This window comes from Streptomyces doebereineriae, assembly GCF_031845645.1.
GTDB lineage: Bacteria > Actinomycetota > Actinomycetes > Streptomycetales > Streptomycetaceae > Streptomyces > Streptomyces canus.
Genome location: NZ_JAVREZ010000015.1, coordinates 168,830 through 225,738 on the forward strand (window position 1 = coordinate 168,830; position 56,909 = coordinate 225,738).

Consider the following 56,909-nt stretch of genomic DNA (forward strand, 5'->3'; position numbering starts at 1 on the left):
GACGTCAGCCGAAGAGGAGGTCGACGTCCTTCTCGAGGCAGAGCTGCAGGACGATTACGAACTGGCGGGCGTCGTCGAGGTGCCGTTGGAGGAGCGGTTCGATGCTTCCCTCTTGAGGTTGGTCGGCGATCTCCTGCAGGCGGGGCAGGATCGCCGCGCACTGGCCCGGCGTGAGGTCGGGGCCGTCGGCGTCGGGATGATTGAGGAGTGGTGCCAGGGTGGTGGAGACGTCTTTCCAGGAGCGCTGTCCACCGAAGCCGTCCATCTCGTTTAGTTCGAACCCCTCGGACTGCGCCAGCCACCGCCGGAACACTCCGAAGCCGGTGTAGGACCAGGACACGTCCGGGCTGCTGGTGTCGTCGTCTCCTGGGAACAGAACGAGACCCACGTGTCCCTCCTCGTTGACCGAGTCCCCAGGATCGGCCTGAGGGAAGGGCGACGGCAACTGAAATGATCTCGCTGTGGCTGGTGTGATCACGGCGTCGGAGCCGTCCTGGATAGCCCCGTTCACCGGGCTGAGCCCGCGACAGTTCGGGAAGCTGATCACCGCGCTGCGGCGCGAGGGTGCGGACCCGGTGCGCAAGGGCCGGCCGTGGAGCCTGCCGCTGGAGGACCGGGTTCTGCTGGTCGCCGCCTACTGGCGGACCAACCTGACGCTGCGCCAACTGGCCCCGCTGTTCGGGGTGTCGAAGTCGGCCGCCGACCGCATCATCGACCACCTCGGACCTGCGCTCGCCCTCCAGCAACGCAGGCGGTTCCGCAAGGACGCTGTGCTGATCGTGGACGGCACCCTGGTCCCCACCCGCGATCACCAGGTCGCCGAGCAGTCGAAGAACTACCGCTACTCGACCAACCACCAGGTCGTCATCGACGCCGACACGCGGCTCGTCGTCGCCGTCGGCCGCCCGTTGCCCGGCAACCGCAACGACTGCAAGGCGTGGGAACTGTCCGGCGCGAAGGACGCCGTCGGCAAGACAACGGTCATCGCGGACGGCGGCTACCGCGGCACCGGCCTGGTCATCCCGCACCGCCGCGAACCCGGCCAGGCCGAACTCCCTGACTGGAAAGAGGAACACAACACCTCCCACCGCAAAGTCCGCGCCCGCGTCGAGCACGCTTTCGCCCGCATGAAGACCTGGAAGATCCTCCGCGACTGCCGCCTCAAGGGCGACGGCGTCCACCACGCCATGCTCGGCATCGCCCGCCTGCACAACCTCACCCTGGCCGGGTGACGGAGAAACGGCAGCTCATCCAGCACGTCAAAGATCATTTACGGGACAGCGCTTAGTGAGCGTCCCGCCGATCCGCTTCGGATCGATCGGCATCTCGGGGTTCACGCCGACGTGGTCCTGGACTTCTTCGTACGAGGCGGTTCCGCCCACTTCGACCTTCTCTGCACCAACTCGCTTCCGCTGCAGCGGCAACACATGCTCATTCGACGACTTCGACAGAGTCCGGCTTGGGAAACGGCATGACGTCCCAGCCCATCGGCCACCCTTGCCATCGCGGCTCCCCGGGTACAGCTTCGAGAATCTGTGGAATGCGGTGCACCCACCACTGGTGCGATTCGTCGTCCCGATCGGGCCGCCCGACGGTGGCAGCACGGAACCGACCATCGAGCACGTCGAGCTCCCGTTGCCGGATCACCCGCACCCGGGAGGGCAGCAGCCGCCAGACTCTGGCCAGTGCGCCTCGGCACCAGACATCATTGACAAACTCCGGCGCACAGTCCGAATAGCCGTCCACCAGGTCTTCCACGACACTGCTCCATGCTGCCAGCAGGGAGTTGAGCGTCCAGTGCTGTCCGCCAGCGCGAGGCCCAACACCGGCCAGAACAGCCGTGTGTATCGCCTCGTACTCCTCAACGGTCAGGGGCGTCTCGCCAGCCACGTCAGGTGTTCGATCCATGCGGTAACTGTCGCAGCTGGTGGCGCGTACTGCGGTGCAGTCAACTGGCCACGCGTGGCACCACGGCCCGGGCGCCAGGCACCACGGCGGCGACGGTGGCGAACAGCATCCGCTCCGTCCAGCCCTGCCCCAGGTCCTCCCCGCTCGGGCCCTCCGGGCCCGGCCGGGGCACCGCCGTAGGGGCATCCGGCCAACTGCCCGCCACGGCGGCAGGGTTGAGGACGTAGGCGGCCAGCACCGCCGCGATCGCCTGCTCATAGGTACCGGTCTGCGTGTCTATCGTCAGCTGCACACCCTCCCCTGTACCCGAGCCGTGGTCACGGCCGGGATACCCGGCGGGCCCGGCGTGGTGCCGGGGCGGCCCGGGCTGCGGCGAGTGGCCGGCCCACTTCGTCGCGTTCGATCTGCTGCGGCTGTCCAGGACGGGATACGACCGGCGGGTCGTACCGGAGGCGCAGGGCAGAGGGCCAGTAAGAACGGCGCTCTGTGCGGCCCTTTGGCCGAGCTACCCCTCGATGCGATCTACGAGCGGGGCGGTCGCTGAGGTCTGGTGGGCTGGTCAGCGCAGCGGTCGGTGGGATTGCTGTACTTCAATGGTGTACGCGAGCGGGTTCTGCTCTCTGGCGTCCGGCCGCCGTTCTCCCTAGACGGCGAGCAGAGCGGCGAGGAGCAAAGCCGCCATCGCAGCGAGGACCCGAGGCTTCCTCCAACCGGGCCCTGAAGCCTGGCGGTTGAGCTCCCATGCGGACACGAGACCGCCACCTAGGCCAAGCGTGCTTCTCAGCAGGAAGACGGCACTATGCACAGGGAGCCTCCCGAAGCGTTCCAAACGGACCGGAAGGCTATCCCTGGCGACGGTTCCGCGAGTGACCGGCCCCACTTTGGAAGACCGCGTAACCGGGTGGGTCCTGACCGGGCAGGGCGCTGAGCTGCATGTCCGCGAGGCGTTCGCCGACGTTCCCGCGGCTTGCTCTCCCACCGGGCACGTCAGGGGCACGCGAACACCCGTCAGCCGGGCTGGATCGTTAGTGCAGGCAGAACTCGTTGCCTTCCGGGTCGCGCATGACGTACGTCATAGGTCCACGGTCGCTGTGCGTCTCGATCAGTTGCGCGCCGAGCCTTCCAGCCGTGCTACCTCGGCTGCCTTCTGGTCGGCATTGACGTGGATGTCGAGGTGCACCCGATTCGTTGCGGCGTGAAAGAAGAAGCGGGGCGGGCGGCCACCCGGACCGGGTGACCGCCCACGCGCGCTGTCACAGGCTGAGGTAGAAGCGCACGGTCGTGCCGTCGTCGCCGGTGTGCAGCCGCACCAGGTCGGCCACGTAGTGGACCAGCATCAGGCCCCGGCCGCCCAGTTGGCCGCGCTGCGGCGGGCGGCGGCCGGCCAGCGGATCGGTCAGCCGGCCCGCATCGCGGACCTCACACACCAGCTGCCCCTGCTCGGCCCAGACGGCGAGTGTCCCGCGGCCCCCGCCGTGGACCACGCTGTTGGTCGTCAGCTCCGCGACCGCCAGCTCCACATCCATCAGCTGCTCCCCGGCCAGACCCAGCCGCATCGCCTGAGCGAGAGCGAACTGGCGGACCGCCGGAAAGTCCTCACCACCGTAGGAGAAGACCGCGGCATCCGGTGCAGGCGCAAGCGCCTGGTTGTACCGATCCACGACCGCCTGCCAGTCGTAGGCGTCGCTGACCGACTCATGGCCCTCCCCGCTGATGAGGGTCGGGTGGGTAACCCGCGCATCAGCGATCACCTCCGGGTCCAGCCGCACCTCGTCGTAGGGGCACAGGATCGTCACCGCCCGGCCCTCGAACGCGGCATTGATCAGCGCCTCGTGCTGCGCGCACGCCGGGTACTCCACCGCGCTGCGCCCGGCCCAGATCGGTTCGCCGATGATCCGCACCCGCCCCTTCGGGTGGGCGTCGGCGAATCCGCGCAGCACCTTGGGGATGATCCGCCCGGGGTTGCGGCCGGCCTCGGTCATGTCCAGGAACAGGATCCCCTCGGCGTCCCCGCCCAGACCTGCCTTGATCAGCTCCAGGTTCGGGCCGGGCACCGCCACGGCCATCGGCTCGCCGTTGGTCAGACCCTCGCGCAGGAAGGCCACCGTCTGCTGCGTGTACTCCTGCTCGGTGCGGTAGAAGAGGGCAGGGTGCACGAACGCCTCGTGGGTGGTCACCGTGCTCACCACAGAGCCACCTCGATCCGGTCCAGGCCCGGCCAGAACATCTCCAACACGCGCGGCAGCTGCGGTGGGGGATGCTCGACCACAACCCTCCCGTCGGGCAGGTTCATGGCGGTGACCGCCAGCGCGGTCACCCCGGCCACGTCGATGAACGCCACATCCGACAGCTCCACGTACGACACGCCCGCGTGCCGCCGGGCCAGCTCGGACAGAGCGTGCTCCCACGACGGGCGCGTGCGGAGGCTGATCTCACCGCGGGCACGTATCCCGGAACGACCGGGCAACGAGCTCACCTCCAACGCGGCGCTCCCAGGCACCGCCGGGGCGGGCCCGCCCACCGTATGTGGGGCATCCACGCTCGGACTCCTTCACATCAAGCCGCCTGCCGACGCTCCGGCACGGGCAGAGGAAAAGCTCCACCCGACGGGGCAGTGTATCCAGGCGGCAGAACGCCGGGTTCTGTAAGTGGGAGCGAGCAACGTTCATCGACGGTGTCGGATAGCGCTCGGGGATCGCGGAGCCCGAAAATGTCGATGCGGACAGCAACGTTCCGGGGGGCCGGACGCTGACGTCGGCCGCAACCGGCACCCTGGGTGTGAGCGTCACGGGTGAGGGGACGCGCGGTCGGTCGTTGCCTCAGGCAAGTGCAGGTCGATGCCTTCGCTGGTGGGGTGCTGGCAGGCCGGGCACAGTTCGCGGTGGCCAGCGGGGGTGATGACGGTTCCCCACTCATGGCAGTCCTGGCAATCCTGGGCCAGGGAGAGGTCGGGGCGAGGGGCCGGGACTGGAGGAACGGGTGTGGTTTCGTGAGCCATGCGGTGGGTCCTCAGCGGGGTGAGCGACGGACACACAGGCTGCCAGCATTCGACCGATATGTCTGTATGCGTCTCATGCCGGGACAGGGGTGCCTCTCGCCCAAGACTCGCGCAACAGTCAGGCGCAACTTGGCGCGGTTCGGGCTCGAGGGCTGGAAGGCCGCGCGGCGGCACGGTCATCGATGCCGTGCCGCCGCGTCACTCACCCCAGGGCCACCCGTCGCGCCGCACCACATGCGCCCGTATCGAGCTGATCTACGCGCCCCCAAGGCTCAGCGTCTGCACAGGAGTGTCCTGGAAGCATGTGGTCACTCGTCCCGGTGGGGTTGGGAAGAAAGCCCCCCGCGGGTCCTCCGGGCAGCTACTGCCGGGGGACTCACGCGCAGCGACGCGCTGGCTGAACTCGGATGGATGCTGACAGGGAAGCAGGGCGGGCGTGTGAGCGTGCCCCTGTCCGCTGTCTTTCCCGGAGATTGCCTTGACCTCATCGGCGTTCGGCGATGCGCTTGCCGACCAGCTCCCGCTGCGCTTCGAAGCCCTGAGCGACAGCCATGACGATCTCCCGACCGTGCTGGCCCACCCGGCCCGCGTCGGCGGCCCGGGCCACCGGCAGCACCGGATCGCAGGCCCACACCACCAACTCGACCGCGTCGCCGACGATGTGCAGGTCCAGCAGCCACGAGCCCGGCGCGGACTTGCGGGCATGGGTGACCAACTCGCTGACCACCAGCTGGATGAGGTCCACGGCACGCTGCGAGACCGGCAGGCCGTGCTCGGTCTGGACGCGCATGAGGAAGCCGGCGGCGATGTGGCGGGCCTGCGCGACGATGCACGCGCCGTCGCCCTCCAGGGCCACCGTGATCTGTATGGCCTGCTGGACGCCTCCGAAACCCTCGCCCCCACACCGTGGTCGATCTGAGCCGGGTCACCTTCATGGACTCCACCGGCATCAACATCTTCATCGCCCCCACCGCAGCCTCACCGAGGCCGGCGACTGGATACGCCTGGCCGCGCCCACCGAAGCCGTGATGCGCACCCAGCAGATCGTCCGCGTCGACGCCGTTGTCGGCGTACACGCTGATGTGCTCAGGCGCGTACGGATGAACGTGCTCACGAAGGACGGCGTGTCGCAAGCGGGACAATGGGGGGTTGCGGTTGAGCTTTGGCCGTGCGGTCGCTGGCCGGATGACTGGCATCAGGAGGTTGAGGCGCATGCTTGTTCTGGGCCGCTCGCAGGTCGAAGCCCTGCTCGATGTGGACTCGCTGATCGATGCCCTGGCCCCGGCGATGGCAGACCTCACTGCCGGCCGCGCTTCGGTGCCCGACCGCGTCGCCGCCCTGGTGCCCGACCGCGATGGATTCCTGGCGGCCATGCCGGGCTTCCTGCCGTCGGCCGGGGCGCTCATGACCAAGCTGGTGTCACTCTTCCCGCACAACGACGGGGCACGGCTGCCTACCCATCAGGCGCTGATCGTGGCGTTCGATCCGGACACCGGCGAGCCCGCCGCGCTGCTGGACGGTACGGCCATCACCGCAGCGCGGACCGGCGCCTGCTCCGCGTTGTCGGTGCGACTGCTGGCCCGCGAGGACGCGACCGTGCTGGCAGTGCTGGGCACCGGGGTGCAGGCCCGGTCCCACGCCCGCGCGATCTGCCGGGTCCGCCCGATCCGGCAGATCCGCGTCGCCGGCCGGGACCCGGCGAAAGCCGCTGCCCTGGCCGAGGAACTCTCCGCCGCACTGGAGGGCGACGTCCGGGCCGTGTCCAGCTACGCCGAGGCACTCGACGGCGCGGACATCGCCGCCGCGACGACGCACACCGTCGAACCCGTGATCCGCCGTTCCTGGCTGACACCCGGGGTACACATCACGTCCGTGGGCTACAACCCGGCCGGCCGAGAGATCGACGACGCCACAGTCACCGAGGCACTGGTGTGCGTCGAATCACGCCAGGCCGTGCTTGCCCCGCTCCCCGCGGGCAGCAACGACCTGCTCATGCCGATCCGCAACGGCCTCATCACAGCCGACCACGTGCACGCCGAACTGGGCGAACTCATCACCGGCAACAGGCCGGGGCGCACCACACTGGACCAGATCACCCTCTACAAGTCGGTCGGCGTCGCAGCACAGGACGCCGCAGCCACGGCCCTGGTCCTCGCCTCGGCCCGCGAGCAGTCAATCGGCGAGGAGATCACACTGCGGTAATACCACTCCCAGCAAACGATCACGGCGGCAGGATCGGCAACGCGGTCGATCGGTTGAGCACATTCACCCGTACGCGGTTGAGTACATTCGCGCGTACGCCGACAGCCGTCATCCACTCCCGCGAAACCCTCCGCCAAGCCCTCAGCAACTGACCTATCCCCCGTACCGGCCGTGCGCTGGCCCGACCGACTCAGTGCTGGTGGTGATCGCGCTTGGGCAGGTAGAGGGGACTGAGCTGGTGCCAGTACCCGTGCACGAGGTTTTCGGCCTCCTGCACCGCTCCCTGAGCGCATTGCCCGTCCGTCGGCAGGTGTTGCTCGGCTTGGGCCACGGTGGATCCCCTGCGCCGAACCTCCCTCAGCGCCGTCCAGCGCGATACGGCAGCAGTGCGCGGCCTGCCGCTTCGGCCCGCCAGGCACCATCGCGCGAGCAGTATCGCGGCCACCACCGACAATGCGCTGGCGGCATAGACCTCATGACCGGCCACTGGCTCCTCCTGCCGGACACCCGCATGGACCGTGCCGGGTTCAGGTGCCCCGGTATCGCATCGTCAACGTCACCGCTGGGCTAAGAAACCCTCACATGGCATTGCCGGGTGAGGGAGGCGGCACCGCCATGGGGAGGACCGGGGCGTTCTGCATGCGAAGGCTCCTGACCCGGGCGCAGCATCGTCGGCGGCCCGGGCAGGGCCGGCGCGGCGGCCCCCGGCGCGCAACACGGCGAGCCCGCGCCCATCCCGGCCACGCCGCCCATCCCGCGCCTCCCCACTCCTCAACTCCAGCCAGACACCTCACGTTGCTGTGCCGTCAAGTCGGATCTTGCGGGCCCGTGTAACGTGACTCGCCGGTTCGAACAGGTGGGGTGGAGCATTGGCCGACGTGGTGCGTGTCATGGAGGCGCTGGCCGAGCAGGGCGTCACGGTGCTGTTCAAGGCCGATGCGGAACGCATGCGTGACGGAGTGAGGCCGTGGACCTTCGTCGCGAACGGTCTCCCTTTCCATGAGGACCTGCTCGTGCGTACTGATGCCGCCTCGGTGGAAGCCTGCCTGGAGATCTGCCTGCCGCGACTGCGCGAGCGCGGACTGGTCATCCCTGAGTGAGAGCGACCCGGCCAACTGTGATCTATGCGGCGGCTGATTCTGCGGCTTCGAGCGGGGGCGGAAAGGCTAGGGTCTCGTCAAAACGCTTGCAGTGCTGGAGGCAGTGGTAGAGCTGGCCGATCATGCGGTTGAAGAGGTTGCGCTGGGCGGCGGCGTGCCAGTCGCCGGTCTCACGGCGGCGCCGGTAGTGGGCGTTGGCTCCGAGTGAGTGGCGGAGGGCGGCGAAGGCCCAGAGGTAGCCAGCGTGGTTGAGCCGGTCGTTCTTCACCCATCGGCGGGTGATGGACGACTTCTTCCCAGAGGCCCCGGTGATGGGCGAGGCGCCGGCGTATGCCTTTAGACCGCGGGCGTCGGCAAAGCGGGTGCGGTCGTCCCCGATCTCAGCCAGGATCCGGGCGGCGAGCTGGATGCCAAGCCCGGGGAAGCTCAGCAGGATCTCGGCGTCCGGGTGCTGTGGGAACGCCTCTTCCACCGCCTTCGCGAGGTCGTCGGTGGCGGTGCAAGCGGCTTCCAGCTGGATGAGGAGGGCGAGCATCTGCTTGCCGAGCGCGTCCTCGACGAGCAGCGGCTGGTGGGCCCACTCAGCGCGGAAGACGTCGCGGAGGCGGTCGGCCTCCGCCTCGATGCCGCGTTTACGGCCAGCCCGCTTGAGTGCGGCCTGAAGCTGTGCGCGGGTCAGCCGCGCGGCCCGCGACGGGGTCGGCGCGGCCTTGAGGAGCTCGCGGGCCTCAGGGCGGCACAAGCCGTTGGCCCAGCCCGCGAAGGCTTCCAGGGCGGCCGGGTAGTACTCGCGTAGCAGCGAGCGGAGCTGGTTGGCGATCTGCTGCCGGTTCCACAGAGCGTCCTGCTGGGCCCGGGCAAGGACGGCGATGGCACGACCGAGGTCGCTGTCGCCCGGCAGGGGCCGGTGTGCATGCATGTCGGTGCGCAGGATGTTCGCCAGGACGAGGGCATCGCCGGGGTCGGACTTCTTGCGCGAAACCGAGTGGCGGTCGCGGTAGCGGGCGGCCGCCATCGGGTTGATTGCGAACACCTTCCGCGTCCCAGTCCGCAGCACGGCAACGAGCAGGCCGCGGGATGTCTCGATCGCCACCGGGATCGGGTTCTCCTCGGTGTCGCCGTGCTCGGCAAGTAGTTCCAGCAGGATCTTGTAGCCCGCCGCGTCGTCGGTGATGTGCCGCTTGGCGAGTAACTGGCCAGTGTCGTCGACCAGCGCGACGTCATGGGTGCGTTCCGCCCAGTCGATTCCGCAGTAGATCAAGGTTTTCCTCCCCAACTTTTCTGGTGTTCTCGCTGGTCACGAGCGCATGCGGGCCACGCGAGCGACCTAATCCCAGGCCTCGACCGCAGCTCGGGTCGGGCCGACACCTCACTAGCCGTTCGTGGCACCAGCGCACCTCACGGGCCTCGGTCTGCGCGGGAGCTCGAACGGCTCGGGCACATTAAGAGGTCACCATGCAGTGGGCTCGCACCACCAACCCCAACGAGTGATCAAGCGACGGGTGTTGACGTTCGTGGTGTCGGCCGCGAAGACGCCGGACGCCGCCGCTCTGCATCGAGGCGTCAAAGCCAGGTCTGGCGAAGGCATCCGTCCGGCACCCACGCAACCGCCACCACTCCGAGTACCAGGACCGCGCGCCTCTCTATGCGGAGGTCTCAGTCGACCCGGGTGGCCAGAGGCGTCGCAACTCCGTACTCGAACATCCGTGGAGCATCCGCTCCATCGGAACGCCCTTAACTACGGATTAGGGCATGGGCGAAGGTGGTCACAACGGGGATGTCCGCGGCCCGACCACGTCATACGTGCGGCGTGGCCTGGGCGAACTCCGAAGTGCTGTGAAGGCTCGCGCAACATCCAGCGCAACACCTACCGCAACACGTTGGCGCAACACCCAGCGCAACGCATGCACGTCGTGGACCCCGGGCGGCAGCCCGACACCGGCACCCCCTGCGCGCGGCAGAACCATCAGGCGCTGCGTGATCGGCGTGCAGTCGTCTTCTTCGTGGTCTTCTTGGCCGGCTGCTTCTTCGCGGTCTTCTTCTTCGGCATCTCGTGGACATCGGCGTCCTCGCCGCGTGAGGCCTTGGCCTGCTGGACGAACTCATTGAGAGCGGCCATGAGATCAAGGACCTTGCCCGGCTGCTCGGGCTCCGGGGCTTGGGGAAGGGGCTTCTCTTCCCGCTTCGCCTCGATGATCTTTGCCAGGGCGTCGGTGTAGGTGTCGGTGAACTCCGGGCCCTCAAGGCCGTCCTGGGTCATGCGGTCGATGAGCGCGAGCGCGCCCTCGATCTCCTTTTCCGACACCGTCTCGTGCGGCGGGTCGACGGCGGCCGGATCGCGGACTTCTCGCTGACTCGCCCCGGATGTCGCGCATCCGTCGGCGGGAGAAGATGCGGAGCCTGACGGTGTGCCGCGCACGGGCAGGGTACGCATGATGAGCAAGGCTTTCGCAACGTGGTCTGAAGCCCTGCGGACGGAGCCACCGGTCAGCGCCGACGAGGGAGCCATCGGGCAGCCCGGTCCAGGAGGCGAGGTGGCAGGATGACGCGGTGTCCGACTCTCTGCGTGAACTGTGGCTGCGCGGCATCGCCTTCAACGCGGCGGCGCCCGCCGACGTGCTGATACGTCTCCTGGACGAAGCGGCCGGTGAGGCCGGATTGCTGATGTGCGAGGGCCGTGACCTGCCCGGCGCCGTCATCGACGCGGCCCTCCGCCACCCGGTCGAGCGGATCCGCCGTGCCCTCGCCCGCAACCTGCACGTCGACCCGGCGCGACTCGCTCCCTTGGCATCGGACCCTTCGGGACTCGTCCGTGCGTATCTCGCCGGCGGCACCAGGCTCCAGCCCCGGTGGGTCCGGCCCCTGCCGGCCGACATCCTCGTCACCTTCCTGACCGCCCAGGACGGAGGCGAGGACGGCAGGGTCACCGAAAAGGAGATCGTCGGGGAGCTCTGGTCCTCCCGGCAGGTCCCTCTGTCCTTCCCGCGGGACATGGCCGGTCACGATCACCCCGCACTCCGTCTGTATGCCGCCTTCCAGTGGCAGTCGCTCACCGCTGCGCAGCGCCATGCCCTGCTCGACGACTCGGACCCCGCCGTACGGGAAGCAGCCAGGAGGGGCAGCCGGCAGCTGGACCCGGAGGCGGTGGAGGCCGAGCTCCCGCCCATCGGATCACGCCACGCGGTGTTCGTGCTCAGCACCTGTGCCCTGTCACCTGCGGTCGTCGAGCGGTGCTTCGCGGCCGACGAGGTGCACCCGCTGGCCCGGAACCGCCATACCCCGGCCGACGCTCTCGCCCGGCTCGCCCGCCACCCCGATACAGAGATCCGCAGGCTGGTCGCCACCCGGCCCGACCTGGGACCGGCGGCGGCGGAGCTGAGACACGATCCGGACGAGGACGTGCGGATGCGTGCCCGCCTCCAGCCCTCCATCCGTACCTGGGACGAATTCCAGGAGGTCCAAAAGGTCGTCGATCATGGGCCCGACTGCACCTGCCCGATCACGCAGCCGGCCACCGAGCCGTCGCCGGACTGGTACGCCACCTGCGCTGCGTACGAGGAACCGGTGCTCCGCCGGGTCGCGGCGAGCTGGCCCGGCCTGTCGGCGGAACTCGTCGAGACCCTCGCGCAGGACGACGACGAGGAGGTCAGGATCCGACTGGCCTGCCACCACCCGCTCGCTCCGCCGCACCTCCTCCTGGACGTCTTCGTGACCCGCCCGGCCCACCGTCCGCACCTGCTGACCCTGCCCGCGTTCCCCCGCACCGGCCGGACCCACCTCATCGCCCACCCGGACCCCGAGGTGCGCGCCCTGGCCGCGGCCGACCCCACCCTGCCCGAACCTCCGCTGGGAGACCCCGACGATGCAGTACGCCGGGCAGCCGCCGCCAACCCGACCCTGCCACCCGAGACCCTGGAAACCCTCCTCACCGACCTCCGCACGGCAGAGGGCGCCGCGGCCAACCCGTCCCTCCCCGTCCCCCGCATGCACGCACTCCTCGACCAATGCCTGAACGGCGCCGTCACCGCGCCGACGGCGGCCCGACGCTGAGAGACGACACCCACGTAGCGATCACGGGCATGGCAAGCCCCGTCGGCCATCGACTGACGCCAACACGCCGGGCGAGTGTTTCCGAATCTGATCAACATTCCGCACACCAGCAAAAGCGACTGCTCCTGCAACTCGTCTACAAACGTTCCCCCTTCTCAGGCTCTGGTCCACTTCTTCTTGATCCGGTTGACATGACCCTCCACGACACCGGAGTTCCAGGGCAGTGTGAGGCCGGCGGTGACGGCGTCGAGGTCGCGTTCGAGGTGTTGGGCGAAGTGCCGGAGGCTGGGCAGTTCGGTGGTGGAGGTGGCCGCTTCGATCCAGGTCGGCAACTGCTCGCCCTGGAGATGGGCGACCATGTGCCCGAAGGAGCGCACGTGCTCGGCAAGTGCCGTCAGTTCGGGGCAGTTGGCCAGGACGGCTTTGAGCTGGAGCCGGTCGCCTTCGGGTAGGGCGTCGGGGTGGGTGAGGATCCAGCGGGTGACGGCGCGGGCCGACGGCGGGCGGGGGCCGACCGGTTGGGGTTTGCCGCGAAGCGTCCTGCTGACGTAGTCGCGAACGCCGGCGTAGCCGCGGGGATAGCCCTGTTCCTTGATCTCCTCCCACAGTTTCCCGGCGTTGGTGCAGCCTTCCTGCCAGCGCTGATCGAGGTAGGGCTTGTAGTCATCGAGCCTGGTCGCACGGTTTTGCCACTGCCCGGTGAACATCTCCTCCGGGGTGGTGGCGCGGGAGAAGCGCAGGATCGTGTTGAGGGTCATCCCGAGCTGCCGGGCAACGGACCGCATGCTGTGACCGGCGGCCAGGAGAGCGTGGATGGTGGCGTGCTTGGCGCGGGTGCGTTCGGCGAACCGGTGCCCCGTCGGCCAGGGCGACGGCATGGCTGGCTCCGGCTCATCCTGGAGTTCCTCAGGCTGCGCCGGCGTGGGGCGCAAGCAGCCGCGGTACCGGTAGACGCACTTCTCGGCGGCTTCGCCCAGGTTGTGCCAGAGATGCCACCGGTCGGCGACCTGGAGGGCCTGCGGGGCGCCACGGGTGGCGCCCTCGGCGAAGAAGGGCGCCCGGTCACGGCAGACGATCTCGATGCCCGGCCGCTCGGCGAGCCAGGCAGCGAGCGTGTCCGCCTCCCGGTCGGGAAGGAGGTCGACCGGGCGACGTGTCTCGACGTCGACGAGCACGGTTCCGTAGACACGGCCCTTGCGCTGGGCGTACTCGTCCACGCCGACCACGCGGGGTACTGCGACGGCGGGGTCCGGAAGCGAGGCGATCAGCCTCAACAGGGTGTTCCGGCTGACCGGAACCTTGAAGGCGCCCGTCATCCGGGCACCGGCCCGGCCCGCGAGCGCAAGACCGACCGACACCAGCGTCGACCGCAGCCGCTCGGTCCGTCGCCCGAACCTGCGGGTGAGACCGAGTACTTGCTCGGCGAAGGTCATGCGCTCGCAGGATTCCTCCTCGCAGACGAACCGCCGCACCCGCAACGACACCCCGACGAACTTGCCCGCCGTCGGCAAATCACGAGGAAATCGCAGGTAGGAGCCGTGAATGCGCCCCGACCAGCACCCGCACCCCGGACAGGCCGCCCGCCCCGCGGTCGTACGGGCCTCGACCCGGACGACCGTGTCGATCAGCTCGACCGATTCCACCAACACGCCCTCGACCGAGGAAAACAGCAGCTTGTTCAACTGCGGAGAGCAAGCACGTCCGCACTGCACCCATGGCACGGGAGACCTGCTGCGGACACACACCAGCTGCCGGCAGACCTAGGGCTGGAGTGGGCGGCGTAGCCGCCCCAGAGGCGGACAGGGCGGCCGCCGCGGCGGCCCAGGAGACGGCGTTCAAGCCGTTCACGAACGTCACCGCCGACGCGTTCCTGATCTTGGACGAGGGCAAGCTGAAGTTCACCACGGAAGGAGCCGGAGTCAGGTCCAGGAGGCGAGAGGAGGGGCTGCCGGGGTCACCGGCGGCCCCCTTTCGCACTCCGGAGGTGACTGATCTTGATCTGTGGCCGTGACAGCTCCGAACAAAGGATGCGGGGGAATGCTGCGGCAGGCAGGTGAATCTGTCAGACGGACGGCTTTGGACCGGATGCGCTCTTCGCGGAAGGGGGCCAGTGTCGAGCTGAGCCGAGGAGGCGCGATGGACCGAGGAACCGGATCTCAGAGGAAAGGTGACACGCAAGGGCGGCGAGGAGAGTCCACGGACGACCCCGGGCTGGACCAGTTGCTCGTCCGCGCCGCTGATGGCGACGAAGAGGCCTTCGCCGGACTGTACGAGGCCCTGGTGGACACGGTGATGGGACTGGCGTGCCGTGTGGTGCGGGACAAGGCACAGGCGGAGGAGGTGACCCAGGACGTGATGGTGGAGGTGTGGCGGACCGCCAAGCAGTTCCAGCCGGCGCGCGGGGCCGCCCGGAACTGGGTGCTGACCCTCGCGCACCGCCGCGCGGTGGACCGGGTGCGGTCCGTCGCCGCGGGCCGCGCCCGCGAGCTGCGTGCCGCGGTCCGGGAACAGGAACGGTCCTTCGACACCGTCGCCGAAGAGGTCGAGGTGCGGGAGGAACAGCGCGTGGTCTTCCGCTGCCTGACCGAGTTGGCCCGCGAGCTGAGGCTGCCCCTGGTGCTGGCCTACTACGAGGGGCTGACGTACGCGGAGGTCGCCGAGGCCCTCTCGACGCCGCCGGGAACCATCAAGTCACGGATGCGTCAGGGGCTGAAGCGCCTGTACGACTGTATGGAGGCCGGTTCGTGAACCTCACCGACGACCCGCATCTCGATGTCGGCGCGTATGTGCTGCACGCGCTGCCGGCCGCTGAGGAAGCTGCCTTCGAGAACCACCTGGCCTCTTGTCTCCCATGCCGTCTGGAGGCCGAACAGTTGTCCAAGGCGGCCGTCGGGTTGGGGGCGGCCGAGACGAGCGCGCCCTCCGCGGACCTGCGCCGCCGGGTGCTCGACCAGATCGCCACCGTACGTCAGGTCCCACCCGACGCATTCGCGTCTCGGAGCCGACGCCGTCGGCAGGGGGGTGTGAAGCTGGCGCTGGCCGCGTCCGTGGCGGCAGCCCTGGCTCTCGGAGGTGTCGCCTGGTGGCAGAGCTCCGAGGCCGAAACCGCACGTGAGCAGTCCGTCCAGGATCGTGCCGAGTACCAGCAACTCGCCGATGTCCTGACCGCCCCCGACGCCACGATCAGCACCAAGGAGCTCGCGCGCGGCGGGACCGCGAGCGTGGTCGTCTCCCGGGCGCAGGGCCGGTCCGCCTTCTTCGGCTCCGGGCTGCCGCCGCTCACCGACGACCGGGTCTACCAACTCTGGTACACCGAATCGGGGCAGTTCCGGCCGGCCGGACTGCTGTCCACCGAGAGCGGACGTGAGGCACGTGTCCTGGACGGGCCCCTCGGCGGGGCCACTGGCGTCTGCGTCACGGTGGAACCGGCCGGTGGCTCCCGCCAGCCCACCACGCACCCCCTCGGCGTCATCTCCGTCCCCGCGTGACGATCACTGCGCGGCCACCGCGACGGCGGCCGCGCATCCCCTCCCCACCGCCACGTCGTCGATGCTCCACCCCGGCACCCGGCAGGGCCCGCGCGCGGAGCTGCCGAGGTGGTCGAGGCGGAGGTCACGTCCGAGTCCGGTGCCGAGCCCTTTCAGATAGGCCTCCTTGCGCGTCCACAGGCGGGCGAAGGCGGCGGGCCGCCGGTCCGGCGGACACGCGGCGAGCTCGGCGGCCTCCCGGGGATGCAGCGTCGCCGTGAGGCCGGAGACGACGTCGGAGGCGGGCAGCCGTTCGATGTCCGCGCCGACCGCTGTGTCCGCGAAGGCGAGCAGGCAGAAACCGTCGGTACGGGAGACGGAGAAGCACAGGGGCACGCCGGGCACGTCGGGACGGCCGTGCGGCGCCCGGCACACGGGGCAGGATTGCCGTACCAGCGTCACGTCCGACGGCTGGAGCCCGAGGTAGGCGCCGAGGAGCATGCGCAGGCACACGTGGGCGACCCGGTAGCCGTCCTGGTCCGGCACCCGGTGAAGTGCCGCGGCCCGCGCCCTTTCCCGGCTGTCCAGCAGTGTGCCGGCGAGCGGGGTGACGGTGCCCAGGAGGTCCTCCGCCCGTGCCAGCCACAGCCTGGGCCGGCCGGGACGAGGCGGCTCCGGAGGCCTGGCCCAGGCGGCGGGTGTCAGCTGCTCGGGACGCAGGACCGGTCGCACGGGAAGGAGGCACATGCACGGCCGCCTACGGTCGGTCGGAGGGCGCCCGCACAGCGCGGGGGTCCTCGATCGCGTCACCGCCGTACAGAGCCTGCACCCAGTTGCTCTGGTAGATCGTGTCGAGGTAGCGCTCACCGAGGTCCGGGGCGATCGCGACGGGCGTGAGGCCCGGCGTTCCGTGCCGGGCGAGCCAGCTCGTCGCCCCGCTGACGACCGTGCCGGTCGACCCGCCGAACAAAAAGCCCCGCCTCGCCAGGGTCCGGCAGGTACGGATGGCGTCAGCCTCCTCGACGCGGACCGCTTCGTCGACGTAACTCTCGTCGAGCAGGGGCGGCCGGAGGCTCATGCCGAGGCCGGGGATCATCCGCCGTCCGGGCGGGTCGCCGAAGATCGCGGAGCCGACGCTGTCCACCGCGACGATCCGCACCGGCCGGTGCCAGGAGCGGAACCAGCGGGCGCAGCCCATCAGCGTGCCGGTCGTGCCGACGCCGATGAACAGGACGTCCAGGCGCGGGAACCAGCGGGCGATGGCCGGGGCCGTCCTGAAGTAGTGAGCCCGCCAGTTGTCGGGGTTGGTGTACTGACTCAGCCACACATAGCGGTCGTCCGCGGCGCACAGACCGCGCAGGTGCGCCAGCCGCGCGCCCAGCAGACCGCCCGTGGCGTGCTCGTCGGAGACGACGTGGACCTGGCTGCCCAGGGCCTCCATCATCAGCCGGGTGGCGAGGTTGCACCGGGAGTCCGTCACGCAGACGAAGCGGTAGCCCTTGCTCGCGGCGATCATGCTCAACGCCACGCCGAGGTTGCCGGAGGAGGACTCGATCAGGATCGAGTTCCGCCGGAGGGTTCCGCTGCGCTCGGCGGACTCCACCATCTCGGTCGCGGCCTTCAGCTTGATCGAACCCGCGAAGTTGAAGCCCTCGCACTTGAGGAAGAGCCGGTGGCCCGTCATCGGCTCCAGGTCGACGTACAGGTCCTCCTCGTTGAAGGCGTGGGGGACGGATATGACAGGCACGATGTTCTCCTCGTACAGGCCCGACGGTGGACGAGTTCCGCCCTCAGCCGTGCCGGCTCAGTTCGTGAAAGAAGTGGTCGATGACCCGCAGTTCGCCGGATCGGGCCACCTCGTCGTAGACGTAAGAGCCGACCGCGAGGTCCAGCACGCCCAGGCCGAACGGTGAGAAGACCGCCGGACGGTCGGCCCGGACCGTCACACGGCCGGCCATCACGTCGTCGAGCGTGCCGAGCAGGAAGTCGCGGTTGCCGGTGAGGCGTTCGGTGAGATGCGGTGAGGTGGCGGCCCTGAGACAGTGGTCGATGTCGTCGACGACGTTGGTGGCGCTGAGCAGCACCTGCGGCGCGAGGTCGCGCAGCGACACGTGCAGCACGACCGGGTTGTGCCGGAACCAGGACGGCTCGGTGATGTGCGGCCGGTCGGCGACCGTGGCGAAGACGATCAGGTCGCTGAGCCGGATCAGCTCCTCGGCGCTGCGGTGCACAGTGACGCGTCCGACGGCGCCGGACTGCTCCAGGTAGGTGCGGAAGCCGGCGGCGCTGTCGGGGGACAGATCATGTACACCGATGGCGTCGAAGGACCAGCCGGTGCCCTCCAGGTAGGTGTGGATGTAGCGGGCGATCAGACCCGCCCCGACGAACCCCAGGCGGGCGGGGCGCGGTCGTCCCCTGCTGAGCCGGTCTGCCGCCGAAGCGGCGGACGCGGCGGTTCTGGCGGCGCTGATGATCGAGCTCTCCATGCAGGCGAAGGGGTAGCCCGTGGTGGGGTCGTTGAGGATGAGTACGGCGGACGCCCGGGGGATGCCCGAGGCGACGTTGGCGGGGCAGCTGGAGATCCATTTCACGCCGTCCACCCGGCCCTCGCCGCCGAGCGAGGCGGGCAGCGCGATGATCCGCGACCGCGGCCGGTCGGGGAAGCGCAGGAAGGAGGACGGCGGGTTGACCGTGCGGCCGGCGCCGTGCAGGCGGTACGTCGCCTCGACGACCTCAACCACGGCCTTCTCACGGCCCCGGAGCACCTCCTTGACCTGGCTTCCGGGGATGACGGCGAAGGACGGCACCACCGGGGCGTCCGCCTGGGCGGTCTGCGGGATGGTGTGCACGGTGGTCATGCCGCTTCCCTTCCTGTCTGCGGTCCGGGAAGGCCGGGACGCACGGGGTCGGCCATCGCCACCACGATGTTCCGCGGCCCCCGGTACGCCTCCCGGCTGTGCGCGGTGCGGATGTTGTCCACCAGCATCAGGTCCCCGCGCTGCCAGGACCGGCGTACGGTATGGGCCTCGTACGTCTTGTTGATCTGCTCGACGACGTCCGCAGGCACCGGATCGCCGTTGCCATAACGGGTGTTGAAGGGCAGGCCGTCCGGTCCGTACTCGTCGATCAGGAACTCCCTGACCTCGGGTGCCATCGTCCACTCGTTCAGAAAGGCGATCTGGTTGAACCAGCAGCGCCGGCCGGAGACCGGGTGCAGCACGACGGCCTGCCGGTGCTGCCGCGTGCGCAGCGAACCGTCCGGCTGCCAGGACCAGTCGATCGCATGGGCACGGCAGTAGGCCTCGACCGCGCCGCGGTCGCCGGTGCCGAAGGACTGACCGAGCGTCGCGCCGATCCCCTCGTTGTAGGCCCTGTCGAGCAGCCAGCCCTCCCGAGCGAAACGGTCGACGAGTTCGGCGGGCAGCGCGTGCAGCATTTCGGTCGCGTCTGCCACGGCGGTGGCACCGCCTTCGGCGGGCGGCTCCAGGCACGCGAACAGCAGCAGGCCGGGATACTGGACGGCGTAGCTGAGTTCGTGGTGCATGCACATGGGCTGGTTGGGTGGCCATGCCGACGACGAGTAGACGCCGTCCGCGTGGCGGTCGCGGGCGGCGAACGCCTCGCGTTCGGCCACGGGGCGCTCGGCCACCTGGCGCAGGACCGACTCGACGTCGGCCGGGGTTCGCAGGCCAAGGCCCCGAACGACGAGCGCCCCCCGCTCGGCGATGAGTTCACGCAGCGCGTCCCGCCGGCCGGCCACCCAGGCCGCCGCGTCCGTGGCGTCCGGGGTGTCTGCGGCGTCGAGTACCGGAAGGCGCTCGGGAGCCGGTGTCGTGGTGGCCCTGCTCTTGCGAAAGAGTGCCGACAGCATGTCGATCTCCTCTCGTACTCCTCGTGTCTGTCACAGTTCTCCGCCGGTACGGGTGTCGATCAGGTGGGCCAGTTCCGCCAGTACGGGACGGCCGGCGAGGTCGCGCGGGGAGATCACCCGGTCCAGCGCGACCGCGAGGCGTACCGCCGACAGGGAGGTGCCCCCCAGGTCGAAGAAGTTGTCGTCCCGGCGGATCCGTCCGGGCGGTAGGCCGAGTTCCGCCTCCCATTGCGCCGCGAGCCGCCGTTCGGCCGGCGTCCGCGGGGCGCCGCGGGAGTCCCGGGCCGGACCGAGGCCCTCGGCGAGCGCCGCGAGCGCCTTGCGGTCGGTCTTGCCGTTGGCTGTGAGCGGCAGGCGCACCAGCTGGTGGAAGGACGCCGGGATCATGTACGCGGGGAGCAGGTCCGCGAGCCGCTCCCGCAGGTCCTCGGCGGTCACCGCACCCTCGCTCGTGCAGAAGGCGGCGAGCTGGCGGCCGTGATCCTCCGCGCCGGTCACCACGACCGCGCAGTCCATGACGCCGGGCACGCGCAGCAGCGCGTTCTCGACCTCGCCGATCTCGACCCGGAACCCCCGGATCTTCACCTGCGCGTCCCGGCGGCCGAGGAACTCCAGTTTCCCGTCGGGCCGCCAGCGGCCGAAGTCGCCTCCGCGGTAGAGCCGTTGGCCGGGGCGGTGGGGGTCGGCCAGGTAGGCGAGCCGGGTGCGTTCGGCGTCGTTGATGTAGCCGCGGCCCACGCAAACCCCGGAGAAGACGATGGCGCCGGGTGCCCCGAGCGGAACCGGGCGCAGGGTGTCGTCAACGACGTACTGGAACACGTTGGCGATGGGCCGGCCGAGTGGGATCCGGTCGGTGGCGGGCGGCCGGTCCATCACCTCGTGGTTGGTGTCGTCGGACGTCTCGGTCAGTCCGTAGGCGTTGACCAGTCGCACGGCGGGACCGGTGGCGAACCACCGCTGGACCAGCTCCCCGCGCAGCGCCTCGCCGGTGACGGACACGCACCGCAGGTCCGGCAGGTCCCGGGGGCGGCGTTCCAGGGCGGACAGGATGACGTCGAGATAGGACGGCACCACCTGCAGGACGTTGACGCGGCCCTCGGTGATCCGGTCCAGGAACCGGTCCGCGTCGAGGATGGCGTCCTGCTCGACCAGCAGGGTCCGCCCGCCCGTCAGCAGCCCCGCGAGCAACTGCCACAGCGAGATGTCGAAGCACTGCGAGGCCGTCTGCGCCACCACGGTGTCCTCGGCGATGCCCAGATCGTCGATCTTGGCGTACAGGTGGTTGAGCAGGCCGGCGTGCTCGCACATCGCGCCCTTCGGCTCACCGGTGGAGCCGGAGGTGAAGAAGACGTACGCGAGTCGGCCCGCCGGTATGTCCAGGCCGAGGTCGGTTCCGTCGGTGGCCCGGTCGGTGACGTCCGGGACGAGGAGCCGCCGGACCCCGGGGAGCGAAGCCAGCGCCCGGTCCAGCTGCGTGGTGCTGTCCGGGTCGGTGAGGACGTACGAGCAGTCGGCGCGGCTGAGCATCGCGCTGATGCGGCCGCCCGGGTGACGCGGGTCGACGGGCAGGTACACGGCGCCGGCCTTGAGGACGCCGAGCACGCCGGCCGCCCAGTGGGGGTCGCGCTCGGTCACCACGGCGACCGTGTCCTCGGGGCCGAGCCCCTCGGCCAGCAGGGCGCGGGCCAGCCGGTTGGCCCGCGTGTTGAGATCCGCGTACGTCCACCCGCGGCCCTGGTGGACCACGGCGACGGCATCCGGAGCCTTGCGCACCCGCTCCTCGAACAGTTCGTGGAACCGGCGGTCCGGCAGCGCGCGGCGCGGCCCCGCCAGCCCGTCGAGCTGGAACCGGAGTTCGTCCGCGGACAGCAGGCTGCGCCGGTGACGAGGGGCGTCAGTTTCGGCGGCGATCGCTTCCAGCGCGGCGAGATGGTATCCGCCGACCCGGGCGGCGCAGCCCGCGTCCAGCAGGTCCGTCCGGTGCCTCAGGCGCAACACGAGCCGACCGCGCTCCTCACCCGCCGAAACGCCGAGCAGCACGCCACCGTCCACCGGGACGGTGACCTCGTGCCCGGCCGCGAACACCACTTCAGGGCCGCCCCGGGACGGTGTGCTGGTCCCGGGCGACAGCGCCACCGCCTCGGCCCGCCGGGCATCCAGCACCAGTCGGCGCCAGGTGCCTGGCCCGGCCGTCAGCTCGAAGGGCAGTGGCCGGGGCCGGCCCGGGGCCAGATAGCCGCTGCGCACATCGGGATCACCCGAGAGCAGGGCGAGCACCTGCGTGTGCGCCGCGAGGAGGATCGCGGTGAGCGGCACGCCGAGTTCACGGGCCCGCCGACGCAGGGCCGCCGTCACTTCGCCGGGGACGCGCCTGACGTGCTCCCCCGTACCGGGCATCGGCTCCATCGCCCATCGGGGCGCGGCCGTGAAGCCGCCCTCGACCCGGCTGTCGTATCCGGGGACGCGGGCGTCGGTCGCTGTCGCTGCCATCACCGCGCACCTCCGCTTTCGTCGAGGGCCGGGCGGGCCGGATTCCCCGCCCATCGGGTGTGCTCGGGGACCGACTCGCCCTTCATGAGGAAGCAGTCGGCACCCAGCACAGCGCCGTCGCCAACCGTCACGCCGTAGTGCACGAACGCTCCGACGGCAAGGGTGCAGCCGGCACCGAGGGCAATGCGGTCCGACTTGAACGTGCCGTCCTCCTGGGAGTGGCACTGCAGGACACTGCCCGCGTTGAGGGTGCAGCTGTCCCCGATGCGGACCATGGGGCGCTCCGTGAGGTGGCAGCCGTCGTCGAAGACCCGCGCCCCGATCCGGACGCCCAGCATGCGCCACACGACGCTTTTGAACGGCGTGCCGTCGAGGATGTGCAGATACGTCTCGGACGGCACCTTCCAGTACCGCTCACGACGCCAGAAGCGGCGGTCGTAGATCGAGCAGAACAGCGGCTCGGGAGGGTGCGCCACCGTGACGGCTCGCTCGAGGAGGACGTAGTAGAGGAGGGTGAACGGCAGCAGGACGGCGTTGGCGAGCGCGAGGACCGCTGTGCCCCACACGGGGTACCGGCTCGCGGCGAGCGCGAAGAGCAGGACGACGCAGAAGAAGAACAGCCATCCCGTGAGCAGGTGACATGCCATGGTGACGGCGTTGTGCCGGTTCTTGGCCGCGAGGCCGCGGCGCAGACTGCTGCCGCTCTTGAGTTCGTCGAAGGTACTGTCCCGCGCCACCGCCCGCGGGATCTCGAAGCAGGGAGAGCCGAGAAGTCCCACATCGTGCCGGATCGGTCCACTGACGGGGACCGCCACCTTGGTGGCGAGGAGGCAGTTGTCGCCGGTCCGGCCACCGGAAGGGTAGGCGATCCGGTTCCCGAGGAAGTTGTACGCCCCGATCGCGGTCGGCGACAGGCGGAAGGAGGTGCTGGAGTACTCGGCGTTCATCAGGGACAGTCCGTCCGCGACCATGGTCCCGGTGCCGACCCTGCTCAGGTAGGGGCTCTCGTGCTTGACCGCTGTGCCGAAGTTCGAGCCGGTCTGCTCCACGGGAGACAACCGGTATCCGATCCAGCGCAGGTAGTGCACGATGCAGGAGCTGTCGCCGAACAGACGGGTCAGAAATTTCCTGTTCGTCATCAGGACAATCGTCCGATGCACGGTGTGGTGGAAGCCGAACAGCGGGTACGTCCGGCCAGGCCGGACAAACCTGCCGAGCAGCCGTGGGACGGTGGCCAGGACCGCGAGAGCGGCCATCACGCCGCCGAAGAAGACCACGCTCGTGACCACCAGCAGATCGACGTAGAGGACCGTCGCCCCGCCTGCCTTCATCACCGCGGATCCCTCCAGCACCCGGGAGAGCAGCACGTCCAGGCAGCCCACCGCCAGCGGCACGTACACCAGCAGCGCCATAAGCATGAGCAGGACACCGTGAACCGCTCGCCGTGCGGTGCCGCACCGGGCGGGCTCCACCTCCGGGAAGTCGCCGTCCGCGGGCTGGGCGGGAGAGCCGTGCCAGTGCTCGCCGTCGGGGACCGCCTGGCCGGCGTGCAGGGAGGAGGCGTGCCCGAGTCGGGATCCGTCGCCGATCCGGCTTCCGATGTCCAGCACCGTCGCCTCGCTGACGACCGCGTCCCGGCCCAGGGTGACCGGCCCTGTCTCGATCACGCCGTCGGCCGCGCGGTAGCAGCTGAGCAGCACGTCCTTGCGGACGAGTGCGCCGTCACCGACGGTCAGCAGGTCGGTGCAGACGGGGGCGGAGCGCGAAAGGATCGTCGCTCCTCTGCCGATCCGCGCACCCAGGACCCGCAGGAAGAGCGGATAGAGCGGCGATCCGACGAACAGGACCAGCGGGCTCGACCGGATCAGCGTCTTGACCAGCCAGAACCGGAAGTAGGCAAGACTCCAGACACGGAACCTCCGCGGCGTGAACCGGCCGATCAGCAACCACTTGGCGATCACGGGCACGGCACACAGCACGATGAGCAGCGCGGCGCCGAACACGACGCTCCGCAGGTAGGCGTCGAGCAGGTGCGCCTGCGCGGAGATCCATTCGTAGCCCTGGGCGGAGACGGCGGCGAGGAGAAGGGCATAGCCGAGGAAGGCCAGAAGCTGGAGTGCCCCGCAAAGCACACGGTGCGGGCGGCCGGTCGGCGGAGCCGGCTCCCGGGCCATGGCCCTGGGCAGTTCCGATGGGCTGGGGGCCTCGGTTTCGCCCGGTGGTGCAGGCGCGCTGCCGACAAGCGCAGCTGCCAGCCCGCCGGCGGTCGGATGCTGGTAGACGTCGCGCATCGACACGGGCGGTAGGTCCGGCCGGTTCCTCACCCGCGCGCAGAAGTGCGCCATCACCAGGGAGTCGGCGCCGAGATCATCGAAGAAGTCGCTGTCGACACGCACCTCGTCCAGGTGCGCGACCTCCGCCAGCAACCCGGCGAGCCGCTCGGCGACAACGGACACCACGGCCGGATCCGGCGGCGCTTCACGGAGCCGGGCCTCCTCCACGAGGCCCCTCGCCACCTCCTGAAGCTGCTGTCCCGCCATGAGAGGACCCCCTCGGCTGCCGACTGTCGCGTGTTCCGCCTCACTGGGGTTCGTAGCCGGGCAGCCAACGTATGAATGTCCGGGCCTTCTTCTCGAAACGCGAACGGCTGTCTCACCAGACGGATGCCTCACAGCCGGCGATCGCGGCCACCAGCGACTCGGGTCATGCTCTTCGAGAGCGCCCAGACACTCCGATCACGCTCCTGCCGCGATGTCCGTCAGAGCCGGCCCGGCGTGGGCCCGGGGTCCGGCCCACGGAGTGCTGCACGCGCCGGACTGCGAGGAAGCGCGAGGACGGCCACGTCTGGCTCCTCCCGCACAACTGCGCCTACGAGCCGACCCCGGCGACGACGTGGACCATCCTCGGCAAGGTGGTGGCAGTGTTGCGGAGCGTATGACGGCTGCGGCGGACTGGCCTTTCGAAGGCACGCCCTCTTCCTCCTGCCACCGGGCAGCCGCATCCGCGCCGAACGCGACGCCGAACTCACCGACCGCTATGACCGGTACCTGCTGAACGTGTGGAACGAGCAAGGCACCTTCGTCAACCAGTCCCTCGTCCTCAGCGGTCACGCCAAGGCCGTCCTCTACCCACCCAAGGACAAGTACTGGCCCAGGATCTCCAACGCCCAGGACGCCGCGCAACAGGCCCGATCCGGCCTGTGGAACGCCTGCCCCGAGCAGCCAGGGACCTCCATCGCTCCCCCAAACCCGCCAGACTCGCCTGCCCCGGACACCCCGGCACGCCCAGACCTCCCGGACGGGCCTCCCGCTGGTGTCCCCGACGTGGACTGCTCGGACCTGTCCGGCCCCGTCTGGGTCGGCCCCGATGACCCGCACCACCTTGACCGGGACGGAGACGGCATCGGCTGCGATGCCAACTGATCCGCCCACTAGCTGAACCAGCTCGTCCGGCTGATCATCGGCATGATCGGCCCGCACGCCGACCACGACGTTTCACGAACCACTGCCACTCGCGGACGCCTCGGTGGACGCCGTGTTCGCGCATGTGCCGGTCTGCATGGTGCGACGGGTACTGCGGCCGGGCGACTCTTTCGTCTGAGACTGAACTACGGCACCTTGCCGACGAAAACGACACCTCGCCGACGACCGCCCGTCAGAAACCCACCAGCGGGGGCGTCTCCGCCACACGCCACGTCCGCGACTTCGCCACCATGACGCGCGACCATCCAGTGACCTCCTGCCCGCCTGGATGGTCCTGGACCTCGCGGACGATCTGACCGCCCTGCACTCCCTGGCCAACCTGCGCCCCGACATCGACGCCGCTACCGCGGTCTTTCCCACCTCCTGGAGCTCAGGCCAGGCCGAGGGGCACGTGACACGTCAAGCTCATCAAACGCATGGGATTTGGCCGGGCCAACCTCGATCTCCTCCGCAGACACCTACTTCACCGCCGTGATCTTGCCGATGTCTCAAGATCGTCGACAGAGCCTGAACCTCCTCCCCCGGCATGGGTCCACGGGGACCGCCCTGCCATGATGATCGCCGCCAGGGCGGGAACGGTCTCTGGAAGAGTGGCGGAAGAAGAGAAGACACGATGCGAATTCCATGGCGCCGACGGCCGGCCGGGCGCTCTCGGCGACTGCTTGACGCCGCAGGGGTCGGGCCCGGACCGGCAGATGACGGCAACGACCAGGTCCTCGGTCGAGAGGTTGCCTATCGAGTCGCCCAGCGCAACTCCGGCGCGATCACTGAGGTTCTGGCGATCGTGGAGGAACTGCTCGGGGACGAGTCGAACTACGAGTTCGTCGTCTCACTGCTGGAGAACATCCAGAACCTTGTGTCGCACGGTCTCGACATGTTCTGGTCGCCCGACGAGGTGTACGCCCTGCTAGGTCCCCGCAGTGCAGTCTGCTGGGGCACCCTGACCGGCTTCTGGACCGCAGTGGCCGATTGGTGCGCCCGAACCGGCCTGTCGTTGGAGCCTGTCGAACCGCTTCTCACCATCCAGAACGAGCAACTGAAGGTGCTGTTGTGGACAGGGAACCGGACCCTGTCCACTGGGGAGAAGCTCGGGCTCGCACAGGCAGTCCGCTACGAGAAGGCCAACGGAGCGTCCATACCCGGCTACAGCCACCTCGCGGTGGCACTGCGCAGTACCGGACCACAATGATCCTGCTCAGCATGCTCGATCGGCCTCGCCAGAGCAGAATCATGAGCCTCGACATTCCGCGCGCGAGACCGCACATGCCGGCCTTTCGCCAAGTAGGCCGCCCTCGACTGGATCGAACAGGCCGTCGAGATCGGCAAGGTGCAGTCAGTCGAAGCGGCATCGACCGTCGGGAAGGACACCCGCGGTTACTACCCAGGCAAAAAGATCGACGGCCGCAAGCGCAATCTCATGGTCGACACCCGCAGCCTGCCCCGGATGGTGATGGTCAGCCCAGCCGACTTGCACGACACCCAGGCGGCGAAGAAATCCTGTTCCGCCTGCCAAAGGACTCCTCCGGGTTCATACTGCCACCCGGCTGAGGTTCACCGGAGCCGCGCCACTGCCGCAGTCCGCCGCCGGGCAGCAGTGGTTTGAGCTTGGTCCCACTCGGCATGCGTCAGGTCGCCCCGCCCGATCCCGGACACGGTGCCCCCGTTCACCCGAATCGCATCACGGGCGGTTACGTGGTGATCCGCCGGGCGTACACCTCGATCTCGATCTTCATGCGGGGGTCGGCGAGGCCGCACATGAGCATGGTGGCGGCCGGCCGGACCTCTCCGAAGGTGCGTCGTAGCACCGGCCAGCAGGGCTCGAAGTCCGCCCGGTCGGGCAGCAGGTAGCGCACCCGCACCACGTCAGCGAAGGTGCATTTCGCTTCGGTCAGGGCGACCTCGATGTTGCGCAGGCACTGCTCCGCCTGCTCCACCACGTCGTCGGAGATCGTCATGGCGATGTAGTCGAATCCGGTCGTCCCGGACACATGAACCCAGTCGCCGTCGACCACAGCGCGGGCATAGCCGATGTGTTCCTCAAATGTCGAGCCGCTGAGTATTGAACGTCGCTCCGTCATGCGCCGAACGTTAAGTGACCAGCACTGATACGTCTAATACGCCCTCACGCATGGAGTGATATCTCTAAGCGTATGGAGCGCCCTGAACTTCCCCTTCCGCAACTGCACGCCTTCGTCGTTCTTGCCGAGGAACTTCACTTCGGCCACGCCGCTACCCGCTTGGGCATCGCCCAGCCGCCGCTGAGCCAGCAGATCCGCCGTCTGGAGGACAAGGTCGGCTACGCGCTGTTCACGCGCGAACCGGGGCGCATCGGACTCACCCCGGCCGGCCGGGAGCTTCTCCCTGCCGCCCGGCATGCCCTGACCGACCTCGCGGACGGCCTGACCGCAGCTCGGCAGGTCGGTAGCGGCAGGGCCGGCCGCCTGCGGATCGGCTTCGCCGCCTCCGTCGCCCTCACTGTCCTCCCTGGCCTGCTGCGAACCTTCCGGGGGCGATTTCCCGCAGTGGACCTGGACATTCGGGAGATGACCACCGCACCGCAACTGGCTGCTCTGCGCGAAGGGTCGATCGACATCGGCCTTCTGCGCGAGCCGCCTGCCCATGACACGGAACTCGGATTCGAGACCGTACTGGACGAACCGTTCGTGGCCGTCCTGAGCGCCTCGCACCCACTCGCGACACAACGAGCCGTCAGAGTCGAGCAGTTGGCGAACTGCCCCTTTGTGCTCCTGCCTCGCACCGTCGGCCCATCGCTGTACGACCAGATCACCAACTTGTGCATCGCGGCAGGCTTCACACCTCAGGTGACTCAGCACGCCGTGGAATGGCAGACCGTCTGCGCCCTGGTGGAAACCGGCCTGGGCGTGTCACTGGCCCCGGAGAGCATCCGCCGTATCCGCCTCAAAGGCGTGGCCTTCCGCAGGATCGAGCCCAACGCCGCGCGGACACGAGTCGCCGTCGCTTGGCGCAAGAGTGACTCAAACCCCCTGGTCCCACGCCTCCGGGCGGCTTTCGACCAAGATCCGCCGGACGGGCCCAGGCGGCGGCCGAACCAGTGAACCTGAAATCACGTCACGCCGCCGCCTTACCAGCTAGTCAGCTGCCCCGCGCAGCGGGCGCCTCACGCGGAGACAGCAGTGCGAGACAGGGCGGTGCGCAGCGCGAAGACGCCGAGCAGGCCGCCTGCTGTGAACCGCTGGGCGGTCATGGCGCGGGGCCGGGCGGCCAGAAACCCCGACACCCGCGCTGCGCCCAGCATGATCAGAGCGTTCACGGAAATGCCCACGACGATCTGCACACCACCGAGCTGGAGGAGTTGCCCCCAGGCCGGACCTGCCTGCGGGTCCAAGAACTGCGGTAGCAGGGCGGCGTACATAAGAGCGATCTTGGGGTTGAGCAGGTTGGTCAGCAGCCCCATCGAGAACAGGCGGGCGTCGGAGACCGGAGTCAGGTCTTGGGCCGGGGCGAAGGGCGAGCGCCCGCCGGGCTTGAGCATCCCCCAGGCGAGGTAGGCCAGGTAGGCGGCCCCGGCGAGCTTGACCACCGTGAATGCCACCGGCACGGCGGCGAACAACGCCGACAGGCCCGCAGCCGCGGCCAGCAAATAGCACACGAATCCCACGGCGGTCCCGCTGAGGCTGACCAGGCCGGCCCTGCGGCCTTGGGTGATCGCGCGGGAGGCGAGGTGGATCATGTTCGGTCCCGGGGTCAGCGCCATGCCCAGCTCGACCAGGGCCACTCCTCCGACTGCGGTCAGAGTGATCACCGGTCTACCTCCAGGTCGTTCGTCGGGTACCCGATACGAAATGGGGTCACCCGGTTGCACCGGACGGATACGACGCATGAGCAGCGCCTGCCTCGCCCGTTGCAGCATAAGGCCTTGCCGCTCGGTACTTTCATGCGCTCCCGGCCGGTTTCCTCGCCCGTCGACAACATCAAGTCACCGCATTCAGGACCGACGCAAGCGACACCGCATCCTCTTCCCGAAGGCCGCCCAGCCCGGGCCCGGGGCACACCCCATTGCCCGACCGGCGTCCGGGGTCGGGCGGCGAGGTGGTGTGACTTTCCGCCCGCAAGCTCAAGTTCGTCCGGTGCAGCGCGGTCCCGTCCCTCGACCAGAAAGCTCAAGTGCTGCTCTGAAGTGGCCGGGAGAGGGTTGCTCGCTGTCCTGCCGGGTGACACTGCCGGCAGACGAGATGTCCAAAGGGGGCCTGGTATGCGGATCGTGTTGCGGCGGTGCGCGGCCGTGCAAGAGGAGCCCCGGGATCTGGACGCGTACGACTTCGCTTTCCTGGCAGGCGGAGCCCAGCGGGTTGCGGACAGTGCGATGATCGCACTGTCCGAGCGCGGGCTGCTCATGGTACGAGTCTCGCGAGTGCGTACGGTGGGCGAGGAGCAGCCCCAGCATCCGGTGGAGCGTGCCGTGATCGCGTCGTGCCCGCGCAGCGGGAGCATCGCCGCCCTCGCCCTGCACGCCGCCCTGCAACGCTCCCCGGAAGTCGAGGAGATCGGCCGCAGACTGGCTGCATGGGGCCTGTTGACGGGCTCGCGGCGCCGGATGACCCGGCTGGGCAGGCGGCGACTGCAGGCGGCCGAACGGGACGAGAGCCTGCCCACCTACGTCTTCCGCGGTCCCGCCGTCCTCCCGGACGGACCCCTCCGACGCGGCGTCGTCGGCGCCCAACCGATTCCCCCGGGTCTCGGCCGGGCCCTGATCCGCCTGGGCAACGCCCTGGACCGCGACTCCGACTCCACCTCGGATTCGGACGCCGACGCGAGCGGCGGGTTCAGCTGCGGTGGCGGAGGTGGCAGTGACTGAGGCCCACGCGCCACCTCAAGATCACCCGGCCTGTTGGCGCATAGCTGGGTGGCACCCGGACATCACCGCCACGCCGACGGCCCGAAGGAGCGAGCTGGATTCGGATGGCGTCTGACGGGTGTTGGGGCGCTGCGGAGCATGGCTCTCAGCGCCTCCCCCTGCTGCGGCTGGCTGAGGACATCATCCTCTCCGTCACGGCCCAGGCGCCCGATGCCGACCCGTGCCGGGCCACGCTGGACTGGATATAGACCGCCGCCAAAACCGGCGAGGTCGACATGGACGACGAACTCGCCGGCTTGATGCGGGGAGAGTAACCGTGGCCAAGCGCTCCCCGACCGCGGTGCGCCAAGGCGACCCGATCCGCACCGCCCTGTCCGAGGTCACGCGCTCCCGGCCGTCCACTCCCAGGAACGGGGCCGGTGCGGGGCGCCGACGCGACCTGCGCGCCGGCGGCTCCCGCACTCAAGCATCACGAGCCTTGGATCATTTTCTTGATCTCAGGCAGCTTCGTGTTGGAGTCGACGTTGACGAAGATGACGTCATCAGGCGCCTGTTCCAACGCGATGGCGATGCTGGGATCCACTCCCTCAATCGCATGGGCGGTCGTCGATGTCAGCTTCGTTTGACCGTCGCTGTCATCGTTCGGCGTGTCGTCGCACGGCGGGAGGGTGGCGGCACCGAGCTTGTTACCGAGGGTGAAGCCCCTGGCCTCTGCACCCGAGTACGTGCGGTTCTGGTACTCGGCCCGGTACGCGCAGGACGAGGCGGACTCACCGCCGTCACTGTCGCTCGACGAGGTGCAGGCGACGGACATGGTGACCAGAACTGCCGACAGCAGCGTCCACACGGATCCGGTCCTGCCGATCGGGAGTGCGGCTTTCATCGGTACGCCTCCTCTAGGAGCGTCTGCTCCAGTCCAGTAGATGCTGCGGAGGCCGAGCACATCACCCTTGCCGAGCGTCCTGGCCCTCGTCGAGCACTCGATCGATTTCTCGAACATGGTGAGGTTGCTGTGCGCCCCGTAGATGTCTTTCAGTCCAAAGATGTGTCCGGCCTCATGAGTACCGACGCTGCGGATGTCGTATTTGTTCGAGCAGCCGGCGGTCGGCTCCGCTTGGCCGGCATCACCGGCTCGAGGCACTGCCCCTCCACCACGTGGGCTTGCAGCTCGAGCAGGTGGCTCTCGGCGTCAGAGTCGCCTGCAGCGCAGTGGCGCTCGCGCTGTCGCCGATAGCTGCGGGGGTCAGGGGTGCCGTCGAGGATGTAGTCACGAACCCGCTGTCCCGCAGTAGCGCCCCGGCAGTTCACGGCGGCCCGCCAGTGTATGCAACTGGCGGGCCGTTTCGGCCTGTTGGGTGGACCAGAGACCGCAGGTCCGTGCCTACACCACTCCGAGTGCCATGACGTGGGGCGCCGCCCGGCCGTCCAAGAGCTCAGACGTCCAGAGCCACCGCTTTGGCGGTCAGGTAGGTGATCAGCCCGTCGGTATTGACGGTAGCGTGCTCGATCCCGCTCCTGGCCGTCAGCTGACCATCGGGTGTACGCCCCGCTACGAGGAAGCGGACTTCGAGCCTTCCGTCGTCGAGCACCGTGGTGTTCCAGAAGTGCTTGCCCTCGCCCGCGTTCGAGTAGAAGCGCCGGTAGAACTCCGTGATCGCGGGCAGGCCGGTCACCGGTTCGAAGTCTTCGAGCTGCACGATGGCGTCCGCAGCGAAGAACGATCCGAGCTCCTCGAGTACCGCGGGCTCATCCACCGCGCGGTCGATGAGCGCGATGTAGCGGTCTACCACTGTCTCTGTCGTGTGGGTCATCACATTGTCTCCGTCGTTTCTTGGGTGCGCCGGGTATGCCTCGGCTGGTCATCCTTGTGTGGTTCCTTGACTGGTTCTGTGGCGCCGGGCAGTCGCCTGCCGCGGGCCGCGGGCTCGCGCCGGTGGCGGTCAGGGTGCGGCGATGTCGATGGACTTCTCCTTGAACTTGCCGACGAGCAGGGACTGCATCGCGCGTTTGCTGACCGGGTTGCTCGACAGCTTCTGGACGACGCTGCGCAGAGCGATGTCCCGACGGGTCTGGGGGACGAACATCGCGCGGCCTTGCGTACGGCCGGTCTTCTGCTGGATGGCCATGAAGGGCCGCAGCCGCTCTTCCCATTCGCGCAGCGCCCGGGAAGGGCTGTCGGGGTTGCGTTGCAGGCTGGTGCCCAGGAGGTCGGCGCCGGCCAGGCCGCTGGAGGCGCCCATGCCGGAGTAGAGGGTCGGGCACCAGGCGGAGTCGCCGACGAGGACGACACGGTCGGTGTGCCAGGTGGGCATCTCGACCTGGTGGACGGAGTCGAAGAGGTAGTCGTCGGCCTGCTCGAACTGGGTGAGGAGGTTTTCCAGCACGGGGCCGGTGGGTTCGGGGCCGAAGGCCAGGCGCAGCGACTCGATGGGCGGGCGGCGGAACTGGGCGTCCTCGTCGTCGGTGCGGTAGCTGAACAGCACGCCCGGCTGGTGGCGGGCGAAGGGGAAGACCCAGACGGAGCGTCGCAGTTCCGCCAGGATGATGCCGTCCTCGGGCCGGAAGCCGGGCACGGGCTTCTTCAGGATGGCGGCGCCGATGATGCTGTGAAGGGGACGCAAGTACTGCGTGTCCGGCCCGAAGGCCAGGCAGCGGACGGTGGAGCGCAGGCCGTCGGCGCCCACCACGAGGTCGAAGCGTTCTGTGGTCTCGGTGGTGTTCTCGCCGGTGGTGGTGCGCAGGGTGACGTCCACCCCGTCGGCGTGCTCGTCGATGGCTGTGGGGGTGGTGCCGTAGCGGATCTCGGTCAGGGGGGCGGCCGCATCGTAGAGGGCGGCCTCGATGTCGCCGCGGAGTATGAGGCGGGCACCCCCGGGCAGGTCGCTGTATCCCATGCCGGGCCGGCGGCGGCCAGCCCGGTTGATGGAATAGTTCTTGCTGGTGGGGTCGCTGCGGTCGCCGATGGCGTCGAGGACGCCCAGGCGCTCCGCGCTGGCGCGGCCGGTTCAGAAGAACGCGATGAAGTATCCGGCGGAACGACGGCTGGACGCCCGTTCGACGAGCAGGGGCTCCCAGCCGATCTCGTACAGACGCAGGGCCGTGGCCAGCCCTGCGATACCCGTGCCCACGATCAGAGCGCGCGGCTTGCTCATATCGGTCCTTGTCTCCTTCGTCCGGGGAGTGGCGCTCAGAGATCTCTCCGGGCACGACGACGAGAACTGGAGATCGCATCTCCGGTTACAGATCCACCGTAGCATCAAAGCGGAGGGCAGATCTCCAGATGGTGGGTACAGTGGATCCATGAGCCGCACCACCGCCCCCACCCCATCCCCTGAGCCGACCCCGGCCCGCCCCCTGCGGGCCGACGCGGAACGCAACCGGCGGCGCCTCATCGCCGCCGCACAGGAGGTCTTCGCCGAGCGCGGGCTCGAGGTCACGCTCGACGACATCGCCCGTCACGCGGGCGTCGGCGTGGGCACCGCCTACCGCCGCTTCGCCAACCGCGAGCAACTCATCGAAGCCGTCTTCGAAGACGCAGTGCAGCGCATCAACGCACGGGCCGAGGCGGCTCTCACCCATGAAGACCCCTGGGACGGATTCGTCCAGTTCTTCCTGACCACCGCGCAGGACTTCGCCGAGAACCGCGGACTGAGGGAGGTCCTCCTGGAGGGCTCACGCGGAAAGAACCACGCGGCTTTCGCCCGGGTACGCCTCGCCCCCACGGTCACCGCCGTCATGGAGCGCGCCCAGCAGGCCGGCCGGCTCCGCGGCGACATCGAACCCACCGACTTCCCCCTCATCCAGCTCATGCTGGGAGCCGTCACCGAGCACAGCCGAACCGTCGCCCCCGAGCTGTGGAGGCGCTACCAGGTCCTCCTCCTCGACGGCCTGCGCCACGACCGCGACCGCCCGAGCCCCCTGCACCACCGCGCGCTCAACAAGGACGAATTCGACCAGACCATGACGTGATGCCTTCCGGGCGCATGCGCATCGACCAGGGCATCCCCGAGAGTCCGGCCATGTCGTCGCAGCGGCCAGGACGCGTCACCGCTCGACACCCCGCGGTCCCCCTCCGACGCCGTCATCGCCGTACACGACTCGGGGCAAGAAGCGGCGTCGACGGCCGGCGCCAAAGCAGGACCGCAACCGAACGAGCGGAGGCAGAGGGCGACGAAACCGTGATGACACGCTCCTCAGCGCAGCGCTGTCGCGTTCGCCGGGGAACCCACCCCGCCGACGATGATTCCCGAGTGCGGATCCCCTACGCCCTCTTCTCGCTCCGCGCGGGTGAGAAATGGGCTGTCCAGGGCTGCGGGCCAGCGCTCCGGGGCGAAGTTGCCCGCGGCCACCAGGCTGGCGCGGCGGTCCCACAGCCAGGCGAGGGTCTCATGGGACCGCTCCAGTCCGGGGGTGGGTCTGGTGGGTACGCAGGCTCTCCCTCACCTCTGCGGCGGCCTCGCCCAGCCCAGCCAGCCGAAGCGGATGAGCACGATGTCGCCGGGCCGCAGGTCAGTGCCTTGTGCGACGCCGGTTTCCTCCAGTTCCTGGGCTGACACCGCCCGCTGGAGTGCGGTTCGATGGGGCGTCCCCGCGCACGCAGATGCCGGTCCACATCGAGGAGAACGGCGCGCCCGGCGATGGGCAGGGCAGAGAGGTGATGGATGCTCAGCAGGCCGTCGCCCGGCACGAAGAACGATGCTTCAGCAGGCTGAAGCAGTGGCACGGCATCGCAACGCGATACGACAGAACGGCCGAGTGCTATCAGGCAGCCGTCACCCTCGCCTCACTCCTCATACGGGTGTGATCTTTGACGCCGATCCCTAACCGACCAGGCGGCGGCGCCAGTCCAGGGGGGTGACGGTGATGGCCCGGCCGGGGTCACGGTCCCACTCGGCGTGGAGGCCGACTGCTTCCAGGGCAGCCACGACCTCGTGGCCGATGGCTGCAGTGGTCTCGGACGAGCCGTCGAAGCCGCCGTAGAGGAGCATCAGTCCGTGGCCGGCTGCGGCGGAATCCGTGCACTGCGTGTGGAAGTAGACAAAGCCGCGGGCGTTGGGCCCGCCTTCACCGCGGATCTCGGACTGGCCGCAGCTACGGCAACAGGTGAAATTCTCGCGGGAGGTGATACCGGCCTCCTGCAGGGCGGTGAACGCGCGAGTGAGCCGCTCAGGGTCGGTCTCGCCCTGCCACGCGGCTTGCTCCGCGACCCGCTCCAGCCACAACCGGTCGGCCAGCGCCTCCGCCTGCTCGCGCGAAACGGGCCGGCGGGCCTTGGTGACCAGGTACTCCTCAGCAAGCTCGGCCAGTTCGGCGCGGGAGGCGTAGCCGCCGACCAGCACTTCGCGGACGCGAGTCTCCAACTCCTCCCGCTCGTCTTCGTCCAGGTCGAGCGGCGGCACCTCGCGGGCGGGGCCCAAGTCCTGCAGCGACCAAGCCAGACCACCGTCCCAACCGGCCTCCTGGCGGGCCCAGCCGGCAATCGCCACCATCACGGCCTCGGGCCCGTCGGCGATCGCCTGGAAGTGCCGGTCAGCGGCACCGTCGCGGTACTCCAGCGTGTAGTCACCACCGGCCTTGTGCCAGACCTGGGCGAAGACATCAGGCAGGTCAGGTATCCGCTGGACCACCAGGAACCGGTCACCGTCACCACCGATTCGCCGGACCAACCCCGCCAACTCCTCAGCGGACGCACGGACGTACCGCTCCCGGTTCTCCGTCTTCACCACGATCTCGAGCATGCGCAGACTCTGACACATCGTCGTTGGCCAGGGTTTGACGACAGTCCCCAGGGCAGGGGTGTTGGGGCCGTCGCGCTTCCGGACGGGATCCACCCCAGACCTCTCGGTTCGGAACAGCCACCGTGGCCGCTTCCGGCGGCATGCCTAGGCGTCGACGGTCTGCATCAGGTGCTCAACGAACGATTCCGCCGGGTCCGAACCAGTGGGAGGCAGACCATGGAGGGGTGGTTCACTGCCCGTAAGCACCGGCACCCGCTGGTTGCTGGGAAGACAACAACCGGCTGGCCGTCGAGAGCGGTTGGCTTCGGCTTCACGCCCGGGGCCGGGACAACGCCATCAACCCGGCCCCGGTTCCGGAGCTTCTGTTTGCCCGGCGGATACCCCAGTGGGGTCGACTTCACGGTTGGGTGCGTCGCTCGGCGGCGTCGAACGCGGGCGCGAGCGGGGCCAGCGCCGCACGGAGTTGGTCGGGCAGTGAGCCGGAGAGCACGACCAGTCCTCCGGCTCGTTTCGGGCGGCACCGCTGGGTGGTTGAGCGCACGATGTCATGGCTGAACGGCTGCCGCCGACTGCATCGTCGCTATGAACGGAAGGCTGAACACTTCCTCGCCTTCGTTGCATTGGCCAGTGCCCTCATCTGCTACCGCCGGTGTGCACAGGGCGGATATCCGTGAAAGCGGCAGGGAAGAGGGCCAGGTAGCGTGACGAGGATGGGAGGAGCAGGAATGAATGTGGTGTGGGCGGCGACGGCACTGGAGACCGGCTGGTTCTCAGGGCTCGAACGGCACTCGAATGTCCAGGACCTTGAGGCTCACATCAAGGCCCTCGGAACCGGCCTCGGCCAGGGCTACCTTGAGATCCGGCGGCCAGACGGCGATCTCCCCTACTTGGCTCTTGGCTTCAAAGGAGATCACGCTGTCCTCCACCTCTTCGACAACTCTGGCGGAGTGTCTCTTCGTGTAGGCGATGATTCCGCGGCACCGAGCGCAGAGGTCGAAGTGTTGATCATGGACGAGCAATACGCGTTCACCGCAGACGTCGCACTGTCCATGGATCATGCCTGGGACATCGTTCACGACTTCATCCAGACAGGGACGCCTGGTGAACTGAGTGATTGGTACGAGTTGTAGGCAGGGCTCCATCGCCAACTGAGACATCTTCTACGCCGCCGGAGAACTTCACGTTGGCGAGGTAAACCGCGCCATCGGAGAACTCTGCACCGGTAAAGGTCACTATGCCGCCGGAGAACTCCGCGCCAAAGAAGTCCATGTCGCCGTCGACGGTGACGCCGGTGAGGTCGAGGTCGCAGCCCTGCCAGGAGCGATGGGTTCCCCTGGGACGGCGGTAGTGGAGGCGGGCCGCTTCGCGGCCGTCTACGACCGCCGCGTCCAACACGCCCTACCCGACGCCGCTTCTCGACGGGCAAATGCTGCCTGCTGCGGCACTAACACGAGGCGAAGTCGCAGCCAAAGTTCAGGAGGAAGCAGAAGTCAAGAACGGGCCACAAGACCGCAACTGCGACAAGACATACCGCCATCCAGCGCGATCGCTTGCGGCCGAGCTGCTGCAGACGACCTGGGTCCTCGCCCTGCGCTACAGCTGACTGCCTCCACTTGGCCGTCACAGTCCAGATCACGAGCAGTACGATCCAGACAACAGCGTCGGACTCACCGAACTTCTCGCTGAGCTGATAAATGGTCTGGCCGGCGGCGATCACGGGCCGAGTGTAGGTCCCCGTTCCAACCCCAAAGACATGCGGGCCCCACTCCACGAATATTGCCGCTCCCAGCACACCGAGCAGGCGCGGACAGCATCCTGCGAGCGGCGTACGGCCAACACCGCGGGGACCAAGACCAGTCCGGTGCGAACTTGCTGCTGCTGGACGAGCCGACCAACAACCTCGATCCCCTCTCCCATACCGAGGTCCTGTCCGCTGTCCGGTGCCCACCCCGGCGCGATCGTGATGGTCACCCACGACGAGGGCGCCATCTACGCCCTGCGCCCCGACCGCGTCCTTCTCCTGCCGGAGGCGGACGAGGACCTGTGGAGCGAGCACCGCGACCTGGTCGCTCTCGCCCAACAGCCCGTCTTAGGTCGACACCGAGGTCACAGCCGAAGCCCGCCGCCTCGCGACCCACCCCGCAATTCCCGCCGAACCCACGCTTACGCCCAGCTGATACACACGGATCGACCCGCGAGTCCCAATCAGTTCCCTCAAATGAACTAATGGGGAGAGCATGAGTGAGCTGGATCACCCTTTGCCGGAATGTCCGATCGCCCGGTTCCTGACCGTGCTGGACGGGCCCTGGGCGACGCTGATCGTGCGGGAGTTGCTGACCGGACCGAAACGCTTCACCGAGCTGCGCGCCGGGCTGCCGGGGATCAGCCCCAAGACCCTGTCCTCACGGCTGCGACGATTCGTACTCCTAGGGCTGGTCACCCGCACGGCCTATCCGGAGATCCCGCCCCGCGTGGAGTACGAACTCACCCCGGCAGGCGCACGACTCGAGGTCGTGCTGGCCACCATGGGCGCCTGGGCCGAACAAGACCTTCCCCGCACCAGCGCGTTCCCCATCGAAGATCGGTAGCCAGGATCCGCCGACTGCCCGGGCGCTGAGCGCAAAAGAGTGGTCAGGGCGACACATCGATTCCCATCGACGATCACGAAAACGCGCTAGGTGACTCCAGGGCCTCTCAGCAGTGCCGGATGTGAGGTGGCAGGCTCGTAGTGGACCAGGTGTTGTTGCGCCACCTGGCGCCGGTGTTTGCGAAGTTCCGGTCCGCTGCCGGTGTCGAGGTGATACGAACAGGTCACGCAACATGGTCTTGGTAGTAGTTGGTGAGCGGGGCCGATCTCGGCCCAGTGCACGGCTGGGGGTTGCATGAGGTTCGAGGTGGAGCGGGTCGCCCTGGTCCTGGGCACGCGCGGGGACGGCCGCATGCAGGGCACGGGCTATCTGATCGCGGACGACACCCTGCTGACCGCCGCCCATCTCTTTGCTGGTCACGGGCAAGACGCCAAGGTCCGCTTCATGGGACAAGATGCGTTCAGCTCGGCAGAAGTGCTGTGGATGCACGAGGAGATGGACCTGGCGCTCCTCGGCCTGCGAGACGAAAGCGACCCTTCACGCCGTCATCTCGCGGAGCCCGTGCGCTGGGGGACGCTGGCGGGAATCCTCCCCGTGGCCGCCCACGTCACGGGCTTTCCCGAGCTCGCGCGGACGAACGAAGGACGGCTCGACATTCATCAGTGGACCGGCCCCATCAGCCCGGTGTCGGGTGCGGTCACGGCCCGTTGGAAGCTGGATGTGACTGCCGTCCCCAACCGAGCTGACGGCCCCTCTCCCTTCAGTGGCATGTCCGGGGCCCCCGTCTTCGTGGGCGACCTGCTCGTGGGGGTCGCCGTCGCACATCAACGGGGCAGCCTGAACGCGACGCGCGTTGAATCCCTCGCGGACGAAGCAGAATTTGTGTCGCTGTTCACTCAGCGCGCGGGCGTGCCATGGTGCCTGGAGGTCTGTGAACTCGCCGATGTCCTGCAGCCTCCGCTGCCCCCGCGTCGATTCTCGTCACCAGCGTCCTTGTTGGCCCCGGAACGGGCTGTTGTCCCCTTCGAGGACCAAGTACCGGCATTTGAGCACCTGCACGACTGGTGTGAGAGCCAGGACTCCGTCAGTGTCAGCGCTCTCACTGCCCCTGGCGGGTACGGCAAGACGCGCCTGGCCTTGGAGCTGGCGAGGCGGATGGCTGCACGTCGTTGGATCACTGGCACGTTGAGGCCCGATGCTCCTGAGAGCGGCCTGGCCGCCGTTTCGCAGATACGCGGAAACCTGCTGGTCATCGTCGATGAAGCAGATGCAGGACGGGAAGCGCAGGTCTATCAGCTCGCCGAGCAAGCCGCGCTTGCTCTATCCAGCGCGCGAATCCGGATCCTCGTCGTGGCCCGGTCCACGCAGTGGTGGCGGGCGCTTGTCGAGCGAGGACGGGGATTGGCCAGCGATCTGTACCAAAGGGCCCTGCATGTCGAACTTCCCCCGCTGGGAGACCCCACGGACAGAAGGCGGGCCTTCGAATCCGCCACTCATGCCTTCGCGCATGTCCTTCCCCTCATCCCCGGTCTGCAAGACAAGGACTGGGACGCCATCGCCAACACCATCGAGACACCAGATCTGGCCGGTGACGAATACGCGGCCATGATCGCCGTGCAGGCACAGGCCATGTACGCGCTGCTCGCCGCGCATCCGGGCACCGCCTCCCTGGTGGAGGTGCTGAGGGCAACCCGACAGGTCAGGGCAACCAGTGAGGCATCATCCGAAGGCACCACGCAGCCGAAGTCCAGTTCAGGGCACCCCGCAGGGGACGGTTCCGTACACACTCATGGCTTCGGTGATCGCCCAGCCGAAACCGACCTCCTCGACCGCCAGCCCCTCGTCGACGCCGTAGCCGACCTGCTCGTACCGAAGGACTGGAGACCGGACTCGGGCAGGCCCCGGCAAAACCTGGACGCGACCGGTCCTTCCGTAGTGGCACTCGAAGGGCCGTGGGGCTCGGGCAAGACGACCATGATGCGGCTCATCGAGAGCGAGATCGCCCGGCGGAACCCCGCCCCACCAACAGAAGGTACCGCCCGCAGATGGTGGCAACGACGAGGCCACGGCCAGCACTTGTCGGCGCTGGCGGCGTACCGTCTGCTGCGGCAACCCTACAGCGGTGCACCACACCTCACGCCCGCCACGAGCCACCGCGGGAAGGAGGCTGGAGGGCCGGTACAGCCCGCACCTTCGAGCGTGGTGACCGCGCACTTCACACCCTGGGCCCACCAGACACGCGACCAGATCTGGGCCGGCCTGACCAGAGCCGTCGTGGAAGCGACCGGGCCTGCGCTCGGAGAGAGGAAGCGCGCCCGCGAGAGGTACTGGCTGCAGCGCAACCGAGCCCGTCTCGACTGCCGACACCTACGCCGCACCATGCTCCGACGCATGCTGTCACCCCTGCTCCGCGTCGCCGTGTTCGCACTTCTGGCACCGGCAGTCGCCCAACTGGTCAAGGGAGGCCAGACCTACACGATCGCCGACCACCACATCACCGCCGTGCAACTCGCCCTCGGGCTGCCGCTCCTCTTCGTGACCCTGGGAGTGCTCCACACCCTCGGCCGCCTCCTGATCGGCCGCGCACGCTCCTTCCTTAGCGGGGAGATTCTGGACGGCCCCGTGCTGAGCGGGCCCTTGGCACCAGGAGCAGAGGCCGGCACGGACGGATCCCTACGCGACCCGTACTACAACGCGAGGTCCGGCTACCTCTACCTCGTCCAGCACGATATGCGCGAACTACTCGCCAGCCTCCAGGACACCGGCCATGAACTCGTCGTCTTCATCGACGACCTCGACCGCTGCTCCCCCAGCGCCACAGCTGACGTCTTCGAGGCCATCAACCTGTTCCTATCGGGCGCCCTTCAGCAACCGACCCCCGCCGGGCACCAAGCCGCGTCTGTACTGTGCCGGTTCGTACTCGGCCTCGATCCCATCGTCGTCGCAGCGCACCTCGACCGCGCCTATGCCGACCTCGCCACCGCCAAGGCACTGCAGACCCATCAAGACCCCTCCTGGGGCTGGACGTTCCTCCGCAAGCTGATTCAGCTCCCCGTCACGCTGCCGTCAGTCGCCCACACCAGCGTGGCCACCGCTCTGGCCGGACTGCTAGGGGCGGTCACCGAAAACGCCACCCCGGACTCGACACCCACCCGGGCCGCACCCGCCGGCACCGCGGCGCCGCTCGTTCGTACGGGCACGCTCGGTGCCACCCCGTCCGCCGCAGCTCTCCCCACCGCAGAAGAGCGCCAATTGACGTACCAGGCAGAGCGGGATTCGCACACGCGGGCACTGGAGGCACACCCGACGATCCGCGAACGCATCGAGCAGCGACTGTGCGCCCAGAACGACGTGTCGATCCGCGAGGCGAAACGACTGCTCACCATCTGGCAGTTCCACCTTCGCGTACTCGCACGCAAGGGCAAGGGCGTCAACCAGCTCAGCGTGGCGGAAGCACTTCATCTTGTCATCCTTGCCGAGATCACGGCGAGATGGCCCGCCCTGCAGCCCAGCCTTCGCAGGTCCATCGAGGGAATGAACGGGCTGGAACGGCTCGCTCAGAGCGCCGAGAACGACATCGCCTGGGCCAGGGCGCGCACCCGCGTCGGCCTGGATGACGCGAAGCACACCCAGGCCTGCGAGTCGCTGCGGGCACTCCTCGCCGCGTACGACGGCAAAGCAGTGGCCGAGCTTGCCCGCAAGATCTCCTGACCGGCCGTCGACCCCTCACCATGGTCCTCATATGGATGCACAGCCCTACCCGTGTGGCTACGGCGACGCCATTGGGACCACCGAGACGTCTCCAATCGGCCCCGATCTGTGAACAGGTGCATGCCCGGGTGGGAGGCGATGAAGTCGCGGATGGTGCGGGCGTGGTGGATCTGGTCGTTGTCGCAGATCACCGCGATCGCCGACGCATCGGGGAAGGCGGTGATCAGATGCTGGAGCAGGGTGAGGAAGTCGGCCGCGCGCCGGCGCCCGAGCCGGTAGAACGGGATGCCGGTGGTGACCTCCAGTGCTCCCAGCACGGTGATCTGCCGGTTCTTGCCCGGAGTGAGGATCTCGCGGCGCGGGTCGGGCAGGGTCCAGCAAGCCCGTGCGGCAGCAGGTGGACGTGCGTTTCGTCGACGGCGAAGACCTTCGCGCCGTCGGGCAGCGGTGCGATGCGGCGGCGGATGGCGGCCAGGACGGCGTCCCGGTGCGGATCACCGCGGGCGATCAGCTTCGGCCGCCGCCACACGGCCACCTGCCGCAGGCGTCGATACAGCGTGCGGCGAGACATCAGTGGCCGCCCGAGATAGCGGTGCAGCCTGTGGACGGTCCACGGCCCGGGCCGCTCAAGGAGCGCGGTGATCCGCGCGGTCAGCCAGCCCCCGCCCAATCGCGGCCGTCCGCTGCGGGGCCGATCTGTCAGGCCCGCCACGTCGCCGGTGTTGAAGCTGCCGATCCAGCGACGCACCGTGGCCGCGTCGTACTCCAGCAGCTCGGAGATCTTCGCTGGTGACAGGCCCTGCAGGGACAGCAGCACCATCACCGCCCGCGCTGTGCAGGGGCCAGGGCCCCGCAGCAGGCTGCGTAGCCTTTCACGCTCGGCGTCGGCGGCATTGGCGAACACGATGGGCGGGCGCACACTGACCACGACTCGTCGGGCAGACGGACGATGCTGACACCTCGAACGCCCGGCGAGGCCGCAGACGCTACTGGTAGCACTGCGCACGATCCGCAACAATCACCGGCATGGACGCCCCTCACCCGACAGGCCCCCCACCTGCCATCCAGCCCGATCCACTGCTCTATCCGGAAGTGGCCGCAGCCAACGGCAACTGGGTGGCAGCCCTTCGCCATGCCGCCGCCGACATGCATGTCGATCTCGGCACCGTCAGCAGCCCCGAGTCTCCGACAGACAGCTGGCGACTCGTCGTCGCGAGCGTGGACGCGTCCCGCGGCTCGGTTGTCGTGACACTCGGCCAGCAGGAGCGAGTCTTCGGCATCCGGATATGGTGGACCGGGGTCGGAGAAGCGGCCTACGGCCGAACCGCCGAGCTGCAGACCGTCGTCAACATCGCGCACGCATGGCAGGCAGGAGCCTCAGTCCGCGAACTGGGCGACAGATGGCCGTTCCTCGAGATCGACGAGCTCACCTTGGCTCACGAGCGAGGCGAGGCTGTTGCCTTCAAATGGCAGCTCGTACGAAACACCCCGGATCGACTGATCGACCACGACATCGTCGAAGCGGCGTACGCGAACCCGCGACTGCGGAGCCTCTTTCCCCTGATCAGCCACGGGAGTCTGCAGTTCAGCCGCTGCACTCACTCCCCATGGTCCTACGACGTCCCCAGCCTCTTTCCCCAGCTGGGAGGCGGCTGGAGGGCACGACGCGCCCACAAAGGTCGAGACATTCCGGATCGCTACGCTCAAACCCCCGAGGAGGCCGTCGCGTTCGTGGTCGAGGGTCTTCCCGACGGCTGCGGCCCAGCAGTAGAAGGCTCTGCGGATCTGCTTCTCGAATAGTGAAATGGGCCACTGTCCAGACCGAAGATTCCCTACTCCCTACGGGGCAACATCGCTGGAGTGAAACCACCGGCCGGGAAACGATCACCCTGAGACGGGAATCCCCTCGCTCAACAGTCCGTACAGACTGATCGGCGACTCCCGTCGGTGCCCCAACCACCTCAACCCTCGTTGTGCACAGAACTTATGGAAACACGCTTTTACTGATCTTTTCGTAAGTTCGGTGGGTGTGTTGGGTGGATGGTCAGGCCAGTGTGGGCGAGAAAGGACCATGGCAGTTGTGGGTTGTGGTTGATGCGGTGAATGCCTTGTTCGGTGGCGTCGGCGACATCGGCGAGGTGGTCGCCGGCGAGGTTGGCGAGTTCACGCTTCTTGAGCGAGGACCACAGCAGTTCCACCGAGTTCAGCTCGGGAGCATAGGCGGGTAATCGCTCCAGAGTGAGCCAGTCCTGCTCGGTGACCCAGGCGCGCATCGCCCGGCTCCACCGGGCCGACAGGCCGTCCCAGACCAGCACCACTTGCTCGCCGCGGTAGAACGCCTTCATCTGCTCGAGGACTTCGATGAGGGCGGTGGTGTCGTAGCTGCCGGGCTTGAGGTGGAAGCACAGACGGGCCCCGCGTTCGGGATCGGTGGAGTGGTAGCCCAGGGCTCCGGCCATCGACGCCCGCTTCCAATTCAGGCGGTGCCGCAGCAGCGGGGTCCGGCCACGGGGTGCGTAGGTGCGGCGGACCTGGGGGAGCAAAGAGACGCCCGATTCGTCGAGGAACACGATCCAGGCACGTGTGTTCACGGCCCCCTTTTGATGCGGGGCCACTCGTGCGCGATCCAGCGGGCAATCTCGGACTCGTCCCGCTCGACCGCCCTGCGCTCGGGACGTTGCAGACTCCATCCGAGTCGGCCGGTCAGCAGTCGCCACACCGACGCCCTCGACAACGACACCCCCGTTACCTGCTCCACGACGGCGCCGACTCGCTCCAGGGTCCACAGGTCGGCCTCGAAACCATGAGCCTGAGCTCCTCGGGCCAACGCGGCCCGGACGGTCTCGACCTGGGCGTCGTCCAGCTTGGGCGGGCGACCGGTGGATGCACGCCGCCGCAGGGCCGAAACGCCGCCCTCCTCCCACACCCGACGCCAACGCCGCACACTCTCGCCACACACACCCACCGCCCGCGCGATCACCGCATTCGAGGCACCCTCCTCGAACAACTCGACCGCCCGAACACGCCGTGCCTCCGCCAACTGAGGCCGCGACAAAGTCAGGGCCCGCGTCTGGCCATTCAGGAGTTGGACGACTTCCTCCGCTTTTTCGATGCGTTCCGTGGAGCCCTCACTTGCCTCGGCGTCCGTCAGGAGACCCTCGGCGAGCCTCAAAAGGCGCGCCCCCCTGAGGGCGAGGTCCTGAAGCGCCACGGCGACCTGCCCCGCATCGTTCAGCGATCGCAGGCACGCACGCCGTCTGGCCCAGATCCATTCACATCCCACAGTTCTCAATATCAGAACCAACAGCTGTTGGATTTCTAGATCGGCAATTTCTAGAGTGAGCACGCGACGTCGCACGGCACCGCGCACTCGCCAAGGCGTCCGGGAGGAGGAGACTCATGCAGCATCGCACTCTCGACGACCGGACCGTCTCCGTGATCGGGCCCCGCCCGCCGGCTCGGCGTCGACGCGATCGGTCCCTACCGGTTCCATCGTTCGAGCCCGCCGTCCCGGTAGGTGCAATATGGGAGTTGCTCGACGCGGTTGTCGTCGTGATGGCCGGCATCTCAAACGCCGGCGTCCTACAGATCGACCTAGCCAGCGAAGTGCTCGGCGGTCGGCTCGTGTCGGTGCAGGACCAGTTCTCGCCCGCCTTCCACTCCAGCCGGGGAGAACTCGAGCAGTGCACCAAGCTCGTCCTCTCCTTCCTGCCCTGGAGCCCGCTCGGCGGTAACGCGAGCGTGAAGGACCTCGCGGCATCGCGTTCCGCAAGCATCCGCGACTCCGCAGCCGCGGCCGATCTCGAGCCCACGGCTGACCAGTTCGCACTTTCTTCCGTCTGAAAACGCTCAAGTCACAGCGAAAGAGTCACATGAAGACCTTCATTCTGCCCGGCACCAACATGGTGGTCCCCAACGTCGTCCTTGGCCTGATGCGCATCGAGAACATGAGCGACGAGGCGGTGCGCAGGCTGGTGAACACTGCGCGCGACGCCGGCATCACCTTCCTCGATCACGCCGACGTCTACGGCTCGGACGACCACGGCTGCGAGCGTCGTTTCGCGGAAGCCATGAAGCTCAGCTCGTCGGAGCGTGAGCAGTTCGTCATTCAGTCGAAGGCTGGCATCGTCAAGGACGGGCCGTACTTCGACTTCTCTCACAACCACATCATCGAGTCCGTGAACGGTTCACTCCAGGCACTGGGCACGGACTATCTCGACATCCTGCTGCTGCACCGTCCCGACGCTCTCGTCGAGCCGGAAGAGGTGGCCCGCGCCTTCGATGAGCTGTCGGCGGCAGGCAAAGTGCGTGCTTTCGGCGTCTCCAACCAGACCCCCCGACAGCTCGACCTGCTGCGCAAGCACGTGACGCAACCAATCGTGGCGAACCAGCTGCAACTGTCGATCACTCACGCGCCTATGATCGCGCAGGGCGTTGCCGCGAATATGCAGGACCTCGATCAGTCGGTCGTACGTGATGACGGAATCGTCGACTACTGCCGCCTGCACGACATCACCATCCAGGCGTGGTCGCCTTTCCAGGCCGGATTCTTCGACGGCCCGTTCCTCGGTTCCGAACGCTTCCCCGAGTTGAACGCGGTGATCGACCGGCTGAGCGACAAGTACGGCGTGCCGGCCGAGGCGATCGCGGTCGCCTGGATCACGCGCCATCCCGCGCAGATGCAGGTCGTGCTCGGCACGACCACGCCAGAACGTGTCACGGCCGCCGCGCTCGGTTCCGACCTCCCACTCACCCGATCCGAATGGTACGAACTGTTCCGCGCCGCCGGATACAGGGTGCCCTAGTACTCCAGCAGCGGTTCGCTATCAGGCCTGGTCAGAGGGATCGTCGGGAGTGTATTGGGCTGACGGCATGTCAGGGGCGGTCTCGCCGGACCGCCCCTCCAACGAGTGGCATCGAGAACTGTCCGGGCTGTGATGAGGGCAGCTTCCCCGCCTGATCGACGACCTTGCCGACGCAACCTGGGACCGTGAACTCAACGAGCTCTTCCTGCCCATCGGCCACCGCTTCGGCAGAGCGCTGCGAGGTCGCGGACTGCGTTGCCGCTGATCTCGGCCGGTCCCCGGGCGAAATCGACACCGGCCACCCCGAACTTCTGGCCATCGACCAACCCTTGGCGGTACTGAACCCATGCCTCGCCGCCGGTCAGGAACTCGCCCGGGGCGAGATCCTCGGGATGCTCGACATACGTCTTGCCGAGGTGTTCGGTGTCGACGCGCACCCAGCACCGCTGGTCGGCATTCCAGTACTCGGTGATCCAGTGGTCGACGCCGCAGCCCTCCAGGAAGTAGGTCCCGAAGCCACACCGGGCCCGCGAGGGGATGCCCCTCGCTCGCAGGAATGCGCAGGCGATGGTGGCGAAGTGCCGACAGGTGCCGATCACTCGTGTCTCGGGGGTGCGAGCCTGCTGCAGCGGGGACGGATCGAGGGCGATCAGGGCGGCGATCAACTCGCTGACCGGCCGGATGTTCTTCTCCGCGAGCCGAGCCTCGCCGATCCCTACCGCGGTGGCGTCCGCGGGCTGAATGACCAGGCCCTGCGCGGCGGCACAGATACCAACAGGGTCATCCGGCAGGCTCTCGACGAGATGGAGTTGCGTCGCGTCCAGGCTCGTGAAGGGTCCGGGCTGCGAGTAGTCGAGCACGTCATCGGCCATAACCGGGCATGGTAGGCGGCCGGTCTGACATCCGGCCCGGTGTAGCCCAGCCGATCCACGGGGCTGCCGAAACTCGCCGCCAGACGTTGTTGCTTCTCAGGCTCTGTCCAACTTGTTGTGAGGTTTAGCTGGCTGTGACAGCTCGTTCGCTGGGTTCACGGTAGGCCTCACGAAACTGACCTTCCGTCAAATTGGGTGGGCTGCGGATTCTCCGGGCGATTCGTCTTCCTTGCGGCGGCCAGTGCGCGACCCGGGGGTGCCTGCGACGCCTCCCTTGCGAACGGCTCTGGCTCCTCGCTTGCTTGCGGCACCGCGGCTGCTGTGCAGGCCCGAACCGCCGGCAGTGCCCCTGCCCGCGCCTGTACCGGACTTGGGCGTGCCACTGACTACGCCACCACGAGCCGTGCCTCCTACACGTCCGGCCACACCCTTGGCGGTGCCTGCGCCGCCCAGGCCGCCGGAGCCGGCGGCACGACCTCCGGTCCGCGGACGGCCGTCGGGATATGCAAAGCGACGATAGTTGGCACCTGGCCACGCGGGTTGGCATCGCTCTCGCTCATCTGTGCCAAGATTCGAGCGTGGAGATGACCGACGTCACGCGTGCGATCGCGGCTGCGACTTCGGTCGCCGCATCCCTCGACCTGCCGGCCAACGACGCGATCGTTCTCCACAACTCGAACAAGCTGGCACTGCGGCTGACGCCATGCGACGTCTTTGCCCGGGTCGCCCCTGTGGGACAAGAGGTTGCACAGTTCGAAGTCGAACTCGCTCAGCGGCTCGCCGAGGTCGGATGCCCGGTGTGTCCCTTGGAGCCTCGGGCGGACCCGCGTGTGTACACGCGCGATGGCTTCGCAGTGACGCTGTGGACCTACTGCGAGCCCGTGACACCTCACACCTCACCAGTCGACTACGCCAAGGCGCTGGAGCAGCTGCACGCCGGCATGCGCAAGGTCGATGTGCCGAGCCAGAGGTTCACAGACCGAATCACGCAGGCGGAAGACGTTGTCACCGACCCGAATCGCTCGCCGGAGCTCGCCGACGCGGACCGCGCGTTCCTCAGCGGCAGGCTGGCAAGCCTGCGACGAACGATCAACGACCGCGGTGCCGTGGAGCAGCTGCTCCACGGCGAGCCGCATCCAGGCAATGTGCTCAGCACGAAGAACGGCCCGTTGTTCATTGACCTTGAGACCTGCTGCCGTGGCCCAGTCGAGTTCGATCTCGCCCATGTTCCCGAGGCGGTCTGCGAGCACTACCCGAACGTTGACCAAGGGCTGCTGGAGGAGTGCCGGCAGCTCGTTGTCGCGATGGTCGCCGCGTGGCGTTGGAAGCTTGGCGACCAGTTTCCGAACGGGAGGCGGTTCGGGGAAGAATTGCTGCGCGTACTGCACGATGGTCCTCCTTGGCCGACACTCGACACGATGAGCAGGCGAGTGGGCGGCCTGTAGAAGTCGCCGAGAAGTCACATGAAAGCGGGCCTCGCTGCCGCGCTGAACCATGGCGCCGGTGTCAACAAACGTGGCAATACATGCACGCCACCTCCGGTGGCGCAATGCCAACGCCCGCCACCGCGACGTCCTGGCCGCCGAACGCAAGGAACCCGCCCGCATCCACAGTGAGAAGGGCATCCGCTGGGGAGGACGGCCGCTCACCCAGGCGGTCTGATCCCTGCCGCGGCAGACCGTGCGTCGTTCAGTCGGCGAATCGCCAGGCGGCATGGGCAACTTGGTCACTCCAGGTGTGCAACCGAAGCGATGTCCACGACGGACAGGCCATCCAGCGTGGTGATCGCGCAGGAGGGGACGCCGTGCTGCATCAACTCGACCGGCACCGCATCGTCACCGATCAAGGTACGAAGTAGGTCCACGGTGACCCCGCCGTGCGTCACCAGGGCGACAGGGCCCGCCTCTTTGGTCAGGTCGACCAGGCAGGTGCGAAATCGCTCTGCGGCATCGCGGGAGGAGTCACCGCAAGCAGGAACGAAGTCCCGGTCCTTCACCGAGGCGGCCCAGTCTGCCAGGAAGTCTTCCATGGGTTGGGATCCATCCCAGTTCATCCGCTCGCGCAGGCGGGCGTCCTCTCGAATGCGCAGCCCGGCCCTGGACGCTATGGGCCACGCGGTCTCGCGAGCGCGCCGCAGCGGGCTGCTGAAGACTGCGTGCACACCGACGTGCTGCGCCCAGGCGGCAGTCCTGTCTGCCCGTCGTCGCCCGAGTTCGGTCAGCCCCGGGTCACCGGGCTGGCGTTCCTTCTCAGCGTGCTGCACCAGATAGAAGACGGTCATGTTTGCAGGGTCGCGGCTCGGCGCGATAGCAGGCCACTGAAATACCCGCGACCGAGCCCACAACGACGTGGCACACCCCCAGGACCCCATGAAAACCCACGTTGCCGGGCGCCATTTCAAGCCCGGGCGTCTTCCCGCCGGTGGCCGCCGGAGCGACGGCGCGAACGACCATCCCACTCAGTAGGGCTCGAAGCTGGGGACCGCGGGCCTGATGTTGCCGGTCTCGTCCATGACTTGCAGCCGGTTCATGAACGCGATGACGAAGTCGGAGAACGATCCATCGAAGACTTCGCAGCCTTCCTCATGGGCCATGGTCACGATCTTCCAACTGTCGGGGTGGTGGTCGCACGGGAGGAAGAAGTGCTCGTCACCGCCGTAGTCATAGCCCCACGAGATGAGACCGCCGGGCTGTGGGTGGAACGCGTAAGAGAAGTCGGCGGGATGTTGAGACCGTGCCTCGGTCCAGGTGCCGTGGATCTTGTGCATGCGCTCCAGGAGCGGCGTGCGCCCTTGTGGGTGGAAGACGACGAGTTCGTCGGCGATGACTCCGGGGCCGTAGGAGTCCAGGAACATCTTGAAGTCACTGGGCAGCGAAGACCCGACGTAGCGTTCGGTTCCGCTCCAGTCAGTGGGGGCGTGCGCATGCAGAGACGGAGTGCCCAGCAACCGTGTCAACTCATCCAGCCCTGGCACTTGTCTACCTCCACCCATCCGACCGCGACTGGACAACCCTAGCCGGGTACATGGCCTGGAAGCGGCGGCCAGTCTGTGCTGTCAAAAATGGCGCACGCTTTCCAACTGTGGTCATGGGGGATGGTGGCCGTCGTTCAGGGTCGTTCAGCTGCGTTCACCGCTCTCCGAGAGTGCTACCGGCATCGGCCTCGGGTCCGCTGCGAAAGGCCCTGAACCAAGCTGGAGGAGACGGAAACTGAGACGGGGACCCGATGGAACGAATGGAAGCCAGCTGATCACCGATGACGGCAACGACGCCGGAGGAGCACGGCCCGTGGACCGTGCGTCGACTCATCGATGCGAACTACGGGCTGTACAGCGCTCCGGCCACGTCCGGACTTCAGGTATGCCTACCCCGGTACCTGCCTGACACGGTCCCGGGCGTCTGTGGTGCGAGCTGCCCTGCCCCGCCCCTGGCGACGCACACCATTACCTGTCCAGTCCGCAACAGACCAAGGATGCAACCGACGCTCAACCACCAATAGAAGACTGAGAATGCATGCATAGAAGTTGCCGAATTTATGAAAATTGCAGTAAAAAGGGCCAAAGTGAAAAAATTGAGCGCCAGTAGCAGCCAGCCCGAGTCTGTTTTTGCTCGATTTAGTTTCTGCCAGGTCGTTCTTGGTATTTGAGTAGGGTGCGGGCTGAAGCGGCGCTTGACCTCGCCCACGAAAGATCGCTGTGTCATGGGGCATATGGAACAGTGGGATATAACTCCTGCACAAGCCCAAGAAGTGTGTGATCACACCAGACCGGTCGTCTCGGTCGGGCTGCTGCGCTCGTGGTGACGTCCTTGATCCCCTCAGCCCACCACTCGCCCCAGCTCCCATCCCGGTCGCCGTCGACCTGCATATCGTGGAGCGGGCGTCGTGGTTCATGGCAGCGAGCTCATGGGTCTTCAGGCGTCTTCGGGTGAGACGCCTCGAGTTGTGTGGGTAGGCGTCTGATTTCGTCGATGAGGCGGGGACGCTCTGGCGGGCGGCGGCGATGAACAGGGCGTTCTCGTCCCAGCGTTCGTCTACGGGGTCGGCGTAGCGGGGCTCTTGGATGAGGGTTTTCTGCGGCAGCCTGGCCGTGGGACCGACGGGCTCCTGACGGGCACGCAACGGTCGCTCGACTTGGTCATCCGTTCACCGGCGTGCCGCGGAACCGCCGTCGATCCGTTTGCGTACCCGGCGCACCAGCTCATTCGCGGCCTGCGGCCACTGTGCGTACTGAAAGTCGAAGCCTGCCTGGGTCAGGCGGCCTGGGACGACACGGCGGCTCTTCAGCAGCAGTTCGGTGTCGGAACGCAGAGCGAACGCGCCGGCCTCGGCCATCCACTTGGTCGCAGGGAGACCCACCGGTACACCCCACGCGGAGCGCAGGGTGCGCATGAATGCGCGCTGCGGCAGGGGATGGGGAGCCGCCAGGTTCACCGGCCCTGCGATGTCCTCCTTGTCGATCAAGAACTCCACCGCGCGCACGAAGTCGTGTTCGTGGATCCACGACATGTACTGTGCCCCACCGGCGACCGGTCCCCCGAGACCCAGGCGGGCCAGTCCCAGCAGGACGGCGAAGACCCCGCCGGGGTCCGGGCTCATCACCATGGCCGAGCGAAGAGCGACCTTGCGCGTAACCGGCGTTTCGGCCTCCTGCTGAGCCTGCTCCCAGGCCTTGGCGATCTCGACGCGTGATGCCGAGGGTGGTCAGGGGGCGGCTGGCGTTGTGGGCGTGGTGGCGGAGACCGGCGATGCGATTCGGATTGGAGGACACAAGCGTGGGCGAGGCGGGATTCGACAGGCGGCTGAGGTCGGCGGTTCGGGCGGGGAACGCTGAGGCGGTGCGGGATCTGTTGGATCCGGGCGCGGATCCGGATGCGGTGGACGCGGACGGGCTGCCGGTGTTGTGCGGGGCCGTGACGGCTTACGACGCGCCGGTGGCCGAGGCGCTGGTGGAGGGCGGTGCGGATACTGACCGGGTGTTGCCGGACGGGACCACACCGCTGTGGCGCGCCATCGACGGCGGCTCCCCAGCGGTGTTCTCAGCGGTGCTGGGCAAGGAGCCCCGGCTGCGACTTTCGCAAGCCACCCGTGAACGGATGCTCGCCTTGGCACGCCACTGGTACGAGACGGGCGCGGTCGAGGAACTGCGGCGCAGGACGGGCGTACCGGGTCCGGCCGAGACGGTCCGCGTTCAGGACGACGAATACGACTGGGTCGATCAGGTCTCACTCGGCGACCTGATCGTACGAGATGGGCATGGGGCCATCCTGACCTCGCTGGAGTGGGCCTTCCGCATCCTGACCCCCGTCGACGAACTGATCGCCCGTGCTGTCGGCCGCTATGACGAGAACCATGTGAACTGGTCGACGGTCTGCTGGATCCTCACCCAGCGCCGCAGCCTTGAGACGTGGTCGGCCGTGGTGGCCCATCGCCACGACCCTGACCCGGCCCATCGCCGGTTCGTGGTGGATTACCTGCGGATGTGGGGGTTCCTCGACACCAGCCCCTACTTCGAGACGAAGGAGAGCGAACTCCTGGCCGCCTGGTCGGCCGAAGAAACGGACGGCGAGATACTCGCGAAGGTGCTCGACGCCTTCACCGACCGCGACCATCCGGGCCAGGAAGCCATCGGCCTCCGCTACTGCGACCACCCCGACCCGCGCGTACGCCGCGAAGTGACCTACGCGCTCTCCGCGGACTACGCTCCCCGCACCCCGGCAGCCAGGGCCGCCCTGCGCACCCTCATGCGCGACCCGGACGCCGAGGTGCGGCTCAGAGCGTGCACGGCGAGCATGCGAGACGACGACCTCCTCTCGGAGACCACCCGAGCGCTGCTCCTACTGATCGAGGACCCGGATGCCGTCCCACGGGGTGCGCCAGTGGCGGCACTGGCCGGCTCCCGGGACCGTACGCCCGCCGTCGCCGACGCCCTGGCAGGGCTGCTCGACGACGACAACCAACTCGTGCGCCTGGAGGCCGCCTACGGTCTCGCCCTGCGCGACGACCCCCGCACCGCCAAGGCAATCGAGCGAGTAGGGCCTCTCGGTGACGGCTTGGAGCACCACCACCGGGCCGGCGCGCTCTGGTGGTGGAGGTGGCAGAAGGAGAACCCGGCTGCCGAGTGACGACCGGTCAGAGCGAGCACCGACCTCCGACAGGCGCTCCCCGGGCCCACGGACGCGGAGGAGCCGAGCAAGCAGTGTCCAAGAGGCGGCCTGCTGGGGCGAGTTGAACGACCGGTGCTGCGAACCCATGCCGCCGACTTGCGGAACCCAGTGGCCTACACCCCTCGGACAGAGGCCATCGCACCGTTGCCCAGCGGGCTTTGCCCCGCAACCTTCTTGAAAAGACCGAGCGCGGCAGCGATAGCCGGTTGGTTTCCCGTGCCGGAACGCATCAGTGCCTCAATGGTGCGTCCGGGGTGGTGAAGTGCAAGAAGTACGGCTCAGGGCGGCGGGTTGTCACAGAACAGGCCGGGCAAGATCGCCGCGGCAACGCCGGGTCGCGACCAGGGTCAGGGTCGAGCGAAGGTCCTCAACGGTGCACTGGATGCGGGACGAAGCTGGCGGTTCGGCAGACTGGACTTCCTCCCCCCGCCTAAAGGCGGGGGATTCCAGCGGTCGCCCGCCGGATTTCCTGCTTCCCCTGCCCTGCTCCGCAGGAGCTTCGTTTCCTCCCCGGCCTGAAGGCCGGGGGTATCCGCGAAGGACAGACCCGATGAACCGGGGTAGTCCGGGTGACCCCAACGGGTATTGAATCTCCAGCCGCGGGCTCCGGGTCATCGCCGTGCACGCCCCAGTGGGAGGTGCAGCAGGCTGTACTCACTGCGCGCGGATCACCTCCGACGGCGGCATGCGCAGCGCGCGGCGGGTGGGGAGTTCGATGGTGAGGAACGCTGTGACCATGACCGTGAGCGCGGCGGCCGGCAGGAGCCACACTGGCCCCGCGGGCCAGGGCCGGTCGAGGAAGCCCTGGCCCAGCAGCGCCAGCGGCAGCGCGGACAGCAGCAGGCCTCCGACGAGCGCGGCGGCGGCGATGACCGCGGCCTCGCGTCGCATCATCGCGCGGATCTGGCGGGGGGTGGTGCCGCCCAGGCGGAGGGCCGCGAGTTCCGTACGGCGCTGGGCGGTCGCCGCGATCAGCTTGTTCGCGATGCTCAGCAGCAGGTAGCCGAGCAGCACCACGATCACGGCCAGGTTGATCCACACCTCGGGCGGGGTGTCGCTCCCGCCGTTGGTGGCCCGCGTGGTGGCCAGGGTCAGGCCGGGGTGTGCTGCGGCCAGCGCCGCGACCCGCTGTCCGGCCCCGGCCGTGCCGTCGGTGCGCACGAGCACGCTCTGGTCCAGGTCCGTCGTCGTGTGTCCGGTCACCAGGTCGCGGGAGAGGGCGATCGGGCCGAAGCCCAGGCCCCGTGAGTACACGGCAACGACCCGAGCTACGACCCGTGTCCCGTCGCCGAGGACCAGGTGCACCCGGCTCCCGATGCCGGCTCCGCGCATGCGGGCGGCGCCGCTGCTCACGGCGACGGTGTCGCCGCTGAGCCCGTCGAGGCCGCCGTCCTGTACGCCGAGGTCGAGGACGTCCCTCGCGTCCGGTGTGAGGACCATCGCGGACGCGGACTCGGTGTCGCGGTCGCCGAACTGCTCGTACTGCCACACCGTCGTGGTCGTGGTGACCGGCGCCGCCGCCCGGACGCCCGGCGTGTTCCGTACGGCGGTGAGCGTGCCGTCGGGCAGGCCGCCCAACGCCGGTGCGGTGAGCCGGTATTGGGCGAGCGTGCCGGTGTCCGTGTCGTGGGAGGTGGCGGCCATGACGGTGGTCTGGGCGAAGGTGTACGTCAGGACGAAGACGACCGCCATGGCGAGAGGGCTGACGATCCCGGCGTTGCGCTGGGCGTAGGCGCGCAGGTTGGCCATCGCGAGCCAGGTCGGCGCGGAGACGCCGGTACGGGTGCGCCGAGCCGCCGCGTTGCCCAGCGCCTTGATGAGGGCGGGCCCGGCGAGGGCCAGCCCGATCGCGCCGAGGATGCCCGCGAGGGAGGTTGCCGAGGCGCCGATGACGGTGCGCGAGAACAGCGGGACGACCGACATGGTGCCGGCGGCGACGAAGAGCAGCAGGCCGATGCGGGTGCGCGCGCGGGAGGGGGTGCGGGGCTCGCTGCGGGACTCGGCGACCGCCTCGGTGGCCGGCATGCGCGAGGTGCGCCAAGCCGCGGCCCGGGCGGACAGCTGCACGGAGACGGCGGTCAGCACCAGCGTGGCGAGGGCGGGCAACAGGCTGAGGGTGAGAGGGAGTTCGGAGGGCAGGACGCCGCGCTGAGCGAGTACATCGTGGAAGCGTCCCGCGAGCAGGTAGCCGAGCGCCACGCCGGGGACGAGGGCCACGCCCGCCACGACGGACGACTGTGCGGCGGCCAGTCGCCGTATCTGCCTCGGCGTCGCGCCCACCGCCCGCATCAGCGCCAGGTCGCGGCGCTGCCCGGCGACCGCCACGCCCAGCGCGCCCGCCGTGACGAACCCGGTGATGAGCAGGACGATCCCGGCGAGCGAACCGGAGAGGAGCACGAGCAGCGAGCGGGCCGCGCCCACGCCGGGCGAGACCGCGTTGCCCCGGTCCCCTCCGGTGACGACCTTCAGGCCGGTGCCGGCCATCTGCTCGCGGACCGCCTCGGTGACCCGGTCAGCGGCACCGGGCGCGGTCTTCAGGCCGATCAGGTCGACGGTGCCGGCGCGCGGGCCGTCGCCGGCCCGGCCGGAGAGCCGTACGGCGGTGGCGTCGGCGAAGAAGACGCCC

49 protein-coding genes and 10 pseudogenes (1 of these 59 cut by a window edge) are annotated in these 56,909 nt (G+C 68.5%); 25 read left to right on the forward strand and 34 right to left on the reverse strand.

Annotated elements, in window-relative coordinates; translation table 11 throughout:
- Window positions 1-4: 4 nt before the first annotated feature.
- Window positions 5-388: a hypothetical protein gene (locus tag RNB18_RS35325; protein WP_311718156.1), complete on the reverse strand. Its 384-nt coding sequence runs from the start codon at window positions 386-388 to the stop codon at window positions 5-7.
- Window positions 389-461: 73 nt separating this feature from the next.
- On the opposite strand from RNB18_RS35325, the gene RNB18_RS35330 reads away from it, so the two are divergent.
- Window positions 462-1,232 (forward strand): transposase, encoded by a 771-nt coding sequence (locus RNB18_RS35330; RefSeq protein WP_311718157.1) that lies wholly within the window; start codon window positions 462-464, stop codon window positions 1,230-1,232.
- Between the two features lie 199 nt (window positions 1,233-1,431).
- Here RNB18_RS35330 and RNB18_RS35335 read toward each other — a convergent pair whose 3' ends face one another.
- The 6 genes and pseudogenes from RNB18_RS35335 to RNB18_RS35355 all read right to left on the reverse strand — a co-directional run bounded on the left by RNB18_RS35335 (window position 1,432) and on the right by RNB18_RS35355 (window position 5,762).
- A complete protein-coding gene (locus tag RNB18_RS35335) occupies window positions 1,432-1,908 on the reverse strand; it encodes a hypothetical protein (protein ID WP_311718158.1) in 477 nt (158 codons plus the stop codon).
- A gap of 40 nt (window positions 1,909-1,948) precedes the next feature.
- Window positions 1,949-2,200: a hypothetical protein gene (locus RNB18_RS35340; RefSeq protein WP_311718159.1), complete on the reverse strand. Its 252-nt coding sequence runs from the start codon at window positions 2,198-2,200 to the stop codon at window positions 1,949-1,951.
- A 733-nt stretch (window positions 2,201-2,933) separates the two neighbouring features.
- Window positions 2,934-3,023 (reverse strand): annotated as a pseudogene (locus tag RNB18_RS53875) (VOC family protein); the annotation flags it as partial.
- Between the two features lie 138 nt (window positions 3,024-3,161).
- Window positions 3,162-4,094, reverse strand: a complete 933-nt coding sequence (locus RNB18_RS35345; RefSeq protein ID WP_311718160.1) for an anti-sigma factor RsbA family regulatory protein — start codon at window positions 4,092-4,094, stop codon at window positions 3,162-3,164.
- The gene (locus tag RNB18_RS35350) at window positions 4,091-4,447 is read right to left on the reverse strand and encodes an STAS domain-containing protein (protein ID WP_311718161.1); all 357 of its coding nucleotides are present in this window, start codon (window positions 4,445-4,447) and stop codon (window positions 4,091-4,093) included. Before RNB18_RS35350 ends, RNB18_RS35345 begins: the two co-directional genes overlap by 4 nt.
- A 943-nt stretch (window positions 4,448-5,390) precedes the next feature.
- Entirely contained in the window at window positions 5,391-5,762 is a 372-nt protein-coding gene (locus tag RNB18_RS35355; protein ID WP_311718162.1) for an ATP-binding protein, read from the reverse strand.
- 356 nt (window positions 5,763-6,118) lie between these two features.
- Here RNB18_RS35355 and RNB18_RS35360 point away from each other — a divergent pair, with 356 nt between their 5' ends.
- Complete coding sequence (locus tag RNB18_RS35360; RefSeq protein ID WP_311718163.1) at window positions 6,119-7,108, forward strand: ornithine cyclodeaminase family protein; 990 nt, start codon at window positions 6,119-6,121, stop codon at window positions 7,106-7,108.
- A gap of 190 nt (window positions 7,109-7,298) precedes the next feature.
- Here RNB18_RS35360 and RNB18_RS35365 read toward each other — a convergent pair whose 3' ends face one another.
- Entirely contained in the window at window positions 7,299-7,595 is a 297-nt protein-coding gene (locus tag RNB18_RS35365) for a hypothetical protein (RefSeq protein WP_311718164.1), read from the reverse strand.
- A 391-nt stretch (window positions 7,596-7,986) separates the two neighbouring features.
- Here RNB18_RS35365 and RNB18_RS35370 point away from each other — a divergent pair, with 391 nt between their 5' ends.
- Window positions 7,987-8,208, forward strand: a complete 222-nt coding sequence (locus RNB18_RS35370; protein WP_311718250.1) for a hypothetical protein — start codon at window positions 7,987-7,989, stop codon at window positions 8,206-8,208.
- Between the two features lie 22 nt (window positions 8,209-8,230).
- Here RNB18_RS35370 and RNB18_RS35375 read toward each other — a convergent pair whose 3' ends face one another.
- Window positions 8,231-9,469 (reverse strand): IS110 family RNA-guided transposase, encoded by a 1,239-nt coding sequence (locus RNB18_RS35375; protein ID WP_394817724.1) that lies wholly within the window; start codon window positions 9,467-9,469, stop codon window positions 8,231-8,233.
- A gap of 705 nt (window positions 9,470-10,174) precedes the next feature.
- Entirely contained in the window at window positions 10,175-10,642 is a 468-nt protein-coding gene (locus RNB18_RS35380; protein ID WP_311718166.1) for a Ku family protein, read from the reverse strand.
- Window positions 10,643-10,758: 116 nt separating this feature from the next.
- On the opposite strand from RNB18_RS35380, the gene RNB18_RS35385 reads away from it, so the two are divergent.
- Window positions 10,759-12,258, forward strand: a complete 1,500-nt coding sequence (locus RNB18_RS35385; protein ID WP_311718167.1) for a hypothetical protein — start codon at window positions 10,759-10,761, stop codon at window positions 12,256-12,258.
- A gap of 155 nt (window positions 12,259-12,413) precedes the next feature.
- Here the strand turns inward: RNB18_RS35385 and RNB18_RS35390 are convergent, their stop codons facing one another.
- On the reverse strand, window positions 12,414-13,940 hold the full coding sequence (locus RNB18_RS35390; RefSeq protein WP_311718168.1) for an ISL3 family transposase: 1,527 nt from the start codon (window positions 13,938-13,940) through the stop codon (window positions 12,414-12,416).
- 32 nt (window positions 13,941-13,972) lie between these two features.
- Here RNB18_RS35390 and RNB18_RS35395 point away from each other — a divergent pair, with 32 nt between their 5' ends.
- The 3 genes from RNB18_RS35395 to RNB18_RS35405 all read left to right on the forward strand — a co-directional run bounded on the left by RNB18_RS35395 (window position 13,973) and on the right by RNB18_RS35405 (window position 15,746).
- Window positions 13,973-14,269 carry a hypothetical protein gene (locus tag RNB18_RS35395; protein ID WP_311718169.1) on the forward strand — a complete coding sequence of 99 codons (297 nt, stop codon included), beginning with the start codon at window positions 13,973-13,975 and terminating at the stop codon, window positions 14,267-14,269.
- A gap of 125 nt (window positions 14,270-14,394) precedes the next feature.
- A complete protein-coding gene (gene sigK / locus RNB18_RS35400; RefSeq protein WP_311718170.1) occupies window positions 14,395-15,006 on the forward strand; it encodes an ECF RNA polymerase sigma factor SigK in 612 nt (203 codons plus the stop codon).
- Window positions 15,003-15,746 carry an anti-sigma factor gene (locus RNB18_RS35405; RefSeq protein ID WP_311718171.1) on the forward strand — a complete coding sequence of 248 codons (744 nt, stop codon included), beginning with the start codon at window positions 15,003-15,005 and terminating at the stop codon, window positions 15,744-15,746. Before sigK ends, RNB18_RS35405 begins: the two co-directional genes overlap by 4 nt.
- A 3-nt stretch (window positions 15,747-15,749) precedes the next feature.
- On the opposite strand, the gene RNB18_RS35410 is transcribed toward RNB18_RS35405, so the two are convergent.
- From RNB18_RS35410 to RNB18_RS35435, 6 genes are read right to left on the reverse strand one after another with little or no spacing between them, the layout of a single operon-like run.
- Window positions 15,750-16,472, reverse strand: a complete 723-nt coding sequence (locus RNB18_RS35410) for a 4'-phosphopantetheinyl transferase family protein (protein WP_311718172.1) — start codon at window positions 16,470-16,472, stop codon at window positions 15,750-15,752.
- 10 nt (window positions 16,473-16,482) lie between these two features.
- Complete coding sequence (gene sbnA / locus RNB18_RS35415) at window positions 16,483-17,472, reverse strand: 2,3-diaminopropionate biosynthesis protein SbnA (RefSeq protein ID WP_311718173.1); 990 nt, start codon at window positions 17,470-17,472, stop codon at window positions 16,483-16,485.
- 43 nt (window positions 17,473-17,515) lie between these two features.
- Entirely contained in the window at window positions 17,516-18,583 is a 1,068-nt protein-coding gene (sbnB, locus tag RNB18_RS35420; protein WP_311718174.1) for a 2,3-diaminopropionate biosynthesis protein SbnB, read from the reverse strand.
- Window positions 18,580-19,596, reverse strand: a complete 1,017-nt coding sequence (locus RNB18_RS35425) for a TauD/TfdA family dioxygenase (protein WP_311718175.1) — start codon at window positions 19,594-19,596, stop codon at window positions 18,580-18,582. The genes sbnB and RNB18_RS35425 overlap by 4 nt, the downstream gene beginning before the upstream one ends.
- A 30-nt stretch (window positions 19,597-19,626) precedes the next feature.
- Window positions 19,627-22,086, reverse strand: a complete 2,460-nt coding sequence (locus tag RNB18_RS35430) for an amino acid adenylation domain-containing protein (RefSeq protein ID WP_311718176.1) — start codon at window positions 22,084-22,086, stop codon at window positions 19,627-19,629.
- On the reverse strand, window positions 22,086-24,626 hold the full coding sequence (locus RNB18_RS35435; protein WP_311718177.1) for a Pls/PosA family non-ribosomal peptide synthetase: 2,541 nt from the start codon (window positions 24,624-24,626) through the stop codon (window positions 22,086-22,088). The genes RNB18_RS35430 and RNB18_RS35435 overlap by 1 nt, the downstream gene beginning before the upstream one ends.
- 284 nt (window positions 24,627-24,910) lie before the next feature.
- Here RNB18_RS35435 and RNB18_RS35440 point away from each other — a divergent pair.
- From RNB18_RS35440 to RNB18_RS35455, 4 genes and pseudogenes are all read left to right on the forward strand, one after another.
- A pseudogene (locus tag RNB18_RS35440) lies at window positions 24,911-25,024 on the forward strand (LexA family protein); the annotation flags it as partial.
- Window positions 25,025-25,085: 61 nt separating this feature from the next.
- The gene (locus RNB18_RS35445; RefSeq protein ID WP_311718251.1) at window positions 25,086-25,508 is read left to right on the forward strand and encodes a thermonuclease family protein; all 423 of its coding nucleotides are present in this window, start codon (window positions 25,086-25,088) and stop codon (window positions 25,506-25,508) included.
- Between the two features lie 673 nt (window positions 25,509-26,181).
- Window positions 26,182-26,757: a hypothetical protein gene (locus RNB18_RS35450; RefSeq protein ID WP_311718178.1), complete on the forward strand. Its 576-nt coding sequence runs from the start codon at window positions 26,182-26,184 to the stop codon at window positions 26,755-26,757.
- A 141-nt stretch (window positions 26,758-26,898) separates the two neighbouring features.
- Window positions 26,899-27,093: pseudogene (locus RNB18_RS35455) on the forward strand (transposase); the annotation flags it as partial.
- 163 nt (window positions 27,094-27,256) lie between these two features.
- Here RNB18_RS35455 and RNB18_RS35460 read toward each other — a convergent pair.
- The gene (locus tag RNB18_RS35460) at window positions 27,257-27,646 is read right to left on the reverse strand and encodes a RidA family protein (RefSeq protein WP_311718179.1); all 390 of its coding nucleotides are present in this window, start codon (window positions 27,644-27,646) and stop codon (window positions 27,257-27,259) included.
- A gap of 72 nt (window positions 27,647-27,718) precedes the next feature.
- Here RNB18_RS35460 and RNB18_RS35465 point away from each other — a divergent pair, with 72 nt between their 5' ends.
- A complete protein-coding gene (locus tag RNB18_RS35465) occupies window positions 27,719-28,645 on the forward strand; it encodes a LysR family transcriptional regulator (RefSeq protein ID WP_311718180.1) in 927 nt (308 codons plus the stop codon).
- A 62-nt stretch (window positions 28,646-28,707) separates the two neighbouring features.
- Here the strand turns inward: RNB18_RS35465 and RNB18_RS35470 are convergent, their stop codons facing one another.
- Window positions 28,708-29,352 carry a LysE family translocator gene (locus tag RNB18_RS35470; protein ID WP_311718181.1) on the reverse strand — a complete coding sequence of 215 codons (645 nt, stop codon included), beginning with the start codon at window positions 29,350-29,352 and terminating at the stop codon, window positions 28,708-28,710.
- A 450-nt stretch (window positions 29,353-29,802) separates the two neighbouring features.
- On the opposite strand from RNB18_RS35470, the gene RNB18_RS35475 reads away from it, so the two are divergent.
- Window positions 29,803-30,405 carry a TIGR04222 domain-containing membrane protein gene (locus RNB18_RS35475; protein ID WP_311718182.1) on the forward strand — a complete coding sequence of 201 codons (603 nt, stop codon included), beginning with the start codon at window positions 29,803-29,805 and terminating at the stop codon, window positions 30,403-30,405.
- A 469-nt stretch (window positions 30,406-30,874) separates the two neighbouring features.
- Here RNB18_RS35475 and RNB18_RS35480 read toward each other — a convergent pair whose 3' ends face one another.
- The 4 genes from RNB18_RS35480 to RNB18_RS35495 all read right to left on the reverse strand — a co-directional run bounded on the left by RNB18_RS35480 (window position 30,875) and on the right by RNB18_RS35495 (window position 33,557).
- Entirely contained in the window at window positions 30,875-31,546 is a 672-nt protein-coding gene (locus RNB18_RS35480) for a DUF6281 family protein (protein ID WP_311718183.1), read from the reverse strand.
- A gap of 292 nt (window positions 31,547-31,838) precedes the next feature.
- Entirely contained in the window at window positions 31,839-32,216 is a 378-nt protein-coding gene (locus tag RNB18_RS35485; RefSeq protein WP_311718184.1) for a nuclear transport factor 2 family protein, read from the reverse strand.
- 129 nt (window positions 32,217-32,345) lie between these two features.
- Complete coding sequence (locus RNB18_RS35490) at window positions 32,346-33,386, reverse strand: FAD-dependent monooxygenase (protein ID WP_394817729.1); 1,041 nt, start codon at window positions 33,384-33,386, stop codon at window positions 32,346-32,348.
- A 24-nt stretch (window positions 33,387-33,410) separates the two neighbouring features.
- Window positions 33,411-33,557 carry a hypothetical protein gene (locus tag RNB18_RS35495; RefSeq protein WP_311718186.1) on the reverse strand — a complete coding sequence of 49 codons (147 nt, stop codon included), beginning with the start codon at window positions 33,555-33,557 and terminating at the stop codon, window positions 33,411-33,413.
- Between the two features lie 148 nt (window positions 33,558-33,705).
- Between RNB18_RS35495 and RNB18_RS35500 the strand changes: the two genes are divergently transcribed.
- Window positions 33,706-34,374, forward strand: coding sequence for a TetR/AcrR family transcriptional regulator (locus RNB18_RS35500; protein WP_311718187.1), 669 nt, complete (start codon window positions 33,706-33,708; stop codon window positions 34,372-34,374).
- Window positions 34,375-35,225: 851 nt separating this feature from the next.
- Here the strand turns inward: RNB18_RS35500 and RNB18_RS35505 are convergent.
- Together RNB18_RS35505 and RNB18_RS35510 are read right to left on the reverse strand one after the other, a co-directional pair.
- Complete coding sequence (locus tag RNB18_RS35505) at window positions 35,226-36,143, reverse strand: DUF6891 domain-containing protein (RefSeq protein WP_311718188.1); 918 nt, start codon at window positions 36,141-36,143, stop codon at window positions 35,226-35,228.
- A gap of 397 nt (window positions 36,144-36,540) precedes the next feature.
- Window positions 36,541-36,648, reverse strand: a pseudogene (locus RNB18_RS35510) (TetR family transcriptional regulator); the annotation flags it as partial.
- Between the two features lie 7 nt (window positions 36,649-36,655).
- Here RNB18_RS35510 and RNB18_RS35515 point away from each other — a divergent pair.
- Both RNB18_RS35515 and RNB18_RS35520 read left to right on the forward strand, forming a co-directional pair.
- Window positions 36,656-36,817, forward strand: a pseudogene (locus RNB18_RS35515) (transposase); the annotation flags it as partial.
- A gap of 36 nt (window positions 36,818-36,853) precedes the next feature.
- The gene (locus RNB18_RS35520; RefSeq protein ID WP_311718189.1) at window positions 36,854-37,273 is read left to right on the forward strand and encodes a hypothetical protein; all 420 of its coding nucleotides are present in this window, start codon (window positions 36,854-36,856) and stop codon (window positions 37,271-37,273) included.
- Between the two features lie 314 nt (window positions 37,274-37,587).
- Here the strand turns inward: RNB18_RS35520 and RNB18_RS35525 are convergent, their stop codons facing one another.
- Window positions 37,588-37,860, reverse strand: a complete 273-nt coding sequence (locus RNB18_RS35525) for a hypothetical protein (protein WP_311718190.1) — start codon at window positions 37,858-37,860, stop codon at window positions 37,588-37,590.
- Between the two features lie 140 nt (window positions 37,861-38,000).
- Between RNB18_RS35525 and RNB18_RS35530 the strand changes: the two are divergent.
- The 3 genes and pseudogenes from RNB18_RS35530 to RNB18_RS35540 all read left to right on the forward strand — a co-directional run.
- Window positions 38,001-38,220, forward strand: a pseudogene (locus RNB18_RS35530) (ABC transporter ATP-binding protein); the annotation flags it as partial.
- A gap of 160 nt (window positions 38,221-38,380) precedes the next feature.
- Window positions 38,381-38,731 carry a winged helix-turn-helix transcriptional regulator gene (locus RNB18_RS35535; RefSeq protein WP_311718191.1) on the forward strand — a complete coding sequence of 117 codons (351 nt, stop codon included), beginning with the start codon at window positions 38,381-38,383 and terminating at the stop codon, window positions 38,729-38,731.
- A gap of 306 nt (window positions 38,732-39,037) precedes the next feature.
- Window positions 39,038-42,442: a P-loop NTPase fold protein gene (locus RNB18_RS35540; RefSeq protein ID WP_311718192.1), complete on the forward strand. Its 3,405-nt coding sequence runs from the start codon at window positions 39,038-39,040 to the stop codon at window positions 42,440-42,442.
- 110 nt (window positions 42,443-42,552) lie between these two features.
- On the opposite strand, the pseudogene RNB18_RS35545 reads toward RNB18_RS35540, so the two are convergent.
- Window positions 42,553-43,361 (reverse strand): annotated as a pseudogene (locus RNB18_RS35545) (IS630 family transposase); the annotation flags it as partial.
- A gap of 107 nt (window positions 43,362-43,468) precedes the next feature.
- Between RNB18_RS35545 and RNB18_RS35550 the strand changes: the two are divergent.
- Window positions 43,469-44,242 carry a DUF6193 family natural product biosynthesis protein gene (locus tag RNB18_RS35550; RefSeq protein WP_311718193.1) on the forward strand — a complete coding sequence of 258 codons (774 nt, stop codon included), beginning with the start codon at window positions 43,469-43,471 and terminating at the stop codon, window positions 44,240-44,242.
- Between the two features lie 200 nt (window positions 44,243-44,442).
- On the opposite strand, the gene RNB18_RS35555 is transcribed toward RNB18_RS35550, so the two are convergent.
- Window positions 44,443-45,033: a transposase gene (locus RNB18_RS35555; RefSeq protein WP_311718194.1), complete on the reverse strand. Its 591-nt coding sequence runs from the start codon at window positions 45,031-45,033 to the stop codon at window positions 44,443-44,445.
- The gene (locus RNB18_RS35560) at window positions 45,030-45,788 is read right to left on the reverse strand and encodes a winged helix-turn-helix domain-containing protein (RefSeq protein ID WP_311718195.1); all 759 of its coding nucleotides are present in this window, start codon (window positions 45,786-45,788) and stop codon (window positions 45,030-45,032) included. Before RNB18_RS35560 ends, RNB18_RS35555 begins: the two co-directional genes overlap by 4 nt.
- A gap of 105 nt (window positions 45,789-45,893) precedes the next feature.
- Here RNB18_RS35560 and RNB18_RS35565 point away from each other — a divergent pair.
- Window positions 45,894-46,285 (forward strand): annotated as a pseudogene (locus tag RNB18_RS35565) (aldo/keto reductase); the annotation flags it as partial.
- 29 nt (window positions 46,286-46,314) lie between these two features.
- Window positions 46,315-47,247, forward strand: coding sequence for an aldo/keto reductase (locus RNB18_RS35570; RefSeq protein ID WP_311718196.1), 933 nt, complete (start codon window positions 46,315-46,317; stop codon window positions 47,245-47,247).
- A gap of 191 nt (window positions 47,248-47,438) precedes the next feature.
- Here the strand turns inward: RNB18_RS35570 and RNB18_RS35575 are convergent, their stop codons facing one another.
- Window positions 47,439-48,119, reverse strand: a complete 681-nt coding sequence (locus tag RNB18_RS35575) for a transglutaminase-like domain-containing protein (protein WP_311718197.1) — start codon at window positions 48,117-48,119, stop codon at window positions 47,439-47,441.
- A gap of 584 nt (window positions 48,120-48,703) precedes the next feature.
- Between RNB18_RS35575 and RNB18_RS35580 the strand changes: the two genes are divergently transcribed.
- On the forward strand, window positions 48,704-49,564 hold the full coding sequence (locus RNB18_RS35580; protein WP_311718252.1) for a phosphotransferase enzyme family protein: 861 nt from the start codon (window positions 48,704-48,706) through the stop codon (window positions 49,562-49,564).
- Window positions 49,565-49,637: 73 nt separating this feature from the next.
- Window positions 49,638-49,781, forward strand: a pseudogene (locus RNB18_RS35585) (IS630 family transposase); the annotation flags it as partial.
- A gap of 64 nt (window positions 49,782-49,845) precedes the next feature.
- Here RNB18_RS35585 and RNB18_RS35590 read toward each other — a convergent pair.
- From RNB18_RS35590 to RNB18_RS35600, 3 genes and pseudogenes are all read right to left on the reverse strand, one after another.
- Window positions 49,846-50,400, reverse strand: coding sequence for a histidine phosphatase family protein (locus tag RNB18_RS35590; protein ID WP_311718198.1), 555 nt, complete (start codon window positions 50,398-50,400; stop codon window positions 49,846-49,848).
- A gap of 177 nt (window positions 50,401-50,577) precedes the next feature.
- Window positions 50,578-51,093, reverse strand: a complete 516-nt coding sequence (locus RNB18_RS35595) for a hypothetical protein (protein ID WP_311718199.1) — start codon at window positions 51,091-51,093, stop codon at window positions 50,578-50,580.
- Window positions 51,094-52,262: 1,169 nt separating this feature from the next.
- A pseudogene (locus RNB18_RS35600) lies at window positions 52,263-52,802 on the reverse strand (DUF1731 domain-containing protein); the annotation flags it as partial.
- Between the two features lie 62 nt (window positions 52,803-52,864).
- Between RNB18_RS35600 and RNB18_RS35605 the strand changes: the two are divergent.
- Complete coding sequence (locus tag RNB18_RS35605) at window positions 52,865-54,241, forward strand: HEAT repeat domain-containing protein (RefSeq protein ID WP_394817725.1); 1,377 nt, start codon at window positions 52,865-52,867, stop codon at window positions 54,239-54,241.
- 696 nt (window positions 54,242-54,937) lie between these two features.
- Here the strand turns inward: RNB18_RS35605 and RNB18_RS35610 are convergent.
- Window positions 54,938-56,909, reverse strand: the 3' portion of a protein-coding gene (locus tag RNB18_RS35610; protein WP_311718201.1) for an ABC transporter permease. The gene runs 569 nt beyond the window's last position; the window shows 1,972 of its 2,541 coding nt (coding positions 570-2,541); its start codon lies beyond the right edge, outside the window; the stop codon is at window positions 54,938-54,940.

Bases quoted from the DNA above. Each gene is read 5' to 3' on its own strand.
- RNB18_RS35335 (WP_311718158.1), bottom strand. From the start codon at position 1,908: ATGGATCGAACACCTGACGTGGCTGGCGAGACGCCCCTGACCGTTGAG.
- RNB18_RS35360 (WP_311718163.1), top strand. From the start codon at position 6,119: ATGCTTGTTCTGGGCCGCTCGCAGGTCGAAGCCCTGCTCGATGTGGAC.
- RNB18_RS35380 (WP_311718166.1), bottom strand. From the start codon at position 10,642: ATGCGTACCCTGCCCGTGCGCGGCACACCGTCAGGCTCCGCATCTTCT.
- RNB18_RS35395 (WP_311718169.1), top strand. From the start codon at position 13,973: ATGGCACGGGAGACCTGCTGCGGACACACACCAGCTGCCGGCAGACCT.
- sigK (WP_311718170.1), top strand. From the start codon at position 14,395: ATGGACCGAGGAACCGGATCTCAGAGGAAAGGTGACACGCAAGGGCGG.
- RNB18_RS35410 (WP_311718172.1), bottom strand. From the start codon at position 16,472: ATGTGCCTCCTTCCCGTGCGACCGGTCCTGCGTCCCGAGCAGCTGACA.
- sbnB (WP_311718174.1), bottom strand. From the start codon at position 18,583: ATGACCACCGTGCACACCATCCCGCAGACCGCCCAGGCGGACGCCCCG.
- RNB18_RS35425 (WP_311718175.1), bottom strand. From the start codon at position 19,596: ATGCTGTCGGCACTCTTTCGCAAGAGCAGGGCCACCACGACACCGGCT.
- RNB18_RS35430 (WP_311718176.1), bottom strand. From the start codon at position 22,086: ATGGCAGCGACAGCGACCGACGCCCGCGTCCCCGGATACGACAGCCGG.
- RNB18_RS35435 (WP_311718177.1), bottom strand. From the start codon at position 24,626: ATGGCGGGACAGCAGCTTCAGGAGGTGGCGAGGGGCCTCGTGGAGGAG.
- RNB18_RS35450 (WP_311718178.1), top strand. From the start codon at position 26,182: ATGCGAATTCCATGGCGCCGACGGCCGGCCGGGCGCTCTCGGCGACTG.
- RNB18_RS35460 (WP_311718179.1), bottom strand. From the start codon at position 27,646: ATGACGGAGCGACGTTCAATACTCAGCGGCTCGACATTTGAGGAACAC.
- RNB18_RS35465 (WP_311718180.1), top strand. From the start codon at position 27,719: ATGGAGCGCCCTGAACTTCCCCTTCCGCAACTGCACGCCTTCGTCGTT.
- RNB18_RS35475 (WP_311718182.1), top strand. From the start codon at position 29,803: ATGCGGATCGTGTTGCGGCGGTGCGCGGCCGTGCAAGAGGAGCCCCGG.
- RNB18_RS35485 (WP_311718184.1), bottom strand. From the start codon at position 32,216: ATGACCCACACGACAGAGACAGTGGTAGACCGCTACATCGCGCTCATC.
- RNB18_RS35495 (WP_311718186.1), bottom strand. From the start codon at position 33,557: ATGAGCAAGCCGCGCGCTCTGATCGTGGGCACGGGTATCGCAGGGCTG.
- RNB18_RS35500 (WP_311718187.1), top strand. From the start codon at position 33,706: ATGAGCCGCACCACCGCCCCCACCCCATCCCCTGAGCCGACCCCGGCC.
- RNB18_RS35505 (WP_311718188.1), bottom strand. From the start codon at position 36,143: ATGCTCGAGATCGTGGTGAAGACGGAGAACCGGGAGCGGTACGTCCGT.
- RNB18_RS35520 (WP_311718189.1), top strand. From the start codon at position 36,854: ATGGGAGGAGCAGGAATGAATGTGGTGTGGGCGGCGACGGCACTGGAG.
- RNB18_RS35535 (WP_311718191.1), top strand. From the start codon at position 38,381: ATGAGTGAGCTGGATCACCCTTTGCCGGAATGTCCGATCGCCCGGTTC.
- RNB18_RS35550 (WP_311718193.1), top strand. From the start codon at position 43,469: ATGGACGCCCCTCACCCGACAGGCCCCCCACCTGCCATCCAGCCCGAT.
- RNB18_RS35570 (WP_311718196.1), top strand. From the start codon at position 46,315: ATGAAGACCTTCATTCTGCCCGGCACCAACATGGTGGTCCCCAACGTC.
- RNB18_RS35575 (WP_311718197.1), bottom strand. From the start codon at position 48,119: ATGGCCGATGACGTGCTCGACTACTCGCAGCCCGGACCCTTCACGAGC.
- RNB18_RS35580 (WP_311718252.1), top strand. From the start codon at position 48,704: ATGACCGACGTCACGCGTGCGATCGCGGCTGCGACTTCGGTCGCCGCA.
- RNB18_RS35590 (WP_311718198.1), bottom strand. From the start codon at position 50,400: ATGACCGTCTTCTATCTGGTGCAGCACGCTGAGAAGGAACGCCAGCCC.
- RNB18_RS35605 (WP_394817725.1), top strand. From the start codon at position 52,865: ATGCGATTCGGATTGGAGGACACAAGCGTGGGCGAGGCGGGATTCGAC.